Source organism: Bacillus cereus group sp. TH152-1LC (assembly GCF_027710505.1).
Lineage (GTDB): Bacteria > Bacillota > Bacilli > Bacillales > Bacillaceae_G > Bacillus_A > Bacillus_A mobilis.
In genome coordinates, this window is record NZ_JAQFNK010000004.1 from 1 (window position 1) to 57,030 (window position 57,030).

Genomic DNA, 57,030 nt, shown 5'->3' on the forward strand with positions numbered 1-57,030 from the left:
GCGCCCCCTACTACTGTGTTAGTAGCTCCATCTATCACACTTACCGTATTAGCACCACTATTTGCTACATAAATTTTATTCGTGCTTGTATTCACTCCGATTGCAACTGGAACACTACCAACTGCTATGGCGGATCCTACTACTGTGTTAGTAGCTCCATCTATCACACTTACCGTATCATCAAAATAATTTGCTACATAAATTTTGTTCGTGCTTGTATTCACTCCGATTCCAATTGGACCAGAACCAACTGGTATGGCGCCCCCTACTACTGTGTTAGTAGCTCCATCTATCACACTTACCGTACCATCACCAATATTTGCTACATAAATTGAAATCATTCTTATTGGTGGCGGTGGTAGTGGCGGTGATGCCGGATTGATAAGAACCGGAAAATAACACTGATTACAAAATTGTATTTGTTTTTTTGTTATCCATACTTTATCCATCCCTTATTATATTTAATTTATTAACCTGCTATCACCATACCATGATCATGATAGCGGTTCCCCTCTTTGTACACATTCTCATCTTCTGGTAGTTTGGGTTCAAAAAGAAATTCAGTACCTTCCATTGTGGAATTGAGTATACAATCCATTTGCGATCCAGATATCATATGAATGAGCTTAGACATTTCTTTATACGATACTCATGCAAAAGAACTAGGAATCACTTCCAGATTCAACATGATGAAAAGCCTCTTTTTATTTATTTATTTATTTATTTATTGTTTACACAAGTAAAATTTGTACTTATTTTAACTTGTATGCGAATCATAACATGTTCATTTCTTTGAGAAATTGGAATAAAATGAAAAAACACTCCATACCTTTATATATGCGTTTCAAAAATATGCTGTGATAGGCTATATTCACAAATACATACAATTTTTCACAATACTATTAACATGACCATCTAAAAAAGTAATTGCCCCCAAGCGAGTTGCTTTTCTTTTTTTATAGCTACTTTTCTAAGAATTCATCCACCGCTTTACCCAGCAAACTAATCATCGCTTCTCTCTTTTGCCTTGGCGTTGTATTATCTTGCATTTCATTAAAAATCGGAAGTACCCTTTCTAATTTCTTTTTATCGATGCGTTCATTTACAATGTCTTGTCCTAGCATTGAAATGAATGTACCAATGGTAACAGCTTGTTCTTGTCTCGTTAGTTTCATTTGTCTCACTTCCTTTAATCAACTATGTATTCAATTATAAATACATTTGGTATGTATTAAATCCACCTCTAACTTTTAACCTGTCCTTCATATGTGTAAAACTAAAATTCACTGGGAATAAATTAAAACCCTATCTATTTCCCCTATGCTAGTTACTCCTTGTATTTCAAAAAGGGGCCTGAGTAGTTACAGATAAAATAAATAAGCCACAACGAAGGGCTTATTTATGGATACATACTTAGTATCTCGCATTCTTCAAAAATTTTTCAACTGCAATTAACAAGAGCATTCTGGATTTGTTCGTTCCGGCGGATTTATATCTTCTTTAATCATCTCCATAGCTTTCAAAGCATTTACTCTACCATAAGGTAATTTCTCATTTGTTTCAGGGTTTTTAAGATCCATAGTTGCAGAATCATATAATATTTTACTTAAATAACTAGCCTTATTTACACCCAACAATCCTGCACGGTTAACCAACTCCAACATGAGCGCTAATATCCCACTCACAATTGGTGTAGCATAAGACGTGCCATCAGCTATACCGTATTTATTTGGTCCTACAATGGTAGTCCAAATAGTCCCTCCAGGTGCCGCTATATTTACCCACTCTGGTTTAAAAACTACTTTTCCCCCATCATATATCTGATTATCTGCCTCTATTGCAGTCACTGCAATAACATTCCGCAATAAAGCTGGGAAAACTTCCTTACCTATATCTTGTCGATTACCAGCTGCCGCCACTACAGGGATTCCTAATTCCTCAACAATCTTGTTTATTAAGAATGTAAGCGGTTCTTTTTCTTTTCCATCCAAATCTACTTTTGCAATACTCATATTTATAATATCTACTATTTTTTTCTTCTTTTTCTCACTTTCATTTATGACAAATGATAAAGCATCTATCCAGCCACTTAGGACTATCAAGCCATCATTACCTACGACTTTAAACGGTATGACCTTTGAACCAGGGGCCACCGCTGCTATACCTTCTCCATTGTTTGTAGTGGCCGCAATGATTCCTGAAACTTTCGTTCCATGACCAAAAATATCCTGTGTATTGTGTGGTTCATCAACAGGAATATTTGTAAAATTATATCCTTTTACAAATGTCGTGTGTAAATCTTGATGTGAGGAGTCTGATCCACTATCAAACACGCCAATTCTTACATCTGCTCCTACGATGCGAAATTCCTTCCATACTTGATCTATCGCTGTATTCTCAATTCCCCATTGGTTTTTATACAATGGATCATTGGGAGGTTGATACGGATTCCCTGGAAAATTATTGGGCCCACATAAATTCAACATCATTTTTTTATACCCTCGTTGGAAAATTGGACGGCTCTCTTCTCGTTCCATTTTCCAATATTTATCTGGTATGCACGTCAATTTCTGTCCGGATACTAATTCAATATGTGTTGCAATTCGCTCTGCATCTAACTCTAGATCAAAACCCGCCCATAGTTCATTTGATTTAGAAAGAGTAATTAAATCCATTTCTAATTCATTTTTCACACCAATATCTTTCACAAATGTTGCACCTATTTTGTTAAAAAAACACTTTTTATCTTCTCTACATAGTTTCTCGCGATATACTAAAATAAACTGCCCTATAATTACATCTACATTCGACATGTTTTATTTTCACCTCTTCTTTTTGATTATAGTGACTTTTACCATCATCATATGCATCCCTTCTTTAAATGCACCCTACCGATTTACCCAAATACCTCTTTTTATCAGTGTTGACACATAAAAAAACAGGCTGTGGAGAAAGTCTTCTCCACAGCCTGAGCATCCATTTGGATGCTCCTTCTCAATTATCATCACTGAATAATAACAGGTGTTCCTTTTACTACATGAGCGTATAACCACTCTACATCTGTATTCTTCATACGAATACATCCACCACTTACCTTCATTCCAATACTCTCTATTTGATTTGTACCATGTATCCCATACGTATTACCCTCCGTTCCATTAATATTCAAGCCCAACCATCTTGTTCCTAATGGATTATTAGCTGCACCGCCTGCGATGTCTCCTTTATAGAAAGGACGATTTTTTTCTTTGTATACTACAGTAAATCTTCCTTCAGAAGTTGGACTATCATCTCTACCAATAGCAATCGGAAACGATTTAAGTAACAATTTTCCTTTTACATAATACAATTTTTGTTTGAAACGCTTGATGAGAATATAATTCCCTTTAATCGTTGATGCCTGCACATGACATACACAGCTGAACACTATGATTAGAGTTAGCGCTAACTTACCTCTGAAATTCAAAGACCGTCACCTCCTACGACATACTTTTCAGCAAAAGGTGTCATTTTATACATGAACAAACTATTTCAGCACATTTGTAATGGCAATTCCCTCTTCTCGACTGTTCGGGCACCCGAATGGATGCTTTATCATCATTTACTATTTGTTTTTCAGTTACGGTATGTGAAGTTTGGTTCTTTTCTCAGCTAACAACCACGACAGGCACTATCGGCAAACTTATCAGGTTTCCCTCATTCCATCTACCTAGGATGTCGTTAGCTCAAAGAAGAGCAAAAGCTCTCCTTAATCACGGTATCACTCAATCAGTACCATCTGCTGGTTTCGGATTTTATGTGCCGTCATTACGAACCGTTTAGAATTTTAGAAACAACATAGTGAGTCGTGGTTTCCGCCACTTCTCATAATACAAGTATAACATGCTTTTATAAAAAACGTCGGCCTTTTTCCTGCCAAAAAGCGGTCAAAATTCTGCCATTTTTTTTATCCTCCTCATTTCAAACGTTTCCACTTCACTTGTCAGTTCCACCTGAACCCCGAGAAACGTCTGATCTAAATTCTTGATTTTCTTGTCAATTAACCAATCAGGATAAGCTAATTGCTCTAATACTGTTCTATAGTAATCTTGGTTTAACCATAATGTGTTCGGCTTTTCTCCTTGCTGCATTCGATATTGAACCAATGCTTGCAATAACTCTTCACACATCATCTATTCCACCTCTCATTCATTCTATATAACTTGTATACGTCATGTGCATATTTTATGCCTTCCAATTACCCATATGTTTAATTGTGTGTAACTGACCCCTTCGCCAAAACCCTTGGTATCATTGATTTCATTTCACTTTCTCTTTTGAGTTACACAGTACGAAATTTATGAGTAACTGTATAGATTTAAAAAGAAAAAAGCAATGATTAGATTTTAAACCTAGTCATTGCTTTATCCATTGCATCTTGGTTTACCCCTATATAACGTAACGTGACCTTCTCTGACGAATGATTAAATATCTCCATGAGTAATGCTATGTTTTTCGTTTGCATGTACATATGATACCCATACGTCTTTCTCAAGGTATGTGTGCCTATTTCATCTAATCCGAACTCTGCTGCCGCTCCACTTAGTATCTTATATGCCATACTACGACCGATTGGACGATTTTTTCCCTGCCTACTTTTTAATAGGTACTCATCATCTTCTCTATTTTCATTAAACCATCGAAGCTCTCTCTTTAGTGCTGCTGTTATTTGTATGCGTTTCTGCTTACCTGTCTTCATTTCTCGCATTGAGATATGACTACCTTTTAAATCTCCAACCTTTAGTTTTAAAATATCACTGATACGTAACCCTGTATTGATTCCCATTACAAATAAAATATAGTTACGTGCATTCTTTTCTTTTAAATATTCTTTGATTTGTTGTATTTGCTCTGGATCACGTATGGGCTGAACAAAATTCATGATTCATTCCCTCCAGTTTCTTCAGTTTCATAAACTTCTAATCTAAGAGCAAAGGCCAATTTATAAAACGCTCTAGCTTTCACACGTCGATACGTACGTTCACTCATACCAATTTCGTTATACACCATATAATCGCACACATCTTCGTCTTCTAAATACCGTTTAACTATAATGTCCCTCTGATTTTTTCCAGCTGTACTGTTTCCGAATCGACTTAATGCTTGTTCAACTCGAAATGCCATTTTCTCTAACCATTCATCACGCTTACTTTGTTGAATATTAGAGATTGCTACATCCTCTAACGGTTTGCCAACTGCATGTGTAGGACCATGCTCTCTCTTTTCATAAGAAGGAGTGACTTTCATTTCCTTACGCATCATTCCAAATTGCTTATATATACGTACACTTTCCAGAATACCCTCTAATTTCTCTTGCGTCGCTGCTCTATCGATTTTTGGTAAGAAAGATAATTGCTTAGTCATTCCAGACCACTCCTTTTATTTTTTATTACTTTTGTCTTAACGCTCCACGTCTACGCTCATAACAAGGTCTATGCATCCCTATTAAATCCTCAATTTCACGAGTGCTAAAATTCTCTTTTGGTTTTTTCTTTTTTGTTTGTTTCGTTTGTTTTTCCCATTCACGTAATTGATCTCTTAATGCTTTCATTTTTTCCACCCCCTCACAAAATAAGAAAGAGGACACCATTTCTTAAAACAGCTTAATTGCTGCTCTAAAAATTGGTGTCCTCTAGTTTTCTAGCCGGACTATATTTATTTCATGATGCTAGGCTGTATCAAAAGATTTCTCCAAGCTTTATCTAGTCTTTCTTGCTCTTCTTTTTGTACAGCCTTTGTACGACGAGCGATTGCTTTTTTTAATTTCTTTTTCTTCATCTTATTCAAACCCTTCACTCCTTCTCTTTAAACACCCTTACTGTCCATTTTCGGGCGTTTTAACTAATTTGATACCATTACATTCAAAAATAATTAAAATGTGAATTGTACCTATTTTATAAATTCTTTTCCCTCACAAAAGGATTATTTTATTAGGTTTTCTATGAATTATTTTCCTCTATCTCTTGGATTTCTTCTCTTATTTGACCGATTAATGAAACTACTGAACCGACCGCTTGGACCCAACTCCCCGTAATCACTATAAGCTGGGCACCCTCCTCATCGCCTTCCGAAATTTCCTCTACTTTATCCCGACTAGCTTTCAATTCATCTATTCCACCTATTGCCTGTAATGAATTACCAGTCGCTTGTAACAAATTCCCGATAATGTTATACGATTCATCTATATTGGAACTATCCTCTATTTCCCCACCTATTGATGTAACACCACCTAATGCTTGTATCCAATTTCCTGCAATCACTAATTTTTTCTGTGTTTCATCTTCAAATTCTATAATGAGTCCTGTTAGAACCGTTACATTACCAATTGATTGGATTTCGTTCCCAATCAATTCAAGGGATATTTCTCCTTGTCCATCAGCTTCCAGACCATTCCCCGTTGCCTGTAATACATTCCCCCATACGTTCAAGTCTTTTCTTAATCCGCTGTTCAATTTTTTTAAAGGTGTACTCCCAATCGCAGCAATAATTGTCCCTACTGCAACAAACCAAGCGCCAACTATCTCCTTAATCGGATCATCCATTCTCAATCTACTCCGTCATTAATTTAGTACTTACAGGATATGAATTGGCACAGCTTCATGTTAATGGCCTACTTCTCTCCCCCTTGAATAAAACTCAATATTTCGTCAATACTGTAGACAACCCATTGAGTTACTTTCTCCTTGTTCCCCCTTGGAGAAACGAGTAGTTAGCTTTTGCTAGCTGCTCTTTATTTGTAAGAAGCATTCAATTAACTGGACTAACATATAATATGCTGAGATCCTTTCTTTATAAAGTAGTCGTTATAAAATGAGACTCGTCACGAGAGCACTTTATTAAGTGCTCTTTTTTGGTTTTAAAATAAAACAAAATGAAATTTTTGTTTCGTTTTCTTTCATGCATATTACTTTGACATGTGTTTATACTATAGATGTAACTTTTTGTTACAAAATATATCTGTATTGATTGAAACCTCTAAAATTGTACAACAGGGCAGTTAGCTATTTCGGCTAGCTTGCTTTGCTGTATAAAATAAATTTTTGATATTATTTCGGTCACACTTTTTACAAACAAACATTTATGTTTTCATTGAAAACTTGTCACCTTTTAACTAGACAAGCATATGCTATTGTATGAGGAAACTCTCCACTCATAAAAATCTACCTTTCTTGTCCAAGAGCACAGTAGATATATGCTCTTTTTTTATAAATACATAAAGATTTTATACAAAATTGCACATATATCAAAAACATACATAGAATAATCATGATCATCTCAGAATTAGTCGTTGAGCACCTTTTACGGTGCTCTTTATTAGTTACTAAATAAAAAATTTATTTAAAATAGATTCACTGTTTATATACAATCACCATATACTTATACAGAATATAACATTTACAATATGGTCTTGGTGCTCTTTTTCATATAAATAACTATTATATTGAGCTCCTTGCACCTTTGGATAAGACGAGCATATGTTGTATTATGCTTTTTCTTTCACTTTCATAGAGTTCCTTTTACAAGAGTACACAATTAATGTGTACTCTTTTTACATTGCTATAAAGTAACGACTTTGTCTAAACCCATTCACTAATCTTTGGCATACAATACTATACTTCTATTATAATGCGAGCTCGTCACTTTCATTATAATTAGATATAAGGAGCGCTCTTTTAATTTTTTAAAACTTGTCACGTGTTGCATACAATAAACATAGAATGCAATGAGCACACAAGACATAGTTTCTATATAATCGTGTACATTTTTTGTACAAGATTTCCTTTTGCTAAAGAAGAATTTCATCATTCTTCTTAACTACTCTGCATACATTAATTATTACAAGGAACTTCACAGGTTTTTCTGGCCTGGTTACCTTGAATTCCTTTTATACCTTAAGGGAAGAATCCGTTTATAAAAGACGGGTTCTTTTATTTTTTCTGTATATAATAACTATTTTATTTGAATTTTTCACACTTTAACTGGACGAGCATAAGTTATTATATGGAGACTCTCCACTCATAGAAATCTACCTTTCTTGTCAAAGAGCATGCTTATATGCGTGCCCTTTTCGCTTGTTATGAAATAAAAATTTTCTTTAAACTTGCACATAAACTGAAAGCATACATAAGATTTAATTGCCGATACTTTTTCATATAGATCTTGATCAAAGAGCGCTTTTCCGTGCGCTCTTTCTTGTTTGAATAAGAATTAAGAATATTTAATTACAGCACTCATATACTCTTATAGGTATAGTTGTTAGCGTCATGGAGTGCTCTGGTCAAGCACTCCTATTTTTTATGCCAAATAAGAATTTTGTTTAATTTCATTTCCATGAACCGTTTTATCCAATTTACATATAGTAATATCATCCAAGTGAATACCCAGGTTGCTCTGGACCAGCTTCCTGGTGTTCCTGTTACAAAAGAATCCGTTTAGCATCAGCGGGTTCTTTTATTTTTCTGTATAAAATCACTCTTTTATTGTGTTTTTAATTTACAGTACTGCTCTCAAAAAACATTCATATATATGTATTGAATACAATTTGAGATCCCTCATATATCAAATATTTTTAAGAACTGACTCACCAACACAATTCAGTTTATCTTTACAAATGCATTAAAAATAAAATAGATACACAAAAAGGAGTTTGATTCTTTGTGAATGATCAACATAATAAAAACTCAAAAATTCACAAACCTTGTCCTTGCTCCTGTCCATCTCCCACAGCTAACAGTTTAAACGTTGTTCAGACTACCCCAACAATCGTTTCTGTAAATTCTGCAATTCCACTAGATACCGTGGTACATTCTAATGGCACGGCAATCTCATTCACACCACCAACAACCGTTTTGCTAGAAGGTGGAAGAACCTATTTGGCAATCTATGAAGTACAAGTAATTATTCAACCCGGAGGCAATTTCGCAGGTATCACTATGTATCTGAATAATAATGCCCTCATTGGCTCAGGCACTTCTTTAGGATACACTGCAGGATATACCTCTGTATCAGCACCCGCCATTTTTACTACACCTTCAGGTATAACAAGTACACTTACTGTTCATGTAGGACCTTATTCTGATTCATTAAATACTTGGGGTTTAACTCTTGCTGTTGTAGCATTAACCTAATAAAACCTTATTCTTTCTATATTAATTTTTCTTTGTAGTCTTGTTGAGGTCTTTTTAACTCGTCTCTTAGAACTTTGATATAACTACATATAAAAATTACTTAAATTGATAGAACTAGTGAATTAGCTAGAACAATTGCTGATTCATCTTTTTTTATATAAAATTCAAATTTTATCGCTTAAACTTAACAGTAGATGTGGTTTGTGTATGAGACACTTTTCCATCTACCCAATGAACAACTTGTTGTCCATATCTGCTTTCTGGCGGTTTAAAAAAAATGATTTTCCCATCTTCCACAATGTAGATGCCATTTGTTTTCATGTCTATTTCACTTTTCATTTATATCTGTTCTCCTTTGCATATGTTTGTCTATTACACGAAATACAAGAGCTCTCTTGATGAAAAAAAACCTTAATCTAGCTCCATAATTTCTTTCAATGTTCGATTGGACACATATACTTGAATGATTTGAATTCTCCCGTACGTTTTTTCCGCTTCTTCTTTTGCTTCAGCCTCTGTATTTACTTCAAACCAATGTAACTTCTGCTTTTCATCTTGGTCAAAAAATTCTACTGCGTAAGTTGGTGTAACCAAATGACTAGAAAGGAGTTGTTCAGACGTGCTGCATGCGGCATAATCCAGGTTTCCTACAACATCTTCAAAGGTTAGCTGTTTCATGCCCCTAACCCCAACGCCCTTTTCCAATCGCACCTTTTCTTGCTAAATCCATAATCAGTAGCGCAACTTCATCTGGATCACGTTGCATTTTTTCGCCAATTGCGAACACACTTTCATTGTTGTTCCATGCTTCTTTCACTTGCACTACTTCATCTTCATCCCACAACATGTCTAGTTCTTCTAAAGCAATGTACAAGTTACGTCGCTCATTCTTCATGTACTTTCGTTGCTGAGCTGAAATTGTATAGTTTTCTAACTGTAAATCCGTCATAAGCCTACACTCCTCTTCTATTGGCATATATTAAGAACTCTCTCCGAAACGCTGTAATCTTTGTTTAGCAATCTCTCTTCGATAGCTTGTTGCTTTATTTTCAATTGTCAAACTCGTTTCCACCATACGATCATAAGATCGCTTCCCCACTTGTTGTAACATTTCTTTCGGCTTTAAATTACTTGTATACAAAGTAGGCATCTCTTTTCGATAACGTCCATCAATGATATTAAAAATCTTTTCTTCCACCCATTCCGTCGCTTTCTCAGCTCCGATATCATCAAGAATAAGTAAATCGCATTCTAATAGTGCTCTCATGATTTGCGCTTCATTCTCCTTGTTTTCACTGTTAAACGTACTACGGATACGTTGAAGCAATTCTGGAACACTTTGAAATACGACGATATATCCTTGCTCTGTTAATGTTTTTGTAATGGCGGCTGCTAAATGTGTTTTCCCATTGCCAGGTTCTCCCCATACCCAAAGTGATTCTCCTTGCCATCCTGGAAAAACTTGCACATATTGTGTCGCTAACTGGCACGCCGTCTCTGAACCATTTCGCTCCAGAAATGCTGAGAATGTACTTTTATCAAAACGATTTCCCACGTTATGAATGCTAAATATCTTTTCAATTTCCCTTTTCTTCGAGAAATTTTGATACTCTCTTATTTTCGCTTCTGCACTCTCTACTACACATTCGCACGTGGGAAATACTTTATTTTTTATTCGTAATGCCGGTACTTCTACTACGATTGCTTTAATAAAAGCGCTACAGTGTTCACAAGTATAACCTTCGTCGCCCTCTTTACAAGCCGATGTATTCAAAATCCTCGTCATCGCTCTTCCTACCGCTTCCATGATTTTTTGCCCCTTTTCTAGCATTCATTTGAATTGTTAGTTGATCAAACTTTTCACGTAGCTTTTTAGGAGATAAGATGTTTCCTTGCCAAAAAAAATCTACTTGGCACCAATCAATCACATCTTTTATCTCTTGTAATTCACGTTGATCCTTTTCACGCATTAATCTAAAATCATTAGACCAAGAATCAAAATTAGGTTCTTTTTGCTTCGGATTATTACTTTTAATTTTATCAAACAAATATTTTGCTGCATTGACGTCGCAAGTTTCAAACTTGTAACAATACTTCTTTTTATTTGTAGTAATCTCTGTAGTATTCTTTGTATTTGTCCCACGTTTCAATGTGGGAGCCTCCTCCGTTTTAATGCGGGAGCCTCTCTCGTTATAATGTGGGAGGGTGTCACTTTCTGATGTGATAGGGGCTTGATATAAAATAGATATTTTTTCAATACCCTCCACGATTGGTTCTACATACATCACGTTGTTATGCCTCATTCCGTTAACTATAATCGTACGAAATTCAATGGCGATTAATTCTCTTTTCACTAAGTATTTGCACGCCTCTAATACTTGTCTTTTGGTAAAACCAAATGAATCAGCTAATTGTTGATAACTTTTTTGAAGTTTATCTGCTTTAAATTTTTGTTTATACTGGATTTCATTCGTTCTTTCATCCTTTATTTCAGTTGGTTTATACCAATAAAAAATCTCGCTAAGTATTGTAATTGCAACCATATAGGGCTTACCATTTTCTAAAGTGAGATACTTAAACCACCCCTGATCTAAGGTGTTACCTTGGAGGTTTATTCTTGCGATTTTCAGCACATTGATATTCATCCCCGCCGCCCTTCTCTAACCAACAATCTTTCTAGATATTTTTACTCTCTAGTTATTTCATATTTCTCGACCTGATAGATTGAATATTCTTTCTTTTTAATCTTTTATTTTTTATTTCTTTCTGTTACGATCATGATTAAATCGTATTCTTTCACGAATTATCCTTTCTCTTGACCTGTGAAAACAGGTCTTTTTTTGCATCTCTTATGCAACATGTGTTATGATGAACAACACATATGTTATTATTAGATCACCAGCCACAACTGGTGGTTTCTCTTTATCATCCTTTTCCCTGAAAAAAAGGATTTTTGTTTCATTGGCTTATACTTTGGATTCATTTTTAAAAATGCACGTGTCTTTTTCGTATGGACAGTAGATTTTTTCATCTCTAATTTCACAACAATCTCCTGTTCGGTAAAACCATAGCCAACATGCATAATAATCGTTTTTTCTTCTTCTTCCCATATACTTGTGACTTCCTGAATTCCTACTGATACCATTACTTCTTTTTCCACATTAATTGGTGATACGGCATAAAATCCATTTTCTACTTCCTCCTCTCGATGCAAATCAATCGAATGAATATTCATTTTATTCCTGTCCTCATAACTCACTCGTCCGCTGATTTTAAAAGGCGTTCCTTTCAAGTGAATTTCATCACTCATTGCCCATTTCATGCCTTTCATCACGCATGCATTGAATGTATCTATTCTCTCTGGATCAGACTTCACACAATGCTCCCATAAATACATATGGCCAACTTGCATTAAATCCTCCAACTCCATATTATTCATTTTTGCAATCTGCCTAGCTCTTGCGATACTTCCAAATTGTTGCTTTATTGCTGCAATTACTACATGTTGTTTTTCTTCAAATCATTCTTGTGCCGTCATTTCCTTTTACCATCCTTTCTTGTTTTTAGTTATCATAGTTTGCTATACTATAAGAGCATTCCGGTTACTTAACTCACTCCTGTTAGGTATACTGTTCTAGACTGATATTGCCGATGAGCAGACCTAATTCTAGGTCTTTTCGTCATTCTGGGAGCCTTTACATAAAGATAATTCAGAATATATCTGATATACTAACTGTGATGAATGTCAATGCAATTCAAGTAGTATAACTTATGTACAGAAGGAGTCCTATTTTATAGGGCTTTTTCACATGTAACTGACTTCCTACAAAGCGTACTAAAATATTTTCTCTCCACCACTGAAGCATCAATCCCTCTACTTCTTAAATGTACTACAATCCCTTTTATATGCGTACGTTCCTCATCATACTTCTCTTTCGTACGATACAGTGCTGCCAATTCCCCTCGAGCTAATCGAGCTTCTTTAATCCAAGTGCAAAACTGATATGGATCGTTCTTTTGTAGCGCTTCAATTTGTTGTTGTTCGCAATGCTGTAAGAATTCCTCTAGTATTTGTTTCTTTTGCAGGTCCTTTGTTAGAACAGATTTGGTCATGATGTTTTCTCCTTTCTACATCTCTTTAAACTTGATTTGCGAATTTACTAAATTAATTTTTTCACTTAATACAATTGGCAATGTATACTCTTTAACAATTTGCGCTGCTATTTCTAAATGACAACGTTTGATAGCTTTATGACTCGTCACACCAAATTCACGATATAACTGGTTATAAATATCCCGATATACTTTCCCTCTCAATCCTGCGTGGTGGTACGCATTCGCCTGTTTACCACCTAATAAAGCAACACCATGACGCTTTACTGCGTTTGAAATTTCATCGCATTCTACTGCAAATAGTGGTGCGTTTTCTCGTAAGTCTTTTACATCTGATTTAATGTGTTGGAGTTCTTGTTTTTGTCCTTCTAATGCTTCAAAGGTCAGTTTTAAAATACTCATGGGGTCTGTTGGAACTTGTTGTTGGTTCTGGATGAGGTTTTTCATACGCTTAAATTCTTGTATAAATTGAATTTTGGTCTGTACAGCCTCTTTCGTGTTATAACCAAAAACAACTAATGTAAATGCTTCCTCTGTTAAATTGTACTTTGGGTAACTTCGCCCTCTATCTGTTTTGTAATTTGACTCCTGAAAATTTAGGAGTGAGAATTCTTCTCCTGCATATTCTATTTGAAGCTTAATATCTGACAAGACATTGTCATGTCGTTTGCCAAACATTTCAGCAATCATTAAACTATCTGTTACTACCTCACCATTCTTTTCGAATACCAGTTCATTATGTAAGGGTTGTTCGTTTGCTGCTGTTAATTCATTCATATAAAAAATCCTCCTCATTTGTAATAATGCTTGTCCACCCTATGCACTTGGAATGACTCGTGTTGAGTTCGTATGACGATGAATCAAGTGTAGTCGTCCATCAACTTTTTTATAGATCAACCAGTTTTCAGAATTTAAGCTGTACGAATTCATATGCATTTTCTCTCGCTTCGTTGGTCGTTTGCCGTTTTTCACCTGTTTCCCCTCCTCTATTGCGCAAACAGCTCGTCCACTGTTGTTTTGAAATATTTTGCTAGTTTTTGAGCCTCTTTTAGGGTGAAATCACTTTTACCGTGTTCTTTAGCAAAATAGGTTCTCGGTGCAATGTGAATCAAATTTGCTGCTTTCTCTTGTGTCATGCGTTGTTCTTTTCTAGCGATGTATAGGTTTTTATGCATGGGTATCGCTCCTTTTGAAAAAAAAATTAAATATTTCAACTCACAAATTAGCTACTTTAAGATAAATTATTTATCATCAAATACCGCAAAATAATCAGGAAAAAGCTCTCTAGCGCTCCTATTAAACACTGTTTGATATCTTGCGATTATATAAGGTCTCGGTATATACCCATCTTCTATCTTCCTTATGTACGCTACTGATATACCTAACTTTTCCGCTAATTGTTTTCTTGTCATTTTGCAATGGAGTCTCTCGTTTTTAACTACATTACTCATTGAATCACCTTCTTATCATTTTAACTCTTTCCGTACCTTCAGTATAAATGATAAGTTTTTGAACATCAATATTTTTTATAAATTTTTGAACATTTTTTCTTAAAAGGGTTTAAATTGATAATTTTTTTAACTATAATGAGGTTAAGACATTTCGGGTATGAAAGGGGATTATTCCAATGACCTTGGGCAACAAATTAAAACAATTAAGAGGAAAGCGCACTCAAGGTGAAATAGCTAACCAATTAAACATTTCTAGACCTACTTACTCTCATCTGGAGACAAATAGAATTGAGCCAAGCATGTCCTTACTTACAGCGATCGCTGATTTATATTGTGTGACTACAGATTATTTATTAGGACGATCACAAGATTCCCGTTTAACGGAAGCTGAAGATAAAAAAACGGCTGAAATGGCTTCACGTTTTGCTGAATTGGTATCCGACCTACCAGAAAATGAACAAGAAAATGCGTGGAAACAAGCTTTGATGTATGTGCAATTTACTAAAACTCAAAAATAAGAGATAATTTTCTACCAAAAAAGCTAACTTAATTGTTAGCTTTTTTGGTTTCTATTTCTTCATATACACTTGAGGTAATGACTTGTAACACCTCTTTAACATCTGTTCTCTTGTTTTCTAAAAACCACTTTACCATTAACTCTTTCGCCAATTGTTCTTTGTTCATTTCGCATCCTCCTGATTCCATTCTACACGTATTTAGAACCATACAAAGTCTCTCCTTTTTATAAATTGTAAAATTATAGGCGACCCATTTTTGAAACATACCCCTTTGGAATGGGTCACCCCTAAAAGCACGAAAAGTCACTACTAAGTAGTGACTTTTTTTAAATTCTATTCAGCTAGTTCCCGGATCGTTAAACATATATTTTATTTCTGTTTGTTTCTGTTGAACTTCTTTCTGTTCAAAATCACTTAAACTTCCTCCCCACAAACTCACAATCCCCAGAATCATTAATACTGTCACTATCTTCACTTTCACGCCAACACAACCCCTTCCTTGTTAAGAATCATTTTATACATTTGTCCATAAAAACTCAATCCCATTAATTCAAATTCCAGTAACGCCTGTTTAATACCATCAATATCCTGAATACACATCGAATGTGCAATTCGAGAAAAAGGAGTATGCCCAGCTTCTTTTAACTCTTCAAAAATAGAAAGTGCAAGTTCGCGATTCCCGAAACGATACTCAAATGTCGCCCGCTCAGTTGGATGAAGTGTCGATACATCAATTTTATCAATGTTTATATTATTATATATCCGGACGTGAGCTAAAGTGGTTTGGACTGCTATATATTTTTGAGATTGCTGAGATACTTTAATTTCCTTTAACATATCCCCCGCTTGTACCAAAAGGGCTTCAGCCTTTATAGGATTCTCAACCTGAAAACTTTCCGCCAAACACGAAACGCCTGTCATTTTAATCATCGGAATATCAATAGGTGAATCAATAATCCTATAAGCAATTTTTCTACACTCATTCAACTCTATCCTCCATAAATGCATAAATGCAATGCGTTCATCTGCAAACATGCGAAGGTAATCTTTTATTCTCCCTTTCTTAATTAGTTTAAGATTTGCCTCAACCTCATCTACATATTGAATAATTGCATTATTATTAGGTTTATCCGCCAACGCTAACATATATAAAATGTTAGCCATAACTTGAACATGCGGATTCGAAGAAAAACGAGTCTCCCTAATTTTTTCGTAAAGTAGTTGCCCTCTTAATTCATTTTTATTACGTTTATTAAACAATATGTATATTGTAAAAAATATTGATAAACTAGAATTTTCTTTATTTTGTTCAATAAGCGCATTCATTAAACTATATTCACCTTGTACCTGACAATAAATTAACCCTACTTCTAAATGTGCTGGATGATTACATGCTAGAAAATACTTAGCTGTAATTTTTCGTTTATCCTCAGGATTTTCATACAGAAAATTTATAGCTGTAAAAAACAATTCTACATCCATTTCGCTTTCTGCATTTATACCCCTTCGGAATGTTTCACGACTTGCACCAATCCTTATAGCAAATTGCCGACGTGTGAACCCAGAAGATTCAATTTTCTCCAACAATTCGTCCATAACTTTTTTCATGTTGTTCCCCCTTACCCTTAAAACATAAAAATCCACCATCCTATTTTCTCAACCTCTAAACTGCACTACGAATGATGAATATCTGTTAAACTAAGGAGGAACTCGTATGATGCAAATGTTTGTCCTAAGGTAGGTTTAGGATGAACGGTGTGAGAGGCTTTATGGGTGGACCTCTTACACACGCTCTGCGAGTTTTATGCTTTAATTTATTTTGTTTTTTATGACTATTCTGTCTATTAGTTTGATACAAACCCATATACTGTATCCAAAGCCAATTTTAGCACAAACACATATTCTATTCCATCATGAAATATATTTCTCAATATAGCTTCTAAGAAAAATATTGAAATTATTCGACTTCTGTTTCAAATATTTCACACAAATAATGAATTGAAGTTCATTTTTTATTGTATTCTACTCAAATCAAGGTAGAAACCAGCCAATTTTCAGTAATTACACCCAACCAATTAAAAATTGTATTACAATATTATAAAAAACAAATGTCGAATTTTCTCAATATACGCCCCACAATCATTATGGTAATATGATTTCATCCTTACTTGTATCATCCTGATTGGTGTCCCTAACCAATCTCCCCCACTAATCCTAGTGGGGAATTTTATTTTTGGAGTATTTTCGGATTTAAATATGCTATACTGTTTTAAACGGCAATTTTATTTTCATGTAGGTAATATGTTATTAAAATTAAAGTGGTTCAAGTCAAAGAAAAGGCTCTCAATTTATTTTGGGAGCCTTTTCTTTTGGTAACAAACAAGTTATAATCTACTCAATAAATTGAATTATCAATCTTTATATATACAGGAGGGATTCCTATGGTGGTCTACAAAGATAAAGAACGTGGAACATATTTCTTCGTTGTCAGAGTCCGTCAGTTTGATGGTACTCAAAAGCAAGTAAAGCGTCGTGGGTTTAAAACGAAAAAGGAAGCACGCGAAGCCGAGGCGAAAATGTTGATTGAAAAAGAAACGAACTCAAGCTTGACGTTTGCTCAAGTTGCGGATAGTTATTTTGATTGGTATTGTCAGAGGAGGAAGGAATCTTCAATAGTCACTATTCGAAATGTTATTTACAATCACTTAGTACCCGAATTTGGAAAGATAAAGATAGATCATATCGTACCGAAACATATCATGAATTATCAAAACAAAGTTATAAATACATACTCAGCTAAACATCTAAAGAAGATTCATGCCGTACTATCTGCGATATTTAATTTTTCAATTAAATTTCATGGTCTTACGAATAACCCCGCAAGAATTACAGGTAATTTTGAAAAAGAATCCAATAAACGAATGAATTTCTGGGAATTTGAAGAGTACAAACAATTTATTTCTGTCGTGAACGAACTGTTATATAAAGCCTTTTTTTCTACGCTTTATTATAGTGGTGCTAGAAAAGGGGAATTGCTGGCTTTAACTTGGGAGGATATTAATTTTTCTGACAAAACAATTGACATTAATAAAACTGAATTTGAAAGAAAAACTACAAAACCAAAAACAAAAGCATCTAATCGAATAATTATGTTACCAACATGCTGCATTCAATTATTAGAAGAATTAAAAAGAGAATACTCTAAAGAATTTTCTGTGAAAAATAATTACGTTGTATTTGGAAATTTTTATAACAGCATTGCTGTTTCCACTCTCCGTAGGAATTACCAAAAATATTTAAAGTTAGCAGGTGTCAAACCCATTTTACTTCATGAATTTAGGCATTCTCATGCATCTTATTTAATAAACAAAGGCGTTAGTCCACTTGTAGTAGCCCAACGCCTAGGTCACTCAAATGTATCAACTACACTGAATACTTATAGTCATTTATATCCATCAAAACAGGCGGAAGTAGTTGCGTTCATGGAGAATGATTTGATATAATTATTCCCAAAACGTTACCATTAATCCACAAATCATTGCTACAACTTATTTAAACGAGAAGTTAACCTTCTGGTTCTGTTTGGTTCTGCGCAGTCGCTTGCGTTACAACACTTGTTTTACTCGCATTTCCCTCATCATATTTGACATTTTTAACTGCAAAATAGATAAGAAAATGTCCTGCACCTAAAATACATAATAAGTAAGGTAAACTTTTTTCAGGCGGAAAGAATAGTACAGCACATAAAAAACTTAAAATCGAGCAGATTCTTCCTGCATTTAACCATAATTCCCGGACAACTACATACTCTACACGCCACTCTCTCGCATTTTTCGCTCTGCCAATTACATCATATGTCATGGACCCGTACGGAACGAGCAAAATAGGGTATGCAATCGCAATACACGCTGCATAAATAAGTAATTTTGCGTATGTAACATTGAATATAACTAAAAATACGACAGCATATAAAATAATGCCTCCAAGCAAAATTGCTTTTTTTCGCCATTCTTTCTTTAACATACGAGTAACTAAATAGTAACACACAAATGATACAGCTGAATTTACTAAGCTATACTTCCCTAATGCGAGCTCGCTATCAGTTGCTAAATACACGTACACGGAAATCACAAAAATAAACGTTCCCTCTCTCAGCCCTTGGAAAAAATGAGCACGTGTAATTCTTCCCCAATTTTTATCAATCTGCCGCTCTTTCAATACTTGTACAATTTCATACCGTCCTTCACATTCTCTCTTAGATACAAAAAAGCTTAAAATGACAGCAATTGCAAATAACAGTAACGAAAGAAAGAATATGACTGTATAGCCACTCCATTTTTCCATACGTGAAATTGTGTATCCAGCTGCTATCGGTCCAATCATGCCAGAGAAGGATGTAAGAAGCCCAAGAAACCCATTAAAGAAATCTCTTGTTTCTGGTTCTGTAATCTCAAATGTTAATAAGTTAAACGCGAGCCAGTAAAAACCATATCCGACTCCTAAAAGAGCCCCCATTAATAAAATATAGTGAGAAGCGCTTTTTCCCGCTACTAAAACAACGATAAAAAAAATTGCCAACGTGCCTACGCCTATTCGTAACAAGATTGAGCGATCAATACGTTTCGCTAATTTCCCACCTATAAGAAATGTGAGAGGCTGTAATACAACGCTGGCCAAATTATACAAGCCAAGATTCACATAATTTTGTGTTTGTTTCCATAAATAAATGTTAACAAACGTATTCGATAAAGAAATTGCGAGCGTGTATAAACCTCCAATAAGGAGCAATAACACTAAATCCCGATTCACTTCAACGTCACCAATTATATGTTTCCACTTCATACACAACTCTCCTTTACTTCATGTTCTAGTCTTCCAAAGACAAGCCCAATTATGTAAAAGGAAAGCATAGAAAAAAGCTAGGAGCATTCTCCTAGCTTTTTCTATCGTTATTACAATTATTTAGCTTCTTGGTAACGTTTTTCAGCAGCGTTCCAATCTACAACGTTCCAGAATGCACCGATGTAGTCTGGACGACGGTTTTGGTAATTTAAGTAGTAAGCATGTTCCCAAACATCTAAACCGATAACTGGAGTTTTACCTTCAGTTAGAGGAGAATCTTGGTTTGGCGTGCTTGTTACTTCTAACTCACCATTATTTACTACTAACCAAGCCCAACCAGAACCGAAGCGAGTTGCGCCAGCTTTTGCGAATTCTTCTTTGAATGCATCGAAGCTACCGAATTTCGCTTCAATTGCAGTTGCAAGTTCGCCTACTGGTTGTCCGCCACCATTTGGAGATAAGATTGTCCAGAAGAATGTATGGTTAGCATGTCCGCCACCATTGTTACGTACTGCTGTACGGATTGCTTCTGGTACTTCGTTTAAGTTTGCAACTAATTCTTCTACGCTTTTGTCAGCTAATTCTGCATGACCTTCTAAAGCAGCGTTTAAGTTTGTAATGTACGTGTTATGATGTTTTGTATGATGGATGTTCATTGTTTCTTTGTCAAAGTGAGGCTCTAAAGCATCATACGCATAAGGTAAATTTGGTAATTCGTGTTTTGCCATTGTTATATTCCTCCCAGTTTATGTATTGCCACTTAAGTGACATACAACTTCATTCTACCCTAATTGCCATAGGGTGCAAACAAATAAATCACATTGTCTTGCTATCACTAACGTAGCAAAATTCCCACTTCTTTTCAATTAAAATGCTCATATATTCCGTAAAAAAAGCTCCCTTCTACAAGGAAGCTTCCTGCTGACATAATAAACATGTGAAATGGATATGGACCCTGTAGGACTCGAACCTACGACCGGACGGTTATGAGCCGTCTGCTCTAACCAGCTGAGCTAAGGGTCCACAATTATGTATGTAACAACATATCAAATAAAGGAATTCCTATCGGATATATCCTTTAAGAAATGTAAGATAAATTTACCATATAGAAAAGAAAAGTGTCAATTGTATTTTTCTCATTCAAAAGAAGAAAATTAATAAAAAGAAATTTAGTTATCTCCACTATATGTAAATATAATATATCTTGAGATTCCCTAGATTCCTACGTTACAATGATTTTATACATAAAGGAAGTGAATCTATGTCCATATTTACCCAATTAGCAAAAAGCGTATATTCGCCTAAAGATATGGCGCTATTCCGTTTTCAAAAAATCGGAAAAACCATTTTGTATATTATGCTACTTTGTCTAATCACTACTATTCCAAGAACATTCTTTTACGGTAGCTTTATCCAAGATAGTGTTACCATGGTAAATCAAGCAATTGAAAAAGATTTACCTGATTTTAAAATCGAAAACGGTGAACTAAAAGCAGATATTGAACAACCTATTCAAAAGGAAGAGGGAGATGCTCTTTTCGTATTTGATCCCAATACAACAGATATAGAACAATATCAAAACAAAACTGGTTTATTTATTTTAAAAGATAAAGTAGTTTCTATAGGAAATGGTCAGCAACAAACTTACTCCTACAATGATTTATTAGGGACATCTCTTGAGAAGAAAGATTTGCAAGATTTCATTTCTGTTTTCGATAGTATTTATCCAATTTTACTAGTCGTTATCGGCGTGTTAGTATACCTGTTCCAATTATTTATTACTTTCTTAGGAATTACTTTACTTGCGTTTATAGGTTCAGCTATGAGTGGTCAACGTAAATTATCTTATAAGCAAGTATGGACGTTAACTGCATATAGCTACACAATTCCAACCATCTTCTTTATGATTATGGATTTATTCAAAATTGTTGTGCCTGGTTCAACATTCATTTATATCGCCGTTGTTTTAATTGTTCTATACTTAACGATTAAAGAAGTTCCAAAACCGAAAGAAAAATAAGAACAAAAAAATGCCTAAATAGGCATTTTTTTTTTGGACAAGCATATATTCCTAGCAAAGGAGTGAAGAATATGAAGAGATTAGGTATATTCTTATTCGTGCTTGTTCTTGGTTATATATTTTATTACGATATAAAAATCGGCACTTTACCGATGTTAAGTTCATATAAAAAAACAAATGCGGCCCAAACGATAAAACAAGAAAGTACAGATACAAAACAAAATAAAGAAAACAAAGCAGAAAAAGAAACAGATGTCACTTATAAAACAATAGAAGTCAAAACAGGTGATACCGTCCTTTCCATTACAGAAGCGATTAATAAGAAGAAAATTCCTTCTATCGAAAAAGTAATTGATGATTTTAAACAATTAAATAAAAATACATCTGCTACAAAAATACAAATTGGAAAGTCTTATAAATTCCCGTTATATCAATAAGCAATCACTTAATCCTTGTCAATTACATAAAGGCGCTGATACAATAGTAAAAGTGAAACCGAGCACTTCGGTTTCTATAGCCCTGTATCACATATACTATCATTGATATGAGGGACTAAATAAGAAACTTCTTTTATAAGGAGAGCGATCTATTCGTGAATGAAATGACTCATCGTACAAAAACACGTCCAGTTAAAGTCGGTAATTTAACAATTGGCGGTAATAATGAATTAATTATACAAAGTATGACAACAACAAAAACACATGATGTTGAAGCAACAGTTGCTGAAATTAAACGTTTAGAAGAAGCTGGCTGTCAAGTCGTTCGTGTTGCTGTTCCAGACGAACGCGCAGCAAATGCTATTGCTGATATTAAAAAACAAATCAACATTCCACTTGTTGCTGATATTCATTTTGATTATCGCCTTGCTTTAAAAGCAATTGAAGGTGGCATTGATAAAGTACGTATCAATCCAGGTAACATTGGTCGTCGCCATAAAGTAGAAGCTGTTGTAAATGCAGCAAAAGAACGCGGTATTCCAATCCGTATCGGTGTAAACGCAGGTTCATTAGAGCGTCACATTTTAGAAAAATATGGATACCCAACTGCAGATGGTATGGTCGAGAGCGCCCTACATCACATTAAAATTTTAGAGGACTTAGATTTCCACGATATTATTGTATCTATGAAAGCCTCTGATGTTAATTTAGCAATTGAAGCATACGAAAAAGCTGCACGTGCTTTTGATTATCCATTACATTTAGGTATTACAGAATCTGGAACATTATTTGCCGGAACTGTAAAAAGTGCCGCTGGTCTTGGAGCAATCTTAAATAAAGGCATCGGAAATACACTACGTATTTCATTAAGTGCTGACCCAGTTGAAGAAGTGAAAGTTGCACGCGAACTGTTAAAGTCATTCGGCCTTGCATCTAATGCAGCAACACTTATTTCTTGTCCAACTTGCGGTCGTATTGAAATTGACTTAATTAGCATCGCTAACGAGGTAGAAGAATACATCTCTACACTAAAAGTACCAATTAAAGTTGCAGTACTTGGCTGCGCTGTAAACGGTCCTGGTGAAGCTCGTGAAGCTGATATCGGTATTGCTGGTGCACGTGGAGAAGGATTATTATTCCGTAAAGGGCAAGTTGTTCGTAAAGTACCAGAAGAAATCATGGTAGAAGAACTGAAAAAAGAAATCGACGTAATCGCTGCTGAAATGGCTGCTGAACGAGAAAAAGAAAAAGAAAAAGAAAAAGAAAAAGAAACACAAGAACAATAAAAAGAAGGTTGCCACAATATTTGTGAGCAACCTTCTTTTCTACGTAAAAAGCTCGTCAGTTATATAACTGACGAGCTTTTACTTTGCACATTTTGGACAACGGCCGTATATTTCAAACTTATGACCGGTTACTTCATAACCGGTAAAATCTTTATTCATAAAATCCATCGGGCAGGAAGTAATCTCTTTCGTCCCCCCGCAATCTAAACAAATAAAATGATGATGATGTTCCATAATAGAACATGTAAAACGAAAATGTTTTTCACCATTTAATTCCGTTTGTTCCAGAACACCAATTTCAGCAAACACCGTTAAGTTACGATAAATCGTATCAAAGCTAAGACCTGGATAATCATCCTTCATATGCTCTAAAACGTCTTTCGCCGTTAAATAACGATTGTGAGCTGCAAATAACCTGAGCATTTCTTCCCTTTTCCCAGTATGTTTGTATCCTTTATCTTTCATTAGGCGTAAAGCTTCTGTTAGATTCATATCTATCCCTACTTTATGCAGTTTTTTTCTTTTTCCATAAAATCGCACCAATTAAAATAAGAACTGCTATCATAACAATCGTACCACCTGGTGCTAAATCAAGTTGATATGAAGCAAACATTCCACCAATTACTGCAATTTCACCAAATAAAATGGAAAAGAAAATTGTTTGTTTAAATCCATTCGCAATACGAATACTTGCTGCAACTGGTAACGTCATTAATGATGATACGAGAAGAACCCCTACTACACGCATTGATACTGCAATGACAAGAGCAACCAATATAATGAAAATAAAGTGAATCCACTTTGCACTCAAACCAGTTGATACAGCATATTCCTCATCAAACGATAGTAAAAGTAACTCTTTGTATAATAAAGTAATCGTTACAATAACAACAATTGCTACAATGCCAATAATGATTAAATCTGTACTTGTTACAGCACTTACACTCCCAAATAAATAACTAAATAAATCTGTGTTAAATCCATTTGCAAGTGATATAAAAATAACACCAATCCCCATTCCTGCTGAAAGAATAATCGGAATTGCTAATTCTTGATAATGTTTATATACAGTACGTAATTTTTCAATTAGTAACGCCCCACCAATAGAAAAAACCATTCCCATATATAAAGGATTTAAAAATCCTCCTGTGAAAATTGTTTTTTCTAGTAGTAAACTTGCAGCAATACCCGATAATGTCACGTGACTTAATGCATCCGCAATAAGAGACATACGGCGAATGACAACAAATACACCGATAAGCGGTGCAACAAGTCCAATTAAAATTCCTGCATATAAAGAGTTACGTAAAAAGTCATATTGTAAAAAATCTTGTATCATTATATCCTCCCGTGATGCTCATGCTCGTGTTCTAAACGATGAACATGGTGTCCATATAAGACGGACATTTCTGCATCTTCTAACTCTCGGAACTTCTCTACATTTCCATGGAAATGTAGATGTTGGTTTAAGCATGCAACATGTGTTACCTTCTCCGTAACAGCTCCCATATCATGAGTAACGAGAATTAATGTGATTCCTAACCTTTTGTTTAAATCCTCTAATATCTCATAAAAACTTTCTACATTCTTCACATCGATTCCAACAGTGGGCTCGTCCAAAATAAGTAATTCAGGATCACTAACGAGCGCTCGAGCAATAAATACACGCTGTTGTTGTCCACCAGAAAGTTCTCCGATATTGCGCCCTTGAAACTCACTCATCCCTACATCAGCGATTGCTTTTTCTACCTTTTCCTTATCGTTTTTCGTAAAAAAGCGAAACAAACCTTTTTTCGAAACGAGTCCCATTGATACAACTTCAAAAACAGTTGCCGGAAAACCAGAATTAAAGCTATTTGCCTTTTGCGACACATAACCAACTTTGTTCCATTCTTTAAACTTCTTACTATCAACACCAAATAAACGAATACTTCCCTGTTTCGGCTTTAAAACGCCTAATAAACATTTTAGCAAAGTTGATTTCCCAGAACCATTTGGTCCAACTAAACCTAAAAAAGCTCCCTTCGGAACTTGCAAATTAATATCTTCTAACACATTTCGATCTTCATATCGAAATGACAATCCTTCTATCTCTAATATATTATTCATAGCATCTCACCTATTTTAATTCAGAATGATTCCGATTTATATCTATTTGAATTATAGTACAGCTTATTATAGTTGTAAACCAATCTGCCTAAAATATATCATTTTTTTCAAGAAACCTTACTATTATAACAAAAAGCAGAGAAAAATTCTCTGCTTTCGTAAAATATTCCTATAAAGTGAAACTTTAATCAGTGGGGGTTTTCTTCATCCCCCACTGATTATTAGTTGAACCAATCGGACGTTTACGGACAGTTGATCTCCCACCTAACTTCTTTGCTCCAACTGAATTTTGAGGTGGGAGTTTACTGTCCGTTAACGCGGGATAAAATGTAATCTTAATCAGATGAGGCAATCTCCTACCGATTATTTGCCCTCAAATAGCAGGATACATATTTTAGTGAATAGCTGATTTAAACTTACCACCATTTGTCTCTTGTGTGCTCATAATCGTAACAAACGCATTCGCATCAATTTCATACACAATTGACTTTAGCTTTGTCACTTCCAGACGTGTTACAACTGCATAAATAACTTCTTTTTCTTTATCCGTATAACCGCCTTTTGCTACAAGTTTTGTAGTTCCACGACCAAGACGATGCAAAATCGCATTTGATACTTCCTCATATTGATCTGATACAATTAAAACTGCTTTCGTTTCATCTAAACCTTGAATGACTGTATCAATTGTTTTGAAGGCAATATAATACGCCATAACAGAATACATAGCTTGTTCAACACCAAATACAAATGCTGCCCATGCAAAAATGAATAAGTTCACAAACATTACAAATTCACCAACAGAGAAAGGTAATTTCTTCGTTAATAAAATACCCATAATTTCTGTTCCGTCCATAGATCCACCATGACGAATAACGAGCCCTACACCAAGACCTAAAATAAGACCACCAAACACTGTTGCTAAAATTGGCTCTGTTGTAAATGGCGGAACAGCATGTAAGGTTGATTCAATAAATGCTAAAGCTACAATACCGAACGCCGAAGATAGCATGAACGTTTTTCCGATTTGCTTATAGCCTGAATACATAAATGGGATATTGAGAATAACGACTAGAGTAGAGAAACTTAACCACCCAATATTAGGAGTAAGATAATCTAATATAAGAGAAATACCAATAATTCCACCATCAATAATTTTATTTGGCATTAAAAATAGTTCAATCGCTACCGCTGCGCATGCTGCCCCAAAAATAATCATAACTAAACGATAAATAAGATGGATAACACTTTCTTTTCGATGTTGCTTCTGCTCCATAAATCCTCCCTATACTCTTTTTCTATAGTTTTGTCCTTATATTATAACATACGCTTCTTTTTCTCATGAAAAAAGAAACTCTATACGAATATGTACAAGCTACGTACTCATATATTTCGATAGAAGAACGTGTGAAGGAGGATAACTCGATGAACCTCATTAAACAACTCGTAAATAAAAAATTAAATCATATTTCTACAAAAGAGTTATTGAAATATAGCAAAGAATATGAAGTCTCTATTACGACTGCCCAAGCTGATCAAATTGTTTTACTTATGAAAGGAAAGAATATTAACATTTACGATAATGACGAACGGCTAGCGCTCTTAAAACAAATAGCAAAAGTAACCTCCCCTGCTACTGCCCAACAAGTAAATACTTTATTTCAGCAACTACTAAAATAAGGAGGGGAAAATCCCCTCCTTATTGCTTATTGCGCTTTAATTTTCTCAAGAATTCCTTCATCAAAAGTACCATTTTTCAGCATTTCGATTTCTAATTTATATGGTGGCTTCTTATCTTTTTTATCTTCACCTACATATGGCGTTTCAAGAATTTTTGGTACGTGCATTAACTGCGGATGATGCACAATATGATGTAACGCTTTATAACCGATATGACCGAAGCCGATATTTTCATGACGGTCCTTTCCTGCGCCGCGTACATTTTTACTATCATTAATATGAAGTACCTGCAAACGATCAATACCAACAATCTTATCAAATTCGTTTAATACGCCGTCAAAATCATTTACAATATCATATCCTGCATCGTGCGTATGACACGTATCAAAGCATACTGATAATTTCTCATTATATTTTACACCATCAATAATCTTTGCAATTTCTTCAAAGCTACGACCGCATTCTGTTCCTTTTCCTGCCATCGTTTCTAACGCAATGTTAACCGTCTGTTCTGGCGTTAACACTTCATTAAGTCCTTTAATAATTTGTTGAATACCAGCATCCGCTCCTGCCCCAACGTGCGCACCTGGGTGAAGAACGATTTGTTTCGCCACACCTAATGCCGATGTTCTTTCAATTTCCATGCGAAGGAAGTCCACACCTAATTGGAATGTTTCTGGCTTCGTCGTATTCCCAACATTAATAATGTATGGCGCGTGTACGATGATTTCCTCAATACCGTTTAGTTCCATATGTTTTCTTCCTGCTTCTATATTCAATTCTTCAATTGGTTTTCTTCGTGTATTTTGCGGCGCACCTGTATAAATCATAAACGTCGTTGCACCGTATGAAACAGCCTCTTCACTTGCTGCTAATAACATTTTCTTACCACTCATGGAAACATGAGATCCAATCTTTAACATACAATCACCTCTTCAATATACAATAGATATAATGATAGCATAATTTGTAGAAATATGTAGTGAATTGTTTGTTCCTAAAACACTACGCAAATTGTAACTGGCTACACCGAAACTTTAATCAGTGTTTTTTCCATTCCCCACGGATTATTAGCCCTCACCAATCGGACTTTTATGGGCAGCCCGCCCCCCCACCTAACTTCTTTGCTTTCGCTGAATTTTGAGGTGGGGGTCTTACCGCCCATTAAAGCGGGATAAAAAAAGATAAGGGGGCTCCCCTTATCTTTTTTTATTGCTATATTTTTTCTTCACTTTGTCACGTTCTGTTGCAAGTTTACGTTTATAGTTTGGTTTTACTTTTTTCGGCTTTTTAATAACTTTTGTTGCCATAACGTCAAGTTCATCATTTGGTTTCTTACGGCTCTTACGACGACGACGTTCACCTAAATCCGCCCACTCATCTCCGCGTAAATCTACATGCTTGAATTCAATATGACGTTGTTTTTCTAAACTATCTAACGCTTCTTCGTTTGCTGGATCATAAATCGTCACTGCAATACCTGAATGCCCTGCACGTGCTGTTCTTCCAACGCGGTGAACGAAGAAATCTAAGTCCGATGGAAGTTCGTAGTTAATAACATGACTAATTCCTTCAATATCAATACCACGTGCTGCTAAATCAGTTGCAACAATATATTGGAATTCAAGGTCACGAATTTGTTTCATCATTTTTTTACGATCACGCGGCGATAAATCTCCGTGAATTCGTCCAACTTTTAAGCCACGTTCCATTAATCCGTCAGCAACCTGATCCGCCATCTTCTTCGTATTCGTGAAAACAACTGCTAAATATGGTTTAAATTGTAGCAACATTTTGTTCACTAAATCGATTTTGTTACGATGTTTAGAAGGTACTAAATAATGTTCAATATTCCCAGCCGCAACTTGTTTTGGATTGATATGAATATGCTCTGGATTCTCCATATATTTCTTCAGAAACGGTTTTAGTTTTTGAGGAATTGTTGCAGAGAAAACTAGCATTTGCAAGTTTCCAGGCATGCGTGCTGCAATTTTGTCTACATCATGAATGAATCCCATATCAAGCATTAAGTCTGCTTCATCGACAATAATCGTATTTGCTTTATGAACAAATAGCGCTTGCTCTTCTACTAAATCTTTAATACGTCCTGGTGTTCCAACTACAACATGAGGTTGCTTTTTCAACTTTTCAATTGATCGTTGTTTATCAGTTCCACCAATTAAACAACGTGCTGTAATCATTTGATCTTCCGCACAAAACTTTGTTAATTTCACGATTTCTTCGTAAATTTGTTGTGCTAACTCACGAGTAGGCGCTGTAATAACAAGTTGTACTTCTTCACGACTTGCATTAATTCTGTTCAATGTAGGAAGTAAGTATGCATGTGTTTTCCCAGAACCTGTTTGGGATTGTCCAATTACACTTACACCTTTTTTCACAACCGGGAAAATTTTCTTTTGAATTCCTGTCGGCTCTGTAAAGCGTAGTTCACGAACTGCATCTATTAAAAATGGTTTAAAATCATACTGTGTAAAAGTTTGTTGTGTCATAAGTTACACCTTCTTTCTAAATTTCTACTGCGCGCACAAATCAGTCAAGTCTACATTATATCGAAATCTACAAGTAAAATCCATCTTTAGTTTAGGTTTTTCCTTCAAAAACTAACCTTCTTCCCTCTTATTGCATATTGTATGTGTATATACCTAACTGAAGAAAGGAGGATTTCTCACATGTTTCCAAAATCCCCCACAAGGCAAATGTATCCGAATCCAGGACAGCAACCTTATACACCATATCCAATTCCACAACTACCACCGATGGCACAAAAAAAGAAAGGGTTCCTTGCTAAACTCTTTAAAAAAAATGATCCCACCGAGCCTTTCATGCAAATGGTTCCACCTTATCGACAAATGGAAGGACCGCCGCCAATGATGCACCAGCAACCGCCGCCCCAATATCAACAACAATACCAATACCAGCAACAATACCAACAACAATACCCGCAGCAATACTCACAACAATATCAACCATACATGCAGCGGCATCCAGAGCAAATGATTCCCCCTCAAATGTATGAATCAAATGAAACGCGCGGCGGTGCAGCAACTACAGCAGCATCCAGTAGCGGCATTGGCAGCTTTTTTGCGAATTTAATTTCGAATCCAACTAATATGATAAACAATATCGAAAAAGTATCACAAGTCGTTCAATCTGTAAGTCCTGTTGTCGAACAGTACGGTCCTATTATGCGTAACCTACCAAGCATTGTTAAAATCCTCACCTCCGGAAAAAGTACGGAAGAAAATCAAACTAAAGATCAAGCTGAAGATGTAGCAGAAAAAGTTGAGGTAGCAACTCCGCCTCCTCCACAAAAAAAAAGAAAAAGAAAAAGAAAAAAAATAGTGATTGAGCCAGTCATAGAAAAAGAATTACGAGAGGAGCCTGTTCAAAAAATAGCAACAAAACCAAAACTATATGTGTAACAATCCTTTGTTTTCTATCCACTCCTCCTTTATAATGTAAAAGACTATGCACAAAAGTATCCCTTGTTTAGAAGGAGAGGATTACTCATATGAAAATTGTTAAAATTTCCCCTCGTGGTTATTGCTACGGTGTTGTGGACGCGATGGTTATTGCACGTAACGCCGCATTAGATACATCATTACCAAGACCTATTTATATTTTAGGTATGATTGTTCACAACAAACATGTAACAGATGCGTTCGAAGAAGATGGCATCATTACATTAGACGGTCCAAGTCGGTTAGAAATTTTAGATAAAATCGAATCTGGTACTGTTATTTTCACTGCACACGGTGTTTCTCCAGAAGTTAAACAACGTGCAAAAGAAAAAGGTTTAACGACAATCGATGCCACTTGTCCAGATGTTACAAAAACACATGACCTTATTGAAGCAAAGAAAGCTGAAGGTTACCACGTCATTTATATCGGCAAAAAAAATCATCCAGAACCAGAAGGCGCAGTTGGTATCGCACCTGATATCGTTCATCTTATTGAAAGAGCTGATGATTTAAAAACATTAGAAATTCCAACGGATAAGATTTTAGTTACGAACCAAACGACAATGAGCCAATGGGATGTTCAGCATTTAATGGAGGACATCCAGAAGAAATTCCCAACAGCAGAATTCCATAAGGAAATTTGTTTAGCAACTCAAGTTCGCCAAGAAGCGGTCGCTAAACAAGCTGATGTTGCCGATTTAACAATTGTTGTCGGTGATCCGAAAAGTAACAACTCAAACCGTTTAGCACAAGTATCACAAGAAATCGCTGGTACGAAAGCATACCGCGTCGCAGACGTAAGTGAGATTAAATTAGAGTGGCTACAAGGTGTAGAAAACGTAGCTGTTACAGCAGGTGCTTCTACTCCAACTCCAATTACGAAAGAAGTTATCGCTTTCTTAGATCAATATGATCCAATGAATCCCGCTACGTGGGAGAGAGTTCGAAAAGTACCGTTACAAAAAATATTACCTCGTGTCAAAGTGAAAAAAGAACAATAATAAAAACCGTTGCCTATATGAGCAACGGTTTTTATTTTTCTTATACAAATGTAAATGGATCTGTATGTAATTGCGAAGCATGAATGTGTACATTGAGTTTCTTTGCATCCACTTTTTCTTGTAATTGCTTTTGCACACCTTGCTTCATTACTTTTTCAACGTTATGTCCTGGGTCAACTATATTTAAACCGAGCATCATCGCATCATGAGCAACATGATAATACATGTCACCTGTTACATATACATCCGCTCCCTTAAATTTAGCTTGATTGATGTATTTATTACCATCGCCACCAAGTACAGCTACTTTGCGCACTTTATCATCTAATTTCCCAACAACTCGTGCACCCTTTACATCTAATGATTTCTTTACATGTTCTGCAAACTGTCCAAGTGTCATTTCTTCTTGTAAATATCCTATTTTCCCAAGACCTAACGTTTCGCCTTTGTTATCAAGTGGATACACATCATACGCTACTTCTTCATATGGATGTGCTGTTACCATTGCTTTAATCACCTTTCGCTGTAGTGAAGCTGGAATAATCGTTTCGATTCGCACTTCTTCTACGCGCTCTAACTGTCCAGTTTCCCCGATATAAGGATTTGTCCCCTCTTGAGGTACAAACGTACCTGTACCCTCGCTACTAAACGTACAGTGGCTATAATTGCCGATATGACCAGCACCTGCGTCTCCTAATACTTTCCGTACTTCTTCTGCATGAGTTACTGGCACAAACACAACAACCTTTTTCATTTCTTCTGCATATGTCGGTGCCAGAACTTCTGTATTTTGCAATCCTAACGCCTCAGCAAGTAAATCATTTACCCCACCCTTAGCGACATCCACATTTGTATGTGCTGCATAAATGGCAATATCATTTTTAATACACGTTTCAATAATTCTTCCATACGCTTTATCTGTATGAATCGCTTTTAACGGATTAAAAATTAAAGGATGATGCGCAATAATGACATTCGCTCCTAATTGAATTGCTTCCTCCACAACTTCTTCCGTTACATCTAACGCAATCAATACGTGCTGTACAGGTTTATTAAGCGCTCCAATCTGCAGGCCAATCTTATCTCCTTCCATTGCCAAATGCTTCGGATACATACTTTCAAATAAAGAAATAATTTCATGGCCGTTTGGAATTTTACTCATGATAAAACCTCCCCTATCATTTTCATTTTCGCTTCTACTTCCGCACGCTTCGCTTTTGTTTCTTCAGAATCAGCCGCACGTTCTAACTGTTTTAAAATATTTTGGAAGTTTTTCAATTCTCCTTCCCATTTCTCAACGAAAGCTTCACCTTTTTCTTTTATTAAAAATGGACCCATAAACAATTCAGCCTGCTTATTTTCAGAGTAAGGCATCGCAATGTTTCCACGCTCTCCTACTAAGATCTCGTAAATTTTCCCATCTTCTTTTACGATTTTTTCATGGATAAGTTCCCACCCATTTTCAATAAACCATTCACGAATATGATGCGCTGCAATATTCGGCTGCAAAATTAAACGCGTTACACCTTCTAATTTTTCTTTACCACTTTCTAAAATGTCACGAATTAACGCTCCGCCCATTCCGGCAACCGTAATTACATCTACTTCTCCTGGCGCGATAACAGCTAATCCATTCCCTTTACGCACATCCACTTTATCTTGTAAGCCACTTTCAGCTACAGTTGCTTGTGCAGAGCGAAATGGTCCATCTACAACCTCTCCTGCAACTGCTTTTGTAGCAATATTATTTATAATTGTATAACACGGTAAATACGCATGATCCGATCCAATATCAGCAACTGTAGATCCTACTGGTATTTCACGCACAACTTCTTCTAATCGTTTTGAAAGCTTTACTTCATTCATGTATTTCCATTACTCCTTCTCTTGTCAGTCTGTCTCCATGATAATGAATTTATAGTAGTTGTTGCAAGCCCATAACAACAATTCACTTCTCGATCATTCATCGTATTTTAGAAAATATAGAAAAACAAGCCCTTTGCATAAGCAAAAGGCTTGTCATACGGAACTTTATTTTTTCTTCGACAACCAATCAGCTACTTTAGCCGCTTGATCAGCTGGAACTATATTTGGTGGCATATTTCCTTTTCCTTTCGAAAGAATTTCTTTAATTTCATCTTTTGAAAGTTTCCCACCAATCTTTTGTAAATTAGGCCCTACTGCCCCTTGTAACTGGTCACCGTGGCAGCTCGTACAGCTTTGCTTCACAATATCCTCTGGCTTCGATGCTGTTTGCGCTGGCTTCCCACCATTTTTTGCATCAGCTAACTCTTTAGATTTATTTAGCCCCTGAAATGAAAATACAAACATAACGATAATACCTAATGCTGCAATAAGAGCGAACGGAATCAGCGGATTACGTTTCATATCTCTTCTCCCCCCTCTATACCCCTAAATAGTTAGATGATTCAGTCATTTCCATTGTACTTGAAAACGCTCTATCAGAAAAGAGTAAACTACTAATCGTTAAAAATATTCCATAAATTCAGTTTATTGTTTTTTATTGTTATATCGCTTATTATTTCGATAATTATTAACGTTTCTCATCATATTTTTCACTTTTCTACATATATTTTTGTATAGAATAAACAAAATTAATCGAAAAATCGAAAAATGAGCATTTGCAAATCAAAAGACAATTCTGTAAAATAAATTACAAGAAATTGTAATCGTTACTGACAGCTAAAGTTTAACAAAAATTAACAAAATAAAAAAGTTTACTTCACAAAGGTGAAGTAAACTTAAAGGTAGCCTATTCTAAGAAATCCTTAAGACGCTTACTACGACTTGGATGTCTTAATTTACGAAGTGCTTTTGCTTCAATTTGACGGATACGTTCTCTCGTTACGCCGAATACTTTCCCAACTTCTTCAAGCGTACGAGTTCGTCCATCATCTAAACCAAAGCGAAGACGCAGAACATTTTCTTCACGATCTGTTAGTGTATCTAACACATCTTCTAACTGTTCTTTTAGCAATTCATACGCTGCATGGTCCGCAGGCGATGTTGCTTCTTGGTCTTCAATGAAGTCACCTAAATGGGAGTCATCCTCTTCACCAATTGGTGTTTCAAGAGAAACTGGCTCCTGTGCAATTTTTAAGATTTCGCGTACTTTTTCTGGAGCAAGATCCATTTCTTCACCAATCTCTTCAGGAGATGGTTCGCGTCCTAAATCTTGTAATAATTGACGTTGTACACGAATTAACTTATTGATCGTTTCAACCATATGAACTGGGATACGAATTGTTCGTGCTTGGTCTGCAATCGCACGTGTAATCGCTTGACGAATCCACCAAGTTGCATACGTACTAAATTTGAAACCTTTACGATAATCGAACTTTTCAACGGCTTTAATTAGACCCATATTCCCTTCTTGGATTAAGTCTAAGAAAAGCATACCACGGCCCACGTAGCGCTTTGCAATACTTACTACAAGACGTAAGTTTGCTTCTGCAAGACGACGTTTCGCTTCTTCATCGCCATCTTCAATACGCGTTGCAAGTCGAATTTCTTCTTCTGCAGATAGTAAATCTACACGACCAATTTCTTTTAAATACATACGAACAGGATCATTGATTTTAACCCCAGGCGGTACACTTAAATCATTAAGGTCGAATTCTTCTTCTGTTTTTGAAATTTGGCGATTATTAGGACCTTCTTCGTTGTCATTGTCACCAACTAAGTCAATCCCTTGTTCACCTAAATATTCGTAGTATTCATCCATTTGATCGGATTCAATTTCAAATCCATTCATGCGTTCTGCAATCTCTTCATATGTAAGAACGCCACGTTTTTTTCCGAGCTCAGTGAGTTGTTCTTTCACTTGCTCAAGGGTCATTTCAGTTTCAATTTGTTTAGAACGAGCTGGTTTGTCAGCCATCTGTTCCCCTCCTTACGCGAGATACAAACATTCATTATACTAAAAATTTATCAAAAAAGCTATTTTCTCGCCTTTTGATTTTGTAAATATGCTACATAATATTTAGCAGCCTCTACAGGATCTGTTTTTTCCATTTGTTTTATCTTAAAGATGATTTCCGTCTTTTCAAGTTTTTCTTGATGACGTCTAAGCGTCTCCAAATGGCCTTGCAACACTTCTTCTGTGTATTCTGGATTAATAAATTCATCCGTCGAAATATCAGTGATAATATTTTTCAACTTCTCATCAGAGAGCCAACTTAAAAATGTTCCGACTGAAGGTTCATTTCCCTTTTCATAATATGCGTATAGTTCATATAAAATCCCTTTATGTTCTTCTGTGTGAAAATCTTCTATGTGGGATTCCATACGAACAGCCACTTCTGGACTTTGCAACATATGGTAAATAATTTCTCTTTCTGCCCTTTCAAAACCTGTTAACTTCGGTTTTGTTTGAACAATTTGAGACGGCTTAGAAACCTGCTTTACTTGTTTTTGCTGTACCTTTTGTTCTTTGCGATATTGGTGCAATTGATTCAAAAGCGTTTCCATTGAATACGAAAATTCTTGCGATAATGACTTCAAATATGATTCTGCCTGCATCGCATCCTGTAGCAACGATAACTCTTTTAAAACATTTTTCACATATTCTTCTTTGCCAGACTCATCTTGCAAATTTTTCCCTAAACGCAAATAATTTATTTTAAAACCAACAAAACTTATACTTGATTTCACAAGATTTTCAAAAGCAGTTGTCCCATATTGTTGCACATATTCATCAGGGTCAAGCTTATCTGGCAAGGATGTAACTTTAACTTGGCAACCAACTTTTAGCAATAATTGCCCTGCTTTCATCGTTGCTTCTCGCCCTGCTTTATCACCATCATAGCAAAGAACAACAGTTTCAACGTTACGTCGCAGAAGTTTTGCTTGTTCTTCAGTTAAAGCTGTTCCCATTGTCGCAACAGCTTCTTCCACACCACTTTTTACCGCAGCTAGTACATCGGCATACCCTTCAAAAAGGACCACTTGCCCACGTTTTCTAATAAACGGCCTCGCTTGGTGGAAGTTATACAACAATTTACTTTTATGAAAAATCGGTGTTTCAGGGCTATTTAAATATTTCGGAGTATCATCTCCTAGCGCCCTTCCACTAAACGCTATCACTTTACCTTGTAACGTATAGATTGGAAACATAACCCTTCCACGGAAGCGATCATAATGACTACCATCCTTCTCGCTTCTTATGAGAAGGCCAGCTTGTTCCATACTCGACAGCGATAAACCTCTTTTTTGTAAAATTTTCGTTGCTGCATCCCAAGCAGGTGATGCATAACCAATTTCAAACTTCTCAATCATCTCTTTCGTAATACCACGTTTTAATAAATACGAAAGTGCTTCATTTCCTTCTTCTGTATTTACTAATAAATGATGATAATACTTTTTCAAAAGTTCATGAGCCTGTTGCATGATGACAGTGTCATCAGATATATCTTCTTGTTGTCCTTGCCCTGATGTATACTCTGCAACCGCAATTCCATTTCTTTCACCTAGCTTTTGAACAGCCTCGGTAAAAGCCAATCCTTCCATTTTCATTAGAAAGGAAAATACATTTCCACCTTCTCCACATCCGAAGCAATGAAAAATTTGCTTATCCGATGAAACAGAGAATGAAGGAGAATTCTCACCATGAAATGGACAAAGGCCGAAATAGTTACGTCCCTGTTTTCTAAGTTGAACGTATTCACCAATCACTTCTACAATATCCGATGACGTCCGAATCTGTTCAACAACTTCTTCGGGAATTCTGTTCCCCATAAATCCATCTCCGTGTCGTATTTTGTATTCGATATAAATTAAAAAATTCCTTTATAATTCGACAATATTTTTTCTAAACTTATTAGAAAGTGTTGTCGATCACGTTATCAAACGATTTTGTAGACCCTTTTCTGCGTACTTTCGCAGATACGTACCTACTATATAAAATTGTATCCATTTGCTCATCTGTTACAAATGTACCTCCTGGAGACAATACATATACACTTTTTTACAAGAAGACTAGCAAGCACCATATCCTATGTGATCACGAGATCTGTTTCTTTTGCACGTTGATACATATAAAAAATCAACTTTAGCTTATTCAGCATCTACATGGATCCAATTTTTCTTGCTACTTCCTTCATCGATGAGCATACGATGTGACAAACAAAATTTCGACATGAACTTTCGTTCCAACTTGCACAATTTTCAGCATTCACAGGATATGCATCTGCATCAACTAATACGATATTGATGTTTTGCATATTTCTGTATTCTACATCCCTTCTGCGAATCCTTCCATAATGTGCGTTTTCTTGTATAGATTTTGTCGATTTAACGTAATTACATGTCTTTTCATAAATCCTATCCCTAGTTTATTCTGAAAAATTAAAGTCTAAACGTAAAATATAGGTTTTTATCACAATTTTTTATTATAATATATTTTCTTCAACTGCGCTACATATCCCTTTATTTTTTCATCTTCTATTTCAGGATAACAAAACCCTGCCTTTAGCATAATAAAAAGACAGAAGAATATAAGTATAACCACTCCACTATAATCTATTACGAAATCAACAGGCATTGTATTTCTCACGAGCGAAAAAAGCACATTCACCTTTGGTAAATGTGCTAAAACATTTTTTGGTTTTGCACTGCATTCACAATAATGTTGGCTGTTTCTTCAATCGCTTTATTCGATACATCAATTACTTGACAATTTATTTTACTAACTACATTCTCAAAGTGATCAATTTCTTCTTTAATACGATTAATATCGGCATATGTTGCACCGTCACTTAGTCCAAGTGATTTCAATCGCTCTTTTCGAATATGATTCAACTTATCTGGCGTAATTTTCAAACCGAAGCATTTTTCTTTAGCCACTTGATATAATTCTTCAGGCGGATCTACTTCTGGTACGAGCGGTACATTGGCAACTTTCAAACGTTTGTTATGAGCTAAATATTGAGAAAGTGGTGTTTTTGATGTGCGCGAAATCCCAATCAACACGATATCTGCTTTTAAAATACCACGTGCGTCTCTACCATCATCATACTTTACAGCAAACTCAATCGCTTCAATCTTTTTAAAGTATTCTTCATCTAATCTACGAACAACACCCGGCTCATATCTTGGTACTTGCCCTGTAATTTCTTCAATTTGATCAATAAGAGGCCCGATAATATCATATGCCTCTACGCCTTCTTTCGCAGCCTCTGTCACTAAATACTGGCGCATGTCAGGCTTTACTAACGTGAAACAAATAAGCGCTTGATTGCTCTTAGCAATTGAAATCACTTCTTTTAATGTCCCTGTATCTTCTACATATGGTACACGTCTAATATCAGGAGCGAATGGGAATTGACCCATCGCTGCTCGAACAACCAAATCAGCCGTTTCTCCAACAGAGTCAGATACGACATATACGATTTTATTATCCATTACATTACCTCACTTTAAACAAATTACACTTATTCGTTATTTACTAAGTTTACAAACGCACGTGTAATATTTGTTTTTGTAATTCGTCCAATCACTTCTAAACCTTGTTTCGTATCTTTTACAACTGGCATCGCATCAATCTGTCTTTCTATTAATTCCATCGCAATATCATACAAAGAATCTTCTCTACGACACATCGCAATGTTTGGCATCCTTGTCATGATAATATTAACCGGAAGAGAGGTTAAATCCTGCTTTCCTAGGCTAGCTCGTAATAAATCTTTACGAGATACAACGCCAACTAATAAAGTCGATTGATCTACAACGAATAATGTACCTACGTCCTCTAAAAACATCGTACAAATCGCATCGTATACTGATACATTTTTATCAATTACAGCTGGTCTAGATTGATAATCTTGTACTTTAATTTTCTTAACAGCTTCAGATAATAGCTGTCCCCCAGTTTTACCCGTATAAAAATAACCTACGCGTGGACGCGCTTCTAAATAACCAGCCATCGTTAAAATTGCTAAGTCTGGTCTTAGCGTTGCACGTGTTAATCCTAATTGCGCAGCAATTGACTCCCCTGTAATAGGACCGTGATCTTTTACAATCTGAATGATATGTTCTTGCCGTTTATTCAGCTCTATGATAATCACCACCTTCAATGCACAACGAAAAAAGTTATACTATCTCTTAAATATTATATACTAAATATGCTATTCGAAAAAGATAGGATGTAAAAAGGACCGTATACGGCCCCAAATTATATTTGAAACTTATCAAGTTGTTCTAAGAAACGTCTTGATTTCAAATAAATCCCGCAATATTCATCATAATATGTATTCAATACTAAACGCATTTGTTTTTTTGTGCTATCCTTCACTGATACATTGCCAAGTCTATGTAAATCGAAGTGGTAGAAAAGACGTAATAATTTATGAACAGCTTCCCCCACTGGTATACGATACTGGTCTTGCTCAGCATGACGCGAGCACAGAAAACCGCCTTCCCGGACAGAGAAGGCGACAAAATCTGTTTCTTGATGACAAATCGCACATGTATCAAAATACGGGCGCATCCCTAATACCGGAAGCATTTTCGTTTGATAAATTAATGATAATACTTCTGAATCAACACCCTCACACATATAATGCAACGTTTGATATAACATTTCAAATAAATATGGATTATGTTTTTTATCTTCTGTTGCTTTATCAGTTAACTCAACAATAAATGATGCATAAGCAGTTAAAAATATATCCTCGCGAATTTCTTTCATAGTTGAAATAATCTCGCCTTGTTGTAAAGTTCCAAGTCCAGATCCCATTTGAATAAGAAAATTACCATGTGTCATAAGTTGCGAAACAGACGCTAACCGGCTTTTCGGTTTTTTCGCTCCTCTTGCCATTGCACTTACCTTACCCAATTCTCTTGAGAATATTGTAACAATCTTGTTCGTTTCTCCGTAATCTGTCGTACGGATAACGATGCCCTCAACTTTTTGAAACATGTTCGTCACCATCCAAGGTTTGAACAAAACGGGTCAAGAAATTGGAGAGTCTAGATGCGCTAGCTCCTCTTCATGTTGATCCATCTCATCGTTTACGTCTTTTTCCATTTCTTTCAAAAGCAAGTACGTTTCAATGCTTCCTGTTTTGGAGAAAAACTTCCAGGTAAAATCTAGCATAAGAATCCACCTTTCTCAATAAGCGTAGCCTATAAACCAATTTCCTTTGTTGTTATTAAATTGACCCATTTTGTCCATTTTCATGTGAGAAAAATTTTTCCTAATTTATCAAAACTCATAAAAACCAATAATCAGCGGATGAACAAAACATCCGCTGATTACAGCTTTACTCTATTTTAGTACTCGTCTTCGCGGAAACCAAGGTCACGAAGCTGAGACATTTTATTACGCCAATCTTTTTGCACTTTTACCCATACTTCTAAAAATACTTTTGAACCGAGCAATGCTTCAATATCAAAACGAGCTCGCTTACCAACTTCTTTTAACATCTTCCCTTGTTTTCCGATAATAATCCCTTTTTGCGACGGACGTTCCACAACAATCGTTGCATTGATATAAACTGCACCGCCTTCGCGTTTTTGAATTGCATCGATAACAACAGCCACAGAATGCGGCACTTCTTCACGTGTTAAATGTAGTACTTTCTCACGAATAAGCTCTGAAATAATAAATCTCTCTGGATGATCCGTTACTTGATTATCTGGATAGTACTGTGGTCCTTCTGGTAAATACTTTTTAATCGTTCCAATTAAAGCGTCCACATTATTACCGTCTAATGCAGAAATTGGTACAATCTCTGCAAACTCATATAGTTTGCGGTATTGATCGATTAACTCTAATAATTGCTCTGGATGAAGTTGGTCGATTTTATTAATTACTAAAAATACTGGTTGTTTCGTTTCTTTTAATTTCTCAATGATAAATTCTTCACCACGACCAAATCCTTCAACTGCATTGACCATAAACAGAACAATATCAACTTCTTTTAATGTCGTTTGAGCCATCTTCACCATGAAGTCGCCTAATTTATGTTTAGGTTTATGTATTCCTGGTGTATCAATGAAAATTACTTGTGAATCATTTTCTGTATATACGCCTTGAATTTTATTACGAGTTGTTTGTGGCTTGTCACTCATAATGGCAATTTTCTGGCCGATAATACGATTTAAAAATGTAGATTTTCCAACATTCGGTCTGCCAATAATAGAGACAAAACCTGATTTATAACCTTTTCTATTCATGTAAATCCTCCGCTAAAAATGCTCCTGGCAACAATTCTCCGACTGTCGTCTCTTGAACGTCACCATGTAAATTTGATAGGTATACTTTCGTATCCTGTTTACATAATTCTACCATAACTTGTCGACATGCTCCACAAGGAGGTACTGGACGCTTTGTATCCGCCACAATCGCGATAGCTACAAACTCTTTATCGCCTTCAGAAACCGCCTTAAATAAAGCTGTTCTTTCTGCACAGTTACATAGGCCGTATGATGCATTCTCAACATTACATCCACGATATACTTTTCCATCCTGTGTTAATAATGCTGCACCTACTTGAAATTTAGAATATGGTACGTACGCTTGTTTACGCGCTTCGATTGCTTCTTGAATTAATTGTTTACTATTCATATTCCCGCATCCTTCCTGTCCACAGCTGTGAATAGCTACACTCTCTGATTAAAGGCCTTTACGGCACTTCCAAAGCTCAATAAAAGCTTTGGAATGCAACTATACCACATACGGCAAAAAGATAATAGCACCAATTATAACGGCTATTATCGCAAACAATAAAACCGCTCCGGCTGCGACATCCTTTGCAATTTTCGCAAACGGATGTATATCGGTAGTCGCCAAATCTACTGTTTTTTCCACAGCTGTATTTACCATCTCTAAACTCATTACAATTCCTATTACAATAAGTAATACCATCCACTCTACTTTCGTAATATGGAAATAAAAGCCGCAGCATATAACAATGACTGCGGCTAAATAATGAATTTTCATATTTCGTTCATGACGAAGACAAAAGAATATACCTGCTATAGCATATCCAAAACTATTTATAAGTTTTCCTTTTTTCATCGACCTAATCCAAATGCCTCTAAAATTTCTTTTTGTCTTCCAAACATTTCTTTTTCATCCTCTTCTGTCATGTGGTCATAACCAAGTAAATGTAAAAAACCATGTAACGCTAAAAAGCCAAGTTCACGATCAAAAGAATGTCCATACTCTTCAGCTTGTTCTTTCGCTCTCGGAATAGAAATAATAAGGTCACCCAACATACGAGGCATCTCTGCACCTACAATTTCCATTTCTCCTTCTCCCATTTCTTCCATAGCAAAGGAAATGACATCCGTAGGCTGATCCTTATCTCGGTAATCACGATTAATCTCGCGAATGCGTTCATTATCTACAAATGTCACTGATAACTCCGCACCATCCTCTATTTTTTCCATTTGAGCTGCTTTTTCTAATATCTCACGAATTAAATTCACATATTCTTCTTTCACTTCTTCTGTTTCATCAATGAAATCAATTAATAAACTCATTCTTTCTCCTTCTCTTCCGGTGGTTCCGGATATGTAATACGCGAATGGAAAATACCATTTAACGTTTCACATAACGTTTTTCCAACGATTTGTAGTTCCTTAAACGTCAAATCACATTCACTAAATTGCCCATCTTGCAGGCGATCTTTAATAATACTTTGTACTAAATTATTAATTTGATCTGGCGTTGGGTGATTCATAGAACGTACCGCCGCCTCAACACTATCAGCAATACCAACAATTGCCGACTCTTTAGAAGTTGCTTTTGATCCTGGATAGCGGAACATCTCTTCTGTATATTTCTCTTTATCTTCTTTAATCGCCTTATAATAAAAATATTTAAGTAACGTTGTACCATGGTGTTGTCCAGCAATATCGATAATTTCTTGCGGAATATGGTATTCTTCGAGCATCCTGACTCCATCTGTTACATGAGCAATGATAATATCTTTACTCGTCACAGGATCTAATTTATCATGTGGATTTTCAATTCCCATCTGATTTTCAATAAAGAATTGCGGTTGTACTGTTTTTCCTACATCATGATAATACGCCCCTACACGTGCTAATACACCATTTGCTCCAACCGCTTCACAAGCAGCCTCAGAAAGATTCGCTACCATTACACTGTGGTGATATGTTCCTGGTGCTTCTAACAAAATTCTACGCAAAAGCGGATGATTTGGACTCGATAGTTCCATAAGCTTCATGCTCGATACAATTCCAAGTCCACTCTCTAAATATGGTAATATCCCCATCGCTAAAACGGATGAGATAATCCCTGAAACGGAAGCCATCAATAATTGCGTTCCAATTTCAAGAGGTGAAAAATTCCCATTACGTAATAATAATAACGCCGCTAAGACGACTACATTCAAGATAGAAACAAGTATACCAGCTTGCAAAATCATCGTACGACGATTTTTTTCTCTTAAGAAAATGCTTACTGATAATGAACTTAATAGCACATAAATACCTACGCTATAATTCAGTGTACTTGTTACTCCTTCATTAAACATAATACTTCCGCACACAGAAAAAATCATACTTGTCAAAAATACAAATCGATCGCCAATCATTAGTTTTACAAGTATTGTTCCCATCGCAACTGGGACAACATACGCAATTCCTGCATATTCAAGCTTTTGAAATAAACTAATCGTTTTCATTAAAACAATCGTGATAGACAAAATTGTAATATACGCTAAAATATACGGTCTATCTTCTCTTTTGCGCTGTAAAAATACTTCAAACTGCTTATGCATAAAGTACAGTAACACACCAATGAGCACCGCTAATCCAACATAAGGCTGAAAACTATTGCCTTTCTCTAATAAACCGACTAATTTCAACTGATTATACATATCACTTGAAATTGTTTCACCTTCTCTAACAATAACTTGTCCTTGAAGAATATAAACAGGCGGAACTAAATCTTCTTCCGCTTTCTTCTTCTCTTTCGTTACAGCCGGATCATAAAAATAATTTGCTGTAATCGCATATGATCCTAGCGCATTCACAGCTTCCTTCAATCCACTATTCACATTGAGGCTTTTCATTTCATTAACAAATCGCTCTTTTGCCGCTATTTCTTCGGACATTTTAATATTTCCACCCATAATTACACTAACAGACGTTAGAGCCGCGTTCTTTGCTAATTCTAATTGATCTGGTTCTGCATTAATAAAGTACAGTAAATTCTCATCAGATAATTCCTTTGTGAAATTAGATGGTAACTTCTTCTTCAACTTTTCTAATTTATTTGCATCGGTCATCTTTTTTTGCTCTTCAGGTCCAGCAGCTTTCATCTCCTGAATTACTTCATTTACCTTAGCAAAAACATCATTTACAATATCTACTCTATTTTGTTTATATTCACTTCTATATGTATATTGATCCCCAACTTTTTGAGCAGCCTCTTGTTTTTTCCTGTCCGTTATAACCTTATCTTCAATTTTAATAGGAGAATGAATTGTTTTTTTCGCAATAGAATACATATCAACATCTAATTGCTCTGGTTTTACATTATTCATAAGTGCAAAAAACAGCACTGCTCCTAACAAAACGTAAGAAATCCAACTTAGTTTTTTCGAATGTTGTAAATTACGAAACCACTTAGAAATTCCTTGAGCTCTTAACATGATTTCAATACCTTCTCCTCTCCAGAAATAAAGTGAAACTATTTAAAGCTTTCATTTCTTCTAGCCAACGATACTTTTAGACAACATTTTGATACACCAGTACCTATCGTTTATTTCTCTTATCTTTTATGATAGTAAAAAATATGCCATTCGCCAACCTTAATACAAAAAGAAATGATCCTGACAAATAGGATCATTCCATTTTATCATATGCCTCAATAATACGTTGCACCAGCGGATGCCTCACAACGTCCGTTTGTTCTAATGTAATGAACGAAAGACCTGATACACCAGATAAAATGTTAGAAGCTAGCGAAAGCCCTGATTTTACCCCTTTTGGCAAGTCTACTTGTGAAGGGTCTCCCGTAATAACCATTTTAGAACTAAAACCTAATCTAGTTAAAAACATTTTTATTTGTGCACCCGTTGTATTTTGCGCTTCATCTAAAATAACAAATGAATCATCGAGCGTACGCCCTCTCATATAAGCTAGAGGCGCGATTTCAATTACCCCCCGCTCCATCATACGCTGTGTATATTCTTGTCCAAGAATATCGTGCAACGCATCATACAATGGACGTAAATATGGATCTACTTTCTCTTTTAAATCACCTGGTAAAAACCCTAAACTTTCTCCAGCTTCTACAGCCGGTCTCGTTAAAATGATTTTCTTTACATACCCTTGCTTTAGAGCTCTCACAGCCATCACTACAGCTAAGTATGTTTTCCCAGTCCCAGCAGGTCCTATTCCAAATACAACATCATTTTTCTTCATTGCATGAATATATCTTCTTTGTCCCATTGTTTTTACACGAATGGATTTACCTTTTGCCGTTTTAAAGATTTCTTCTTCATATAACTCTTCAAATTGAGCAATTTTCCCTTGTCGTGCGAGCTGAATTGCATACGCAACATCTCTTTCTGTAATTGATACACCTTTTCGAATAACAACAAGTAATTGCTGTAAGATTTTTTCTACGAGTGTCACAGTTTCAACTGCTCCAGATGCATGAACAGTTTCACCTCTAGTTATAATCGATACATTCAGTTCTCGTTCAATTACTTTCAAATGAGCATCATTGACTCCAAAAAGAGCGATTGCTTCGTTAGTATTTTCCAATTGTTGGTTCATTTCTACTAATTGTTCTGCCATTACTCAGTCTCCTTGAATATCGGATTCGGATATTGGTTGTGGCTCTGCAATATTTTCGATCACAGTATAATGCAATGTGACTTTTAGTTGATCCGCCTCAACCTGTTTACTCAAAATCTTATCACTTACAATCATAGCATGTTCATCCAATTTTTTCTTTAGTTCTTTTTCAGCCATTTCTTTCGCTACTTTCATTGCCTGTTTTTCTGTATATTCCCGATTCGCTTCTTCCTCTTCTCGCACGATATTTTTTTCGTACGCGATTGGCAGTGTAAAACCAAATAGTTTCACATCGTGTTTTACACTTTCAGTACGAGAGCGTTTATACTTATCATGTTGAAATCCCCATATTTTTATTTTCGCACTCCCAAATGAAAGGTAATGTTCATTATATGCATTGCCAGTATATACTTGAAATTGTGTCTTCAATGGTACATTCACCTCAGATGTGTACCACGTTTCTCCATATACAATACCTTTCGCCGAAACAATCGTCGGACTCTCCTCATTACCGTATATACCTGATACGAGAAGCTGTCCTTTTTCGACATGGTCATTTTTCAAGACTACTGGTTTTCCTACTTCAACAAATGTTTTTGTAACAATCGCTTCTTTTTTTGCTACTAAATTTTGCGGCCTTTGTTCCTTTTCTTTTTCCGGCTCATTCTTTTCAACAATTTTAAAATGATATGTCGTCCCTCTTATTTCTAGTCCCGCCCAAGTAATCGCATTAATATTGTCTGTCAAATGACGCTGTACATCTTCTACATTAGGCATTTGGAATTGTAATTTCCCTTTTTTAATACCCATTTTGTCCAATTCTTTCATCAATATATATTCTGTTTCAGGTTTCGCTCCTGTAATTTCAATTTTCCAAACCATATTTGATAATGCAATCATGCCAAAAAAGAAAATTAAAAAACCAATTAAGAATCCACTATTTTTAATTAGACGCTTATTTAAAAAAGGAAAACCGTAACGCCCAATAAAATATAGCTTACATTCATTTTTTCTATAAATTGGTTTTATTTTCTTCACATCTCGTAATAACATACAAAAAACTAACGTTTCATCAGCAATCTTCTTAACATCCCAAACTAATAATTTTCTACGTACACATTCGTTAACGAACCGTTCTGCTCCTCTACCTTCAATTCGTACTTTTACATATCCAAGCCACTTTATAAACCATTTATTTTTCATCTACTACCTCCACTACCTTTCCAAAAGTATACACACTACTTTTTCACTTTATTTAGCAAAATAGCTCGTACGAAAATGAAATAAAGAGTTTTACTGACCATGATTAGAGAGATAAACTGAATAGCAAGAGCGAATCACGAAAATAACGAAGAAAAACTTCACATATGGAAGTTTCCCTCACTCCTCTTTTTTTTCGTTTTCTAAAAACATCACTTGCTCAATTATTCCTTCAAGCAAAAGTTCTTCCGGAAGGATTGTTTTAATAATAAAGGATTGCCCCTTAATTAATAATTGACCGTGCTTTAACAACAATCTTACTTCTTTATCTGAAAACACTAATAAACCCCGATGATTTTCTATATAGATATGCACTTGCCCAACAAGCGTGATCCGAGGTAGATCCATTAGCACATCCACTGGCAGGTCTATTTGCTTTGTTAACCAATTCTTCATTTGTTCTAATTTTTTCATCTCAAAAGACCCCCTCTCATCCCATATGTATGAAAAAAGGGCTTGTAATATCACGTCCAAACTGAAAAAAAGCATAAAAAAACGTCTCATACGAAATGAGACGTTTTTTTATGCTAATAGCTGGATAACCAACTTATTCACAAGTGATCCGTCTGTTTTACCTTTTACTTTCGGCATAACAGCAGTCATCACCTTACCCATATCTGCTTTAGAAGTCGCACCAACTTCAGAAATTACTTGCTTAATTACATTCGCTAGTTCTTCTTCTGTTAATTGCTCCGGCAAATATGCGCTTAAAATCTGAATTTCACTTTGCAGTTTATTAACAAGGTCTTCACGACCAGCTTTTTTAAATTCAAGGAGGGAGTCCTTATACTGTTTTACTTCACGAGCTAAAACTGTTAATTCCTCTTCTTCAGTAAGAGTATGTTGCAGTTTAATACCTTCATTTTGTAAAGCAGCCTTAACCATACGAATAACGGTTAATTTTTCTTTTTGTTTATTCTTCATCGCTTGTTTCATATCATCGTTTAAACGACCGAGAAGACTCATAACTTACACCCTCTCTTAGAATTTACGCTTTCTTGCCGCTTCAGATTTCTTCTTACGTTTTACACTTGGCTTTTCATAAAACTCGCGCTTTCTTGCTTCAGCAAGTGTACCAGTTTTAGAAACCGATCTTTTAAAACGGCGAAGTGCATCCTCCAAAGACTCGTTTTTACGAACGACTGTTTTTGACATTCTCTTTCCCTCCCTCCGAAACATCACACTTACATACTAATTTCAGCATGCAAAAAGAAACCCTTCTTCAGCATGTCTTTTACGATTATAATACATTTTATCACTTCAGGTCAACTATTTGGCAGAATAAAAGAAGAATAGATGCCCTTCCCTGTTCAAAAGCTATGTAGATAGCTATTCTCCTTTTCCCCTGAAGACAACTATATTTTTATCATTACACCTTTTTTAATACAAGAAAGTATGAAATAACCACTCATTCAACGTACCTGCCTTTTCAGCACTTAACTTCTCCCCAAAAAAGAAAGCATGCAAATCGTTTCCGTTTGCACGCTTTTTATCCCACTATTTACCGGGCAGTAAGACCCCCATCTCTAAATTCAGCGAAAATAAAGAAGTTAGGTGGGGGTCAGGCTGATAATTAGTGGGGATGAACCCCACTGATTAAAGTTTCACTTTATGCGCTTGCTGATTCTTTTTTTACATCATCTTCAAGAACACGAACAAATTGCGCTTCGTTATATGGATAACCAGCTTTCGTAATTTTTACTTTCACTAGTTTACCAATTAATTCTTCTGATCCTTCAAATACAATTTTCAAGTAGTTATCTGTATAACCTACATATAACCCTTCGCGGTCGCCCTCTTTAAATTGCTCTTCTGGAATGATTTCAAGTACTTCGCCTTCAAACTGTGACGCATACTCTTTCGCTAATTGATTAGATAGTTCAATTAAACGGTGAACACGATCGTTCTTCACATCTTCAGGAACTTGATCTTCCATACGCGCTGCAGGTGTTCCCGTACGTTTTGAGTAAGGGAATACGTGTAACTCAGAGAAGCGATTCTCTTTAATGAAATTGTATGTTTCCATGAATTCTTCTTCTGTTTCACCTGGGAAACCAACGATTACGTCAGATGTAATCGCAAGACCTGGTAACGCTTCTTTCAAACGATCTAAGCGTTCTTGGAAAAATTCCATCGTATACTTACGACGCATACGTTTTAATACTGTATTAGATCCAGATTGCAACGGAATGTGTAAGTGACGTACAACTACTTCAGACTTATCTAACACTTCAATTACTTCATCTGAAATCTGGCTCGCTTCAATAGAAGAAATACGAAGACGTTTTAATCCGCCTACTTCCGCTTCCATATCACGAAGTAATCCAGCTAAGTTATAATCTTTAATATCTTCACCGTACCCACCTGTATGAATACCTGTTAATACGATTTCTTTATAGCCTGCATCTACTAATTGCTGCGCTTGTTTAATAACTTCTTTCCCATCACGAGAGCGCATTAAACCACGCGCCCAAGGAATAATACAGAATGTACAGAAGTTATTACAACCTTCTTGTATTTTTAAAGATGCACGTGTACGATCCGTGAAATAAGGTACATCCAGTTCTTCGTATACACGTGTTTTCATAATGTTGCGGACAGCATTAATTGGCTGACGCTCTTTGCGGAATTCTTCGATATATCCTAACATCTTTTCACGATCCTGTGTACCAACTACAATATCTACACCTGGAATCGCCATAATTTCCGCTGGAGATGTTTGTGCATAACATCCAGTTACACAAATAACCGCATCCGGGTTTTGGCGAACAGCACGTCTAATAACTTGACGGCTTTTCTTATCTCCCGTATTCGTTACTGTACACGTATTAATAACGTATACATCAGATTTCTTTTCATATTCAGTTCTTTCATATCCACCTTGTTTAAACAATTGCCAAATGGCTTCTGTTTCATAGTGGTTTACTTTACAACCTAACGTATGGAACGCAACAGTTGACATCGATCATCACCCCATCAATTCAAAATGATACGAAGCAGCACTTAACGCGTATAACGGCGCCGTTTCTGTTCTTAAAATTCTTGGTCCTAAACTACATGGTACAAATTTATGTTCACGAAGCGTTGTAATCTCTTCCTCAGCTAAACCGCCTTCTGGGCCAAATACAATCAATAGCTTTTGACCTGGTTTCATCATCGTTAAAGCTTTCGCAAAGTTAGATTTCTCCCCTTGTTTTGCTTCCTCTTCGTAAGCAACAAGACAAACATCATACTCACCACTCATCGAAAGCAATTGTTTAAATGATGCCGGAGCATGTACTTCTGGAACTTCACTTCTATGCGATTGTTCCGCAGCTTCTTTCACAATTTTTCTTAAACGCTCAACTTTTTTATCAGCTTTTTTCGCATCCCATTTTACAATAGATCGAGATGCTTGAAATGGTAAGAATGCAGCTGCCCCAAGCTCAGTTCCTTTTTGAAAAATTAACTCTAGCTTGTCTCCTTTCGGCAGTCCACTTGCAATCGTCACGAAAACAGGAAGTTCACTTGACGCCTCTACCCATTCTACAATAGCCGTATTAATAAATTCACTGGTAATTTCATCAATTGAACATACGGCTGTTTTTCCGTTTACACAGCAATAAATTTGATCACCAGCTGACATACGCATCACTCTTGCGATATGATGTACGTCATCACCTACAATGCGAATACTTGTCTCATTTACATATTTCTCTTCTACAAAATAACGTTGCATATAATCACCTTAGTAGAGTTTCGTTCCTTTCGTAAGTCAATACTTACGAAAAGAACGAAACGTTATCATTTTTCATATAACAAACGGCAAGTCCCTCACTTTATAGTGAGAGACTCCCCTTTTCATTATAGACTAAAATCTATATTACGCATTTCGTGCAATAATTGCTACCCAATCTTCCATTCGTAACACTTCTTCAATTGTAAATCCAGCTTTTTCTAACGCTTCAGAAATTACTTTTTCCTTCGCAGCAATAATGCCCGATGTAATAAATAATCCACCTGGCTTCACAACTCTCGCTGCATCTTCAGGGAATAATAGAATAATTTCTGCTAATAAGTTAGCTACGATTAAATCAACAGGACCTTCAATGCCTTCTAAAAGACTATTTTGTCCAACAGACACGATATCATCTGTTTTATTTAAACGTACATTCATTTCTGCACTTTCAACTGCAACCGGATCTAAATCATACGCTTGAACAGCAGACGCACCTAATTTTGCTGCTGCAATACTAAGTACACCAGAACCTGTTCCTACATCAATAATAGTGTCACCTGACTGAACTGTTTTTTCTAAAGCACGAATACACATCGTTGTTGTCGGATGAGTTCCCGTCCCAAACGCCATACCTGGATCTAATTCAATAATTTTTTCTTCCGGAGAAGATGGTGTATAGTCTTCCCACGTCGGCACAATTGTGAATGTATCAGAAATTTGTACTGGATGGTAATATTTTTTCCAAGCAGTTGCCCAATCTTCTTCATTGACTTCGTTAACTGTAATATTTCCAGTACCAATTTCGATGTCGTAAGATGGAAGCATATCAATAGATGATTTTACACCTGCAATCGTTTCATGTAAAGAATCCGTTTGCGGGAAATATGCTTTTATTAATACACCTTCCGCCGGATATTCATCTGGGTTCAATGCATAAATTTCACCATATTGTTGCTCGCGCTCTTTCGTCAACTCCGCTGGATCCTCAATCGCAACTCCGCTAGCACCAGCTTCATGTAAAATATGAGAGACAGCTTCTACTGCTTCTTCTGTTGTATGAATACTAATTTCTGACCATTTCACAATTTACCAACTCCATTTTTCATTTCCATTATTCCCCTTTGAAAGCACGTTTAAGCTTTCCAAATAGACTATCATCCTGCTCTTCTTGTCCCGCAAATTCACGTAATAAATCTTTTTGATGTGAAGTTAATTTCGTCGGTACAACAACACGAACAACTACATATTGATCTCCTTGACCGTATCCACGTACGTTCGGAGCACCTTTTCCTTTTAAGCGGAATTCTGTTCCTGTTTGTGTTCCTGCTGGAATTTTCAGCTTCACTTTCCCATGAACAGTAGGAACTTCCACTTCAGCACCAAGTGCCATTTGCGCAAATGTTAATGGCATTTCGCAAATAATGTGATCTCCTTCACGCTCAAAGAATTCATGATTTCTTACATGAACAACTACATATAAGTCTCCTGCCGGTCCGCCATTTACACCCGCTTCACCTTTTCCAGATACACGGATTTGTTGACCATTATCGATACCTGCTGGAATTTTAACATTGATTTTTTTACGTTTACGTACTTTACCAGAACCGTGACATGTCGTACATTTTTCTTTAATCATTTGACCAGTTCCTGAACAATGACCACAAGCTTGACGGTTTACGATACGACCAAATGGTGTATTTTGTTCTACACTTACTTGCCCTGAACCTGAACAATGTTTACATGTTTCTTTTGAAGTTCCTGGTTTCGCTCCGCTACCTTTACAAGTATCACATGGATCTTCTACTGGAATCTCGACATTTAATTCTTTACCAAAAATAGCTTCTTCAAACTCTAAAGTAACTTGATATTGTAAGTCAGCACCTTGACGCGGAGCATTTGGATCACGACGTCTACCACCACCGCCGCCAAAGAACGAACTAAAGATATCTTCGAAACCGAAGCCACCGCCGAAGTCTCCACCGCCGCCAAAGCCACCGAAACCTTGATTTGCACCAGCATGACCAAATTGATCATATTGCGCGCGCTTTTGATCGTCGCTTAATACTTCATATGCTTCTTGTACTTCTTTAAACTTTTCAATTGCATTTTCTTCTTTACTTACGTCTGGATGGTATTTTTTTGCCAAACGACGATACGCTTTTTTTATTTCATCTTTTGAAGCACCCTGGCTAAGTCCAAGGACCTCATAATAATCTCGTTTACTCATAAATTTACAACCCCCGAATCTTTCACATAAACGTAATTTTAACACCGAAAGAAAGTGCTTTGCAACAAAGTTTCCTCACTTACAGTATGCAAAGTAAAAAACTTAAGAACCTCACACTTTTCTTCTCATTCATGAAAAAAGCCAAAGCCAAGGCACGCTTGACTTTGACTTTTTGTCATCTTACTTATTTATATTACTTATCTTCTTTTACTTCTTCAAACTCAGCGTCTACTACATTGTCTTTCTTCGCGCCAGCATCTTGTGCTCCTTGTGCACCTTCTGCTTGCCCTGCAGCTGCTTGAGCTTGCTCATATAATTTAACACTTAATTGTTGTACGATTTCTTGTAAAGCGTCTTTTTTCGCACGGATGTCCTCAAGCTCGTTCTTCTCGATCGCAGCTTGTAGTGCTTCTTTCGCTTCTGTTGCTTTTGCAACTTCAGCTGCATCCACTTTACCTTCTAAATCTTTTACAACTTTATCCGTTTGGAATACAAGTTGGTCAGCTTCGTTACGAAGTTCAACTTCTTCCTTACGTTTTTGGTCAGCGTCAGCATTTGCTTCTGCTTCTTGTACCATACGATCTACTTCTTCATCAGAAAGACCTGAAGAAGATTGGATTGTAATAGCTTGCTCTTTGCTTGTTCCTAAGTCTTTTGCACGTACGTTAACAATACCGTTCGCATCAATATCGAATGTTACTTCGATTTGTGGAATACCACGTGGTGCTGGCGGAAGGTCTGTTAATTGGAAACGACCTAATGTTTTGTTGTCAGCTGACATTGGACGCTCACCTTGTAACACGTGAATGTCTACTGCCGGTTGGTTATCAGCAGCTGTTGAGAATACTTGTGACTTACTTGTTGGAATTGTAGTGTTACGCTCGATTAATTTCGTGAACACGCCACCCATAGTTTCAATACCTAAAGAAAGTGGAGTTACGTCTAATAATAGTACGCCTTCTACATCACCAGTAAGTACGCCACCTTGCACTGCAGCACCTAATGCTACAACTTCATCAGGATTTACACCTTTATATGGTTCTTTACCAGTTTCACGTTTAATAGCTTCTTGTACAGCTGGGATACGAGTAGATCCACCAACAAGGATAACTTTATCTAATTCGCTTGGAGCAAAACCAGCGTCTTTTAATGCACGACGAGTTGGCTCTAACGTTCTTTCAACAAGACCTGCTGAAAGCTCTTCGAATTTCGCTCTTGTTAATGTTAATTCTAAGTGTAATGGACCAGCAGCTCCAGCACTAATGAATGGTAATGAAATTTGTGTTTGTGTTACGCCAGAAAGATCTTTTTTCGCTTTTTCAGCTGCATCTTTCAAACGTTGAAGTGCCATTTTATCTTGGCTTAAATCAATGTTATTTTCTTTTTTGAACTCAGCTACTAAGTGGTCAATAACAACTTGGTCAAAGTCATCTCCACCAAGACGGTTGTCACCAGCAGTTGAAATAACTTCGAATGTTCCGTCTGCTAACTCAAGGATAGATACGTCAAATGTACCGCCACCTAAGTCATATACTAAGATTTTTTGCTCTTCATCTTGTTTTTCTAAACCGTAAGCAAGCGCTGCTGCTGTTGGTTCGTTAATGATACGCTCAACTTCTAAACCAGCGATACGACCAGCATCTTTTGTTGCTTGACGTTCTGCATCGTTGAAGTATGCAGGTACTGTAATAACAGCTTTCGTAACTGTTTCACCTAAGTATGCTTCAGCAGAAGCTTTTAGGTTTTGTAAAATGATTGCAGAAATTTCTTGAGGTGTATAATCTTTACCTTCAACTTCTACTTTGTAGTCTGTACCCATATGACGTTTAACAGACATGATTGTATTTGGGTTTGTAATTGCTTGACGCTTTGCAACTTCCCCAACTTGACGCTCTTCATTTTTGAAAGCTACAACAGATGGTGTTGTACGGTTTCCTTCTGGATTTGGGATAACCTTTGGTTCTCCACCTTCCATAACAGCTACACAAGAGTTTGTTGTACCTAAGTCAATACCGATAATTTTACTCATGGCGAATCCTCCTACTTTTATGTAAATTTATTGATTTACTTTTACCATTGATGGGCGAATCACACGGTCTTTTAGTTTATAACCTTTTTGGAATTCTTCAACTACCGCGTTTGATTCAAATTCACTATCTTCTACTTGCATAATAGCTTGGTGTTCATTAGGATCAAACTGTTTACCAACAGATCCAATCACTTCAACACCTTCTTTAGTCAACGCTTCTAACAATTGACGATGCACCATTTCCATACCTTGTAACAAGGATTTCGTTTGCTCATCAGTTGCTTCCACTTGCATCGCTCTTTCAAAATTATCAAGAGCTGGCAAAATATCTGAAACTAGACTTTGTGCTCTATATTTTTCAGCAGCCTGTTTATCCATTTGGACACGACGCTTATAATTTTCAAAATCTGCTTGTAGACGTAATGTGCGACCTTCCGTTTCCGTTAGTTTCGCTTGTAACTCATCTACTTTTTCTTGTAAAAGAGCAGCCTCACTTTTTTCTTCTACAGTTTCTTCACTGTTTTCTGTCGTGACAGCTTCTTTTACTTCTTCTACCACTTGTTCGTTACGCTCTTCCACAATATTCACCTCCTTAAAAGGTATTAGGTATTATGCTGAGCACAATTACCTAAGCATTATATATTACACACAGCAATGAAAATTCCATTACTTGAGCGAATGTATTACTCTCATTTACTTTTTAAGTCCATCAGTAAATTGTCTCGTAAATAACTGTAACAAACTAATTACCCGAGAGTATTGCATTCTTGTTGGACCTAAAATAGCAATTGTTCCAAGTTGCTCTTCTCCAATCGAATATGTTGCAGAAATTAAACTACAATCTTCCATGGCCGTCGCAGAGTTTTCCCTACCTATTTTCACTTGAATACC

The 57,030-nt window shown here is 36.0% G+C and carries 68 protein-coding genes, 1 tRNA gene and 1 pseudogene (1 of these 70 only partly in view); 9 read left to right on the forward strand and 61 right to left on the reverse strand.

Features of this window, described 5'->3' with window-relative positions; genetic code table 11:
- The 10 genes from PDL00_RS12055 to PDL00_RS12100 all read right to left on the reverse strand — a co-directional run.
- A partial coding sequence (locus PDL00_RS12055) for a YncE family protein (protein WP_442868330.1) occupies positions 1-449 on the reverse strand: 449 nt, incomplete at its 3' end.
- Positions 450-962: 513 nt separating this feature from the next.
- Positions 963-1,175 (reverse strand): hypothetical protein, encoded by a 213-nt coding sequence (locus PDL00_RS12060; protein ID WP_270729215.1) that lies wholly within the window; start codon positions 1,173-1,175, stop codon positions 963-965.
- Between the two features lie 276 nt (positions 1,176-1,451).
- The gene (locus PDL00_RS12065) at positions 1,452-2,813 is read right to left on the reverse strand and encodes a S8 family peptidase (RefSeq protein WP_270729217.1); all 1,362 of its coding nucleotides are present in this window, start codon (positions 2,811-2,813) and stop codon (positions 1,452-1,454) included.
- Between the two features lie 191 nt (positions 2,814-3,004).
- Entirely contained in the window at positions 3,005-3,466 is a 462-nt protein-coding gene (locus PDL00_RS12070) for a L,D-transpeptidase (protein WP_270729219.1), read from the reverse strand.
- Between the two features lie 460 nt (positions 3,467-3,926).
- Positions 3,927-4,172 (reverse strand): hypothetical protein, encoded by a 246-nt coding sequence (locus PDL00_RS12075; protein ID WP_270729221.1) that lies wholly within the window; start codon positions 4,170-4,172, stop codon positions 3,927-3,929.
- A 206-nt stretch (positions 4,173-4,378) separates the two neighbouring features.
- The gene (locus PDL00_RS12080; protein WP_001012128.1) at positions 4,379-4,921 is read right to left on the reverse strand and encodes a site-specific integrase; all 543 of its coding nucleotides are present in this window, start codon (positions 4,919-4,921) and stop codon (positions 4,379-4,381) included.
- Positions 4,918-5,403: an ArpU family phage packaging/lysis transcriptional regulator gene (locus PDL00_RS12085; protein WP_270729223.1), complete on the reverse strand. Its 486-nt coding sequence runs from the start codon at positions 5,401-5,403 to the stop codon at positions 4,918-4,920. The genes PDL00_RS12080 and PDL00_RS12085 overlap by 4 nt, the downstream gene beginning before the upstream one ends.
- A 25-nt stretch (positions 5,404-5,428) precedes the next feature.
- Positions 5,429-5,590: a hypothetical protein gene (locus PDL00_RS12090; protein ID WP_270729225.1), complete on the reverse strand. Its 162-nt coding sequence runs from the start codon at positions 5,588-5,590 to the stop codon at positions 5,429-5,431.
- A gap of 104 nt (positions 5,591-5,694) precedes the next feature.
- On the reverse strand, positions 5,695-5,826 hold the full coding sequence (locus PDL00_RS12095) for a DUF3983 domain-containing protein (protein WP_270729227.1): 132 nt from the start codon (positions 5,824-5,826) through the stop codon (positions 5,695-5,697).
- A gap of 152 nt (positions 5,827-5,978) precedes the next feature.
- Positions 5,979-6,581: a DUF6944 family repetitive protein gene (locus tag PDL00_RS12100; protein ID WP_088022680.1), complete on the reverse strand. Its 603-nt coding sequence runs from the start codon at positions 6,579-6,581 to the stop codon at positions 5,979-5,981.
- A gap of 2,115 nt (positions 6,582-8,696) precedes the next feature.
- Between PDL00_RS12100 and PDL00_RS12105 the strand changes: the two genes are divergently transcribed.
- Positions 8,697-9,167: a hypothetical protein gene (locus PDL00_RS12105; protein ID WP_098424729.1), complete on the forward strand. Its 471-nt coding sequence runs from the start codon at positions 8,697-8,699 to the stop codon at positions 9,165-9,167.
- A 171-nt stretch (positions 9,168-9,338) separates the two neighbouring features.
- Here PDL00_RS12105 and PDL00_RS12110 read toward each other — a convergent pair whose 3' ends face one another.
- From PDL00_RS12110 to PDL00_RS12155, 11 genes and pseudogenes are all read right to left on the reverse strand, one after another.
- Positions 9,339-9,506, reverse strand: coding sequence for a DUF3954 domain-containing protein (locus PDL00_RS12110; protein ID WP_065484910.1), 168 nt, complete (start codon positions 9,504-9,506; stop codon positions 9,339-9,341).
- Between the two features lie 72 nt (positions 9,507-9,578).
- Positions 9,579-9,845, reverse strand: a complete 267-nt coding sequence (locus PDL00_RS12115) for a hypothetical protein (RefSeq protein WP_065484912.1) — start codon at positions 9,843-9,845, stop codon at positions 9,579-9,581.
- A pseudogene (locus PDL00_RS12120) lies at positions 9,842-10,143 on the reverse strand (helix-turn-helix domain-containing protein). The gene PDL00_RS12115 and the pseudogene PDL00_RS12120 overlap by 4 nt, the downstream one beginning before the upstream one ends.
- Positions 10,144-10,146: 3 nt before the next feature.
- The gene (locus tag PDL00_RS12125) at positions 10,147-10,974 is read right to left on the reverse strand and encodes an ATP-binding protein (protein ID WP_270729236.1); all 828 of its coding nucleotides are present in this window, start codon (positions 10,972-10,974) and stop codon (positions 10,147-10,149) included.
- Entirely contained in the window at positions 10,922-11,812 is an 891-nt protein-coding gene (locus tag PDL00_RS12130; protein ID WP_270729239.1) for a DNA replication protein DnaD, read from the reverse strand. The genes PDL00_RS12125 and PDL00_RS12130 overlap by 53 nt, the downstream gene beginning before the upstream one ends.
- Before the next feature lie 245 nt (positions 11,813-12,057).
- Positions 12,058-12,663, reverse strand: a complete 606-nt coding sequence (locus tag PDL00_RS12135) for a sigma-70 family RNA polymerase sigma factor (protein ID WP_270729680.1) — start codon at positions 12,661-12,663, stop codon at positions 12,058-12,060.
- Positions 12,664-12,959: 296 nt separating this feature from the next.
- Positions 12,960-13,280: a hypothetical protein gene (locus tag PDL00_RS12140; RefSeq protein WP_270729240.1), complete on the reverse strand. Its 321-nt coding sequence runs from the start codon at positions 13,278-13,280 to the stop codon at positions 12,960-12,962.
- Positions 13,281-13,295: 15 nt separating this feature from the next.
- A complete protein-coding gene (locus PDL00_RS12145; protein ID WP_270729242.1) occupies positions 13,296-14,057 on the reverse strand; it encodes a Rha family transcriptional regulator in 762 nt (253 codons plus the stop codon).
- Between the two features lie 39 nt (positions 14,058-14,096).
- Positions 14,097-14,252 carry a DUF6906 family protein gene (locus PDL00_RS34855; protein WP_000788401.1) on the reverse strand — a complete coding sequence of 52 codons (156 nt, stop codon included), beginning with the start codon at positions 14,250-14,252 and terminating at the stop codon, positions 14,097-14,099.
- A gap of 14 nt (positions 14,253-14,266) precedes the next feature.
- Positions 14,267-14,455 carry a helix-turn-helix transcriptional regulator gene (locus tag PDL00_RS12150; protein WP_000549469.1) on the reverse strand — a complete coding sequence of 63 codons (189 nt, stop codon included), beginning with the start codon at positions 14,453-14,455 and terminating at the stop codon, positions 14,267-14,269.
- A 66-nt stretch (positions 14,456-14,521) separates the two neighbouring features.
- Complete coding sequence (locus tag PDL00_RS12155) at positions 14,522-14,731, reverse strand: helix-turn-helix transcriptional regulator (protein ID WP_000073374.1); 210 nt, start codon at positions 14,729-14,731, stop codon at positions 14,522-14,524.
- Between the two features lie 176 nt (positions 14,732-14,907).
- Between PDL00_RS12155 and PDL00_RS12160 the strand changes: the two genes are divergently transcribed.
- Positions 14,908-15,249, forward strand: coding sequence for a helix-turn-helix domain-containing protein (locus PDL00_RS12160; protein ID WP_000172213.1), 342 nt, complete (start codon positions 14,908-14,910; stop codon positions 15,247-15,249).
- A gap of 28 nt (positions 15,250-15,277) precedes the next feature.
- On the opposite strand, the gene PDL00_RS12165 is transcribed toward PDL00_RS12160, so the two are convergent.
- From PDL00_RS12165 to PDL00_RS12175, 3 genes are all read right to left on the reverse strand, one after another.
- Positions 15,278-15,415 carry a hypothetical protein gene (locus PDL00_RS12165; protein ID WP_179860833.1) on the reverse strand — a complete coding sequence of 46 codons (138 nt, stop codon included), beginning with the start codon at positions 15,413-15,415 and terminating at the stop codon, positions 15,278-15,280.
- Positions 15,416-15,586: 171 nt separating this feature from the next.
- On the reverse strand, positions 15,587-15,730 hold the full coding sequence (locus PDL00_RS12170; RefSeq protein ID WP_179860832.1) for a hypothetical protein: 144 nt from the start codon (positions 15,728-15,730) through the stop codon (positions 15,587-15,589).
- A complete protein-coding gene (locus PDL00_RS12175) occupies positions 15,727-16,857 on the reverse strand; it encodes an AimR family lysis-lysogeny pheromone receptor (protein WP_098127377.1) in 1,131 nt (376 codons plus the stop codon). Before PDL00_RS12175 ends, PDL00_RS12170 begins: the two co-directional genes overlap by 4 nt.
- An 833-nt stretch (positions 16,858-17,690) precedes the next feature.
- Between PDL00_RS12175 and PDL00_RS12180 the strand changes: the two genes are divergently transcribed.
- Positions 17,691-18,752, forward strand: coding sequence for a tyrosine-type recombinase/integrase (locus tag PDL00_RS12180; RefSeq protein ID WP_270729252.1), 1,062 nt, complete (start codon positions 17,691-17,693; stop codon positions 18,750-18,752).
- A 61-nt stretch (positions 18,753-18,813) separates the two neighbouring features.
- Here PDL00_RS12180 and PDL00_RS12185 read toward each other — a convergent pair whose 3' ends face one another.
- From PDL00_RS12185 to PDL00_RS12195, 3 genes are all read right to left on the reverse strand, one after another.
- On the reverse strand, positions 18,814-20,091 hold the full coding sequence (locus PDL00_RS12185; protein ID WP_097819265.1) for an MFS transporter: 1,278 nt from the start codon (positions 20,089-20,091) through the stop codon (positions 18,814-18,816).
- Positions 20,092-20,207: 116 nt separating this feature from the next.
- Positions 20,208-20,819, reverse strand: a complete 612-nt coding sequence (sodA, locus tag PDL00_RS12190; protein WP_001052031.1) for a superoxide dismutase [Mn] — start codon at positions 20,817-20,819, stop codon at positions 20,208-20,210.
- A 221-nt stretch (positions 20,820-21,040) separates the two neighbouring features.
- Positions 21,041-21,114, reverse strand: a tRNA-Ile gene (locus tag PDL00_RS12195).
- Positions 21,115-21,352: 238 nt separating this feature from the next.
- On the opposite strand from PDL00_RS12195, the gene PDL00_RS12200 reads away from it, so the two are divergent.
- The 3 genes from PDL00_RS12200 to ispG all read left to right on the forward strand — a co-directional run bounded on the left by PDL00_RS12200 (position 21,353) and on the right by ispG (position 23,834).
- Positions 21,353-22,111 (forward strand): DUF1189 domain-containing protein, encoded by a 759-nt coding sequence (locus PDL00_RS12200; RefSeq protein ID WP_242254754.1) that lies wholly within the window; start codon positions 21,353-21,355, stop codon positions 22,109-22,111.
- 71 nt (positions 22,112-22,182) lie between these two features.
- Positions 22,183-22,548, forward strand: coding sequence for a hypothetical protein (locus tag PDL00_RS12205; RefSeq protein ID WP_242254756.1), 366 nt, complete (start codon positions 22,183-22,185; stop codon positions 22,546-22,548).
- A 164-nt stretch (positions 22,549-22,712) separates the two neighbouring features.
- A complete protein-coding gene (gene ispG / locus PDL00_RS12210; RefSeq protein WP_122974127.1) occupies positions 22,713-23,834 on the forward strand; it encodes a flavodoxin-dependent (E)-4-hydroxy-3-methylbut-2-enyl-diphosphate synthase in 1,122 nt (373 codons plus the stop codon).
- A gap of 78 nt (positions 23,835-23,912) precedes the next feature.
- Here ispG and PDL00_RS12215 read toward each other — a convergent pair whose 3' ends face one another.
- The 4 genes from PDL00_RS12215 to PDL00_RS12230 form a co-directional block, all read right to left on the reverse strand.
- Complete coding sequence (locus tag PDL00_RS12215; RefSeq protein ID WP_242254758.1) at positions 23,913-24,326, reverse strand: Fur family transcriptional regulator; 414 nt, start codon at positions 24,324-24,326, stop codon at positions 23,913-23,915.
- Between the two features lie 13 nt (positions 24,327-24,339).
- On the reverse strand, positions 24,340-25,173 hold the full coding sequence (locus tag PDL00_RS12220; protein ID WP_270729256.1) for a metal ABC transporter permease: 834 nt from the start codon (positions 25,171-25,173) through the stop codon (positions 24,340-24,342).
- Positions 25,173-25,943 carry a metal ABC transporter ATP-binding protein gene (locus PDL00_RS12225; RefSeq protein ID WP_001059649.1) on the reverse strand — a complete coding sequence of 257 codons (771 nt, stop codon included), beginning with the start codon at positions 25,941-25,943 and terminating at the stop codon, positions 25,173-25,175. The genes PDL00_RS12220 and PDL00_RS12225 overlap by 1 nt, the downstream gene beginning before the upstream one ends.
- Positions 25,944-26,337: 394 nt before the next feature.
- Positions 26,338-27,216: a YitT family protein gene (locus tag PDL00_RS12230; protein ID WP_270729258.1), complete on the reverse strand. Its 879-nt coding sequence runs from the start codon at positions 27,214-27,216 to the stop codon at positions 26,338-26,340.
- 149 nt (positions 27,217-27,365) lie between these two features.
- Here PDL00_RS12230 and PDL00_RS12235 point away from each other — a divergent pair, with 149 nt between their 5' ends.
- A complete protein-coding gene (locus tag PDL00_RS12235; RefSeq protein WP_061677324.1) occupies positions 27,366-27,620 on the forward strand; it encodes a DUF2624 domain-containing protein in 255 nt (84 codons plus the stop codon).
- A gap of 26 nt (positions 27,621-27,646) precedes the next feature.
- Here PDL00_RS12235 and PDL00_RS12240 read toward each other — a convergent pair whose 3' ends face one another.
- Positions 27,647-28,543, reverse strand: coding sequence for a deoxyribonuclease IV (locus tag PDL00_RS12240; RefSeq protein WP_000912459.1), 897 nt, complete (start codon positions 28,541-28,543; stop codon positions 27,647-27,649).
- 276 nt (positions 28,544-28,819) lie between these two features.
- A complete protein-coding gene (locus PDL00_RS12245) occupies positions 28,820-30,130 on the reverse strand; it encodes a DEAD/DEAH box helicase (protein WP_270729262.1) in 1,311 nt (436 codons plus the stop codon).
- A 180-nt stretch (positions 30,131-30,310) separates the two neighbouring features.
- Here PDL00_RS12245 and vrrA point away from each other — a divergent pair, with 180 nt between their 5' ends.
- Together vrrA and PDL00_RS12255 are read left to right on the forward strand one after the other, a co-directional pair.
- Entirely contained in the window at positions 30,311-31,063 is a 753-nt protein-coding gene (gene vrrA / locus PDL00_RS12250; protein WP_270729265.1) for a VrrA/YqfQ family protein, read from the forward strand.
- A gap of 89 nt (positions 31,064-31,152) precedes the next feature.
- On the forward strand, positions 31,153-32,103 hold the full coding sequence (locus tag PDL00_RS12255) for a 4-hydroxy-3-methylbut-2-enyl diphosphate reductase (protein WP_000706674.1): 951 nt from the start codon (positions 31,153-31,155) through the stop codon (positions 32,101-32,103).
- Between the two features lie 40 nt (positions 32,104-32,143).
- Here the strand turns inward: PDL00_RS12255 and PDL00_RS12260 are convergent, their stop codons facing one another.
- The 28 genes from PDL00_RS12260 to hrcA form a co-directional block, all read right to left on the reverse strand.
- Positions 32,144-33,265, reverse strand: coding sequence for a Nif3-like dinuclear metal center hexameric protein (locus PDL00_RS12260; protein ID WP_097819261.1), 1,122 nt, complete (start codon positions 33,263-33,265; stop codon positions 32,144-32,146).
- On the reverse strand, positions 33,262-33,969 hold the full coding sequence (locus tag PDL00_RS12265; protein WP_061677313.1) for a tRNA (adenine(22)-N(1))-methyltransferase: 708 nt from the start codon (positions 33,967-33,969) through the stop codon (positions 33,262-33,264). The genes PDL00_RS12260 and PDL00_RS12265 overlap by 4 nt, the downstream gene beginning before the upstream one ends.
- Positions 33,970-34,134: 165 nt before the next feature.
- Positions 34,135-34,491, reverse strand: a complete 357-nt coding sequence (gene cccA / locus PDL00_RS12270; protein WP_000828145.1) for a cytochrome c550 — start codon at positions 34,489-34,491, stop codon at positions 34,135-34,137.
- Between the two features lie 385 nt (positions 34,492-34,876).
- Positions 34,877-36,004: an RNA polymerase sigma factor RpoD gene (rpoD, locus tag PDL00_RS12275; RefSeq protein ID WP_000764063.1), complete on the reverse strand. Its 1,128-nt coding sequence runs from the start codon at positions 36,002-36,004 to the stop codon at positions 34,877-34,879.
- Between the two features lie 59 nt (positions 36,005-36,063).
- A complete protein-coding gene (gene dnaG, locus PDL00_RS12280) occupies positions 36,064-37,860 on the reverse strand; it encodes a DNA primase (RefSeq protein ID WP_242255851.1) in 1,797 nt (598 codons plus the stop codon).
- Between the two features lie 82 nt (positions 37,861-37,942).
- Positions 37,943-38,074 carry a hypothetical protein gene (locus tag PDL00_RS12285; protein ID WP_270729271.1) on the reverse strand — a complete coding sequence of 44 codons (132 nt, stop codon included), beginning with the start codon at positions 38,072-38,074 and terminating at the stop codon, positions 37,943-37,945.
- Between the two features lie 115 nt (positions 38,075-38,189).
- Positions 38,190-38,345, reverse strand: coding sequence for a hypothetical protein (locus tag PDL00_RS12290; RefSeq protein ID WP_270729273.1), 156 nt, complete (start codon positions 38,343-38,345; stop codon positions 38,190-38,192).
- Between the two features lie 367 nt (positions 38,346-38,712).
- Entirely contained in the window at positions 38,713-39,525 is an 813-nt protein-coding gene (locus PDL00_RS12295; RefSeq protein WP_270729275.1) for a pyruvate, water dikinase regulatory protein, read from the reverse strand.
- 29 nt (positions 39,526-39,554) lie between these two features.
- Positions 39,555-40,187 (reverse strand): helix-turn-helix transcriptional regulator, encoded by a 633-nt coding sequence (locus PDL00_RS12300; protein WP_000583755.1) that lies wholly within the window; start codon positions 40,185-40,187, stop codon positions 39,555-39,557.
- 107 nt (positions 40,188-40,294) lie between these two features.
- Entirely contained in the window at positions 40,295-41,041 is a 747-nt protein-coding gene (recO, locus tag PDL00_RS12305; protein WP_000487012.1) for a DNA repair protein RecO, read from the reverse strand.
- A gap of 33 nt (positions 41,042-41,074) precedes the next feature.
- A complete protein-coding gene (locus PDL00_RS12310) occupies positions 41,075-41,218 on the reverse strand; it encodes a YqzL family protein (RefSeq protein ID WP_000883924.1) in 144 nt (47 codons plus the stop codon).
- A 176-nt stretch (positions 41,219-41,394) separates the two neighbouring features.
- The gene (gene era / locus PDL00_RS12315; RefSeq protein WP_061677310.1) at positions 41,395-42,300 is read right to left on the reverse strand and encodes a GTPase Era; all 906 of its coding nucleotides are present in this window, start codon (positions 42,298-42,300) and stop codon (positions 41,395-41,397) included.
- Positions 42,293-42,691 carry a cytidine deaminase gene (locus PDL00_RS12320; RefSeq protein WP_001086294.1) on the reverse strand — a complete coding sequence of 133 codons (399 nt, stop codon included), beginning with the start codon at positions 42,689-42,691 and terminating at the stop codon, positions 42,293-42,295. The genes era and PDL00_RS12320 overlap by 8 nt, the downstream gene beginning before the upstream one ends.
- Positions 42,692-42,790: 99 nt before the next feature.
- Positions 42,791-43,144, reverse strand: a complete 354-nt coding sequence (locus PDL00_RS12325; protein WP_000715483.1) for a diacylglycerol kinase family protein — start codon at positions 43,142-43,144, stop codon at positions 42,791-42,793.
- A complete protein-coding gene (gene ybeY / locus PDL00_RS12330) occupies positions 43,141-43,611 on the reverse strand; it encodes an rRNA maturation RNase YbeY (RefSeq protein WP_000054689.1) in 471 nt (156 codons plus the stop codon). Before ybeY ends, PDL00_RS12325 begins: the two co-directional genes overlap by 4 nt.
- Complete coding sequence (locus PDL00_RS12335; RefSeq protein ID WP_270729278.1) at positions 43,608-45,752, reverse strand: HD family phosphohydrolase; 2,145 nt, start codon at positions 45,750-45,752, stop codon at positions 43,608-43,610. Before PDL00_RS12335 ends, ybeY begins: the two co-directional genes overlap by 4 nt.
- 193 nt (positions 45,753-45,945) lie before the next feature.
- A complete protein-coding gene (locus PDL00_RS12340; RefSeq protein WP_242255858.1) occupies positions 45,946-46,905 on the reverse strand; it encodes a PhoH family protein in 960 nt (319 codons plus the stop codon).
- Positions 46,906-46,908: 3 nt separating this feature from the next.
- Positions 46,909-48,108 carry a sporulation protein YqfD gene (gene yqfD, locus PDL00_RS12345; protein ID WP_242255860.1) on the reverse strand — a complete coding sequence of 400 codons (1,200 nt, stop codon included), beginning with the start codon at positions 48,106-48,108 and terminating at the stop codon, positions 46,909-46,911.
- Positions 48,109-48,285: 177 nt separating this feature from the next.
- Positions 48,286-48,579 (reverse strand): sporulation protein YqfC, encoded by a 294-nt coding sequence (yqfC, locus tag PDL00_RS12350; protein WP_242255863.1) that lies wholly within the window; start codon positions 48,577-48,579, stop codon positions 48,286-48,288.
- Positions 48,580-48,687: 108 nt separating this feature from the next.
- The gene (locus PDL00_RS12355) at positions 48,688-49,131 is read right to left on the reverse strand and encodes a GatB/YqeY domain-containing protein (protein ID WP_000054579.1); all 444 of its coding nucleotides are present in this window, start codon (positions 49,129-49,131) and stop codon (positions 48,688-48,690) included.
- A 15-nt stretch (positions 49,132-49,146) separates the two neighbouring features.
- Positions 49,147-49,320: a 30S ribosomal protein S21 gene (gene rpsU, locus PDL00_RS12360; RefSeq protein ID WP_000048061.1), complete on the reverse strand. Its 174-nt coding sequence runs from the start codon at positions 49,318-49,320 to the stop codon at positions 49,147-49,149.
- 454 nt (positions 49,321-49,774) lie between these two features.
- Positions 49,775-51,127: a tRNA (N(6)-L-threonylcarbamoyladenosine(37)-C(2))-methylthiotransferase MtaB gene (mtaB, locus tag PDL00_RS12365; protein ID WP_061677306.1), complete on the reverse strand. Its 1,353-nt coding sequence runs from the start codon at positions 51,125-51,127 to the stop codon at positions 49,775-49,777.
- A 6-nt stretch (positions 51,128-51,133) separates the two neighbouring features.
- On the reverse strand, positions 51,134-51,883 hold the full coding sequence (locus tag PDL00_RS12370) for a 16S rRNA (uracil(1498)-N(3))-methyltransferase (protein WP_242255865.1): 750 nt from the start codon (positions 51,881-51,883) through the stop codon (positions 51,134-51,136).
- A 144-nt stretch (positions 51,884-52,027) separates the two neighbouring features.
- Entirely contained in the window at positions 52,028-52,966 is a 939-nt protein-coding gene (gene prmA, locus PDL00_RS12375; RefSeq protein WP_242255867.1) for a 50S ribosomal protein L11 methyltransferase, read from the reverse strand.
- A 28-nt stretch (positions 52,967-52,994) separates the two neighbouring features.
- Positions 52,995-54,110: a chaperone protein DnaJ gene (gene dnaJ, locus PDL00_RS12380; RefSeq protein WP_000043953.1), complete on the reverse strand. Its 1,116-nt coding sequence runs from the start codon at positions 54,108-54,110 to the stop codon at positions 52,995-52,997.
- Between the two features lie 193 nt (positions 54,111-54,303).
- Complete coding sequence (gene dnaK / locus PDL00_RS12385; RefSeq protein ID WP_063260788.1) at positions 54,304-56,139, reverse strand: chaperone protein DnaK; 1,836 nt, start codon at positions 56,137-56,139, stop codon at positions 54,304-54,306.
- A gap of 27 nt (positions 56,140-56,166) precedes the next feature.
- Positions 56,167-56,718, reverse strand: a complete 552-nt coding sequence (gene grpE / locus PDL00_RS12390) for a nucleotide exchange factor GrpE (RefSeq protein WP_097819251.1) — start codon at positions 56,716-56,718, stop codon at positions 56,167-56,169.
- A gap of 114 nt (positions 56,719-56,832) precedes the next feature.
- Positions 56,833-57,030: the 3' portion of a heat-inducible transcriptional repressor HrcA gene (gene hrcA, locus PDL00_RS12395; RefSeq protein ID WP_097819250.1), read on the reverse strand. 819 nt of this gene lie beyond the right edge of the window; 198 of the gene's 1,017 nt are visible here — the last part of the coding sequence; its start codon lies beyond the right edge, outside the window; the stop codon is at positions 56,833-56,835.

What these genes read in the sequence shown, in the direction of transcription:
- PDL00_RS12125 (WP_270729236.1), bottom strand. Translation starts at nt 10,974, where the DNA reads ATGGAAGCGGTAGGAAGAGCGATGACGAGGATTTTGAATACATCGGCT.
- PDL00_RS12200 (WP_242254754.1), top strand. Translation starts at nt 21,353, where the DNA reads ATGTCCATATTTACCCAATTAGCAAAAAGCGTATATTCGCCTAAAGAT.
- yqfD (WP_242255860.1), bottom strand. Translation starts at nt 48,108, where the DNA reads ATGAAAAATAAATGGTTTATAAAGTGGCTTGGATATGTAAAAGTACGA.
- PDL00_RS12100 (WP_088022680.1), bottom strand. Translation starts at nt 6,581, where the DNA reads ATGGATGATCCGATTAAGGAGATAGTTGGCGCTTGGTTTGTTGCAGTA.
- era (WP_061677310.1), bottom strand. Translation starts at nt 42,300, where the DNA reads ATGAATAGAAAAGGTTATAAATCAGGTTTTGTCTCTATTATTGGCAGA.
- cccA (WP_000828145.1), bottom strand. Translation starts at nt 34,491, where the DNA reads ATGAAACGTAATCCGCTGATTCCGTTCGCTCTTATTGCAGCATTAGGT.
- PDL00_RS12085 (WP_270729223.1), bottom strand. Translation starts at nt 5,403, where the DNA reads ATGACTAAGCAATTATCTTTCTTACCAAAAATCGATAGAGCAGCGACG.
- ybeY (WP_000054689.1), bottom strand. Translation starts at nt 43,611, where the DNA reads ATGAGTTTATTAATTGATTTCATTGATGAAACAGAAGAAGTGAAAGAA.
- PDL00_RS12310 (WP_000883924.1), bottom strand. Translation starts at nt 41,218, where the DNA reads ATGCTAGATTTTACCTGGAAGTTTTTCTCCAAAACAGGAAGCATTGAA.
- PDL00_RS12060 (WP_270729215.1), bottom strand. Translation starts at nt 1,175, where the DNA reads ATGAAACTAACGAGACAAGAACAAGCTGTTACCATTGGTACATTCATT.
- PDL00_RS12355 (WP_000054579.1), bottom strand. Translation starts at nt 49,131, where the DNA reads ATGAGTCTTCTCGGTCGTTTAAACGATGATATGAAACAAGCGATGAAG.
- PDL00_RS12165 (WP_179860833.1), bottom strand. Translation starts at nt 15,415, where the DNA reads ATGAACAAAGAACAATTGGCGAAAGAGTTAATGGTAAAGTGGTTTTTA.
- PDL00_RS12145 (WP_270729242.1), bottom strand. Translation starts at nt 14,057, where the DNA reads ATGAATGAATTAACAGCAGCAAACGAACAACCCTTACATAATGAACTG.
- PDL00_RS12140 (WP_270729240.1), bottom strand. Translation starts at nt 13,280, where the DNA reads ATGACCAAATCTGTTCTAACAAAGGACCTGCAAAAGAAACAAATACTA.
- PDL00_RS12255 (WP_000706674.1), top strand. Translation starts at nt 31,153, where the DNA reads ATGAAAATTGTTAAAATTTCCCCTCGTGGTTATTGCTACGGTGTTGTG.
- PDL00_RS12160 (WP_000172213.1), top strand. Translation starts at nt 14,908, where the DNA reads ATGACCTTGGGCAACAAATTAAAACAATTAAGAGGAAAGCGCACTCAA.
- PDL00_RS12175 (WP_098127377.1), bottom strand. Translation starts at nt 16,857, where the DNA reads ATGAAAAAAGTTATGGACGAATTGTTGGAGAAAATTGAATCTTCTGGG.
- PDL00_RS12115 (WP_065484912.1), bottom strand. Translation starts at nt 9,845, where the DNA reads ATGAAACAGCTAACCTTTGAAGATGTTGTAGGAAACCTGGATTATGCC.
- PDL00_RS12235 (WP_061677324.1), top strand. Translation starts at nt 27,366, where the DNA reads ATGAACCTCATTAAACAACTCGTAAATAAAAAATTAAATCATATTTCT.
- PDL00_RS12090 (WP_270729225.1), bottom strand. Translation starts at nt 5,590, where the DNA reads ATGAAAGCATTAAGAGATCAATTACGTGAATGGGAAAAACAAACGAAA.
- ispG (WP_122974127.1), top strand. Translation starts at nt 22,713, where the DNA reads ATGACTCATCGTACAAAAACACGTCCAGTTAAAGTCGGTAATTTAACA.
- PDL00_RS12370 (WP_242255865.1), bottom strand. Translation starts at nt 51,883, where the DNA reads ATGCAACGTTATTTTGTAGAAGAGAAATATGTAAATGAGACAAGTATT.
- PDL00_RS12265 (WP_061677313.1), bottom strand. Translation starts at nt 33,969, where the DNA reads ATGAATGAAGTAAAGCTTTCAAAACGATTAGAAGAAGTTGTGCGTGAA.
- PDL00_RS12290 (WP_270729273.1), bottom strand. Translation starts at nt 38,345, where the DNA reads ATGCAAAACATCAATATCGTATTAGTTGATGCAGATGCATATCCTGTG.
- PDL00_RS12180 (WP_270729252.1), top strand. Translation starts at nt 17,691, where the DNA reads ATGGTGGTCTACAAAGATAAAGAACGTGGAACATATTTCTTCGTTGTC.
- yqfC (WP_242255863.1), bottom strand. Translation starts at nt 48,579, where the DNA reads ATGAAAAAATTAGAACAAATGAAGAATTGGTTAACAAAGCAAATAGAC.
- PDL00_RS12340 (WP_242255858.1), bottom strand. Translation starts at nt 46,905, where the DNA reads ATGGCAGAACAATTAGTAGAAATGAACCAACAATTGGAAAATACTAAC.
- PDL00_RS12075 (WP_270729221.1), bottom strand. Translation starts at nt 4,172, where the DNA reads ATGATGTGTGAAGAGTTATTGCAAGCATTGGTTCAATATCGAATGCAG.
- PDL00_RS12220 (WP_270729256.1), bottom strand. Translation starts at nt 25,173, where the DNA reads ATGATACAAGATTTTTTACAATATGACTTTTTACGTAACTCTTTATAT.
- PDL00_RS12065 (WP_270729217.1), bottom strand. Translation starts at nt 2,813, where the DNA reads ATGTCGAATGTAGATGTAATTATAGGGCAGTTTATTTTAGTATATCGC.
- PDL00_RS12225 (WP_001059649.1), bottom strand. Translation starts at nt 25,943, where the DNA reads ATGAATAATATATTAGAGATAGAAGGATTGTCATTTCGATATGAAGAT.
- PDL00_RS12130 (WP_270729239.1), bottom strand. Translation starts at nt 11,812, where the DNA reads ATGAATATCAATGTGCTGAAAATCGCAAGAATAAACCTCCAAGGTAAC.
- vrrA (WP_270729265.1), top strand. Translation starts at nt 30,311, where the DNA reads ATGTTTCCAAAATCCCCCACAAGGCAAATGTATCCGAATCCAGGACAG.
- rpsU (WP_000048061.1), bottom strand. Translation starts at nt 49,320, where the DNA reads ATGTCAAAAACAGTCGTTCGTAAAAACGAGTCTTTGGAGGATGCACTT.
- PDL00_RS12325 (WP_000715483.1), bottom strand. Translation starts at nt 43,144, where the DNA reads ATGAAAAAAGGAAAACTTATAAATAGTTTTGGATATGCTATAGCAGGT.
- PDL00_RS12320 (WP_001086294.1), bottom strand. Translation starts at nt 42,691, where the DNA reads ATGAATAGTAAACAATTAATTCAAGAAGCAATCGAAGCGCGTAAACAA.
- dnaG (WP_242255851.1), bottom strand. Translation starts at nt 37,860, where the DNA reads ATGGGGAACAGAATTCCCGAAGAAGTTGTTGAACAGATTCGGACGTCA.
- PDL00_RS12185 (WP_097819265.1), bottom strand. Translation starts at nt 20,091, where the DNA reads ATGAAGTGGAAACATATAATTGGTGACGTTGAAGTGAATCGGGATTTA.
- mtaB (WP_061677306.1), bottom strand. Translation starts at nt 51,127, where the DNA reads ATGTCAACTGTTGCGTTCCATACGTTAGGTTGTAAAGTAAACCACTAT.
- recO (WP_000487012.1), bottom strand. Translation starts at nt 41,041, where the DNA reads ATGTTTCAAAAAGTTGAGGGCATCGTTATCCGTACGACAGATTACGGA.
- PDL00_RS12080 (WP_001012128.1), bottom strand. Translation starts at nt 4,921, where the DNA reads ATGAATTTTGTTCAGCCCATACGTGATCCAGAGCAAATACAACAAATC.
- PDL00_RS12155 (WP_000073374.1), bottom strand. Translation starts at nt 14,731, where the DNA reads ATGAGTAATGTAGTTAAAAACGAGAGACTCCATTGCAAAATGACAAGA.
- dnaJ (WP_000043953.1), bottom strand. Translation starts at nt 54,110, where the DNA reads ATGAGTAAACGAGATTATTATGAGGTCCTTGGACTTAGCCAGGGTGCT.
- PDL00_RS12295 (WP_270729275.1), bottom strand. Translation starts at nt 39,525, where the DNA reads ATGGATAATAAAATCGTATATGTCGTATCTGACTCTGTTGGAGAAACG.
- PDL00_RS12240 (WP_000912459.1), bottom strand. Translation starts at nt 28,543, where the DNA reads ATGTTAAAGATTGGATCTCATGTTTCCATGAGTGGTAAGAAAATGTTA.
- PDL00_RS12205 (WP_242254756.1), top strand. Translation starts at nt 22,183, where the DNA reads ATGAAGAGATTAGGTATATTCTTATTCGTGCTTGTTCTTGGTTATATA.
- PDL00_RS12110 (WP_065484910.1), bottom strand. Translation starts at nt 9,506, where the DNA reads ATGAAAAGTGAAATAGACATGAAAACAAATGGCATCTACATTGTGGAA.
- PDL00_RS12215 (WP_242254758.1), bottom strand. Translation starts at nt 24,326, where the DNA reads ATGAATCTAACAGAAGCTTTACGCCTAATGAAAGATAAAGGATACAAA.
- rpoD (WP_000764063.1), bottom strand. Translation starts at nt 36,004, where the DNA reads ATGGCTGACAAACCAGCTCGTTCTAAACAAATTGAAACTGAAATGACC.
- dnaK (WP_063260788.1), bottom strand. Translation starts at nt 56,139, where the DNA reads ATGAGTAAAATTATCGGTATTGACTTAGGTACAACAAACTCTTGTGTA.
- sodA (WP_001052031.1), bottom strand. Translation starts at nt 20,819, where the DNA reads ATGGCAAAACACGAATTACCAAATTTACCTTATGCGTATGATGCTTTA.
- PDL00_RS12150 (WP_000549469.1), bottom strand. Translation starts at nt 14,455, where the DNA reads ATGCATAAAAACCTATACATCGCTAGAAAAGAACAACGCATGACACAA.
- PDL00_RS12335 (WP_270729278.1), bottom strand. Translation starts at nt 45,752, where the DNA reads ATGTTAAGAGCTCAAGGAATTTCTAAGTGGTTTCGTAATTTACAACAT.
- PDL00_RS12230 (WP_270729258.1), bottom strand. Translation starts at nt 27,216, where the DNA reads ATGGAGCAGAAGCAACATCGAAAAGAAAGTGTTATCCATCTTATTTAT.
- PDL00_RS12260 (WP_097819261.1), bottom strand. Translation starts at nt 33,265, where the DNA reads ATGAGTAAAATTCCAAACGGCCATGAAATTATTTCTTTATTTGAAAGT.
- PDL00_RS12245 (WP_270729262.1), bottom strand. Translation starts at nt 30,130, where the DNA reads ATGACACAACAAACTTTTACACAGTATGATTTTAAACCATTTTTAATA.